Here is a 57,671-nt window from a genome sequence, read left to right on the forward strand (position 1 = left end):
ATGCCGCTATTTTTGCCGGAGCAGACGTCAAAGTGAACTATTACCCTTATTTTGATGCTAAAACCAAAGGGGTAAAATTTGACGAAATGCTGGCAACATTCAAGCAATTGCCCGTAAAAAGCATCATTTTGATGCATCCTTGCTGTCATAACCCAACAGGTTCCGATCTCACCAATGACCAATGGGATCAGGTGGTTCAGGTTGTAAAAGAGCGAGAATTGATTCCTTTCCTTGATATCGCTTATCAGGGATTTGCCGATGGTATGGAAGAAGATGCCTACGCGATCCGCGCAATGGCCAATGCGGGTTTACCTTGTCTGGTCAGCAACTCGTTCTCGAAAATTTTCTCGCTGTATGGTGAGCGTGTTGGTGGATTATCAGTTATCTGTGGCGATGCCAACGTGGCTGAACACGTCTTGGGACAATTGAAAGCGACGGTGCGCCGTATTTACTCCAGCCCACCAAATTTTGGCGCGCAGATTGTTGCCAGGGTATTGAGTAACCCTGAATTAAAAAACCAATGGCTGGATGAAGTTGAACGGATGCGTCTGCGTATTCTGGAAATGCGAACAGTATTGGTAAGTGCCCTGCAACAAGCGCTACCAGAAAAAAACTTTGATCATTTACTGAAACAGCGTGGAATGTTCAGTTACACCGGATTCAGTCAGGCACAAGTTGATAGATTACGTGAAGAGTTTGGCGTCTATCTGGTCGGTTCTGGCCGCGTTTGTATGGCTGGCGTGAATCATCATAACGTACAACGCATTACAGAAGCGTTTGCTGCGGTGAGTTAGTCATTTTTATTGCCTGCACGCAAAGAAAATTAGAGAAAAGAGCCTGATTGAAAACATTCAGTTGAAAAAAGTAGAAGGCTATTGGAATTATGTAGCCTTCTGTTTTAATAGTTTCAATATAAATAAAAATTACTTTTGCAATAATTGATAGAATGTTGGGTTATCATCACATTGCCCGCTACCACATTCCAATAGGGTAGAAACCAAATTGGCGGCAATTAAAAATGCGAACAATCCCATGACAATTTTGCCTAATGTTGGTGGTGTGTATCTTGCTGAATCAACATTGCCTGCTTTCAGGGGCATAATAGCTGCGATGGCAATAATAGTCAGGATAGATAGAATTGCAGCCCAGGTATAAAAATGCAGACCGAAGAAAGTTGAACCATATCCCATATCTCCCGGCATGATATGGAGAGAAACCTGACGCATGGCAATGAAACCAGTCACAATGCAGCCAAGCAGTGAAAGGCTATAATGGACATTTTTTATGCCGAAATAAATATTAAACAAAAATCCAAAACCAATCATGATTATGCCAGCTCGCTGCAATAAACATAATGGGCAGGGAAGTTCAAAACGCGCTAATTGATAATAAAATGCGACTATCAAAACAATACTAATACCTAACAATCCCAGAATATTCAAGGCCATTGCAAGATTAATATTACGTGGTGCTGACATTGTGTTATTCATTACGGCCTCCGATTAGAAAGAAAGGTTCAATGCATCAGTTGCATGGTATTTAAACCAAAATACCGTGATGATGAATAAAGCAAACCACAGGGTATACGTCAGCTTTTTTTGCCGGTAATGATAGTGACGATTATAACTAGCGCAATTAAGAACGGTAAAAACATGTACATGTTTAATCTCCATTATAAATTTGAAGCATATGTAATGTCATTATGACATTAATACTTTGGTAATGTGAGCATTAATAATATTAGAACAACAATACAATATTAATTCAGGAAAAATTGTTTCATCTGAATTGGCTGTAAGAAAAAGCATTTCTACACGTAGGAAGATGAATTTGATTAATAATTGTGTAGAAAATAAATAAAATCCTCCCCGCTATGTGGGGGAGGATTCGGGGGAGGATTGTCAGCAATTTTAGGTGTTGGTCGAAATTAATAAATTAATTGCGTTCAAGTACCGATTTCAAAAAGCGAGCAGTGTGAGATTTTTCACACTGAACCACTTCTTCTGGTGTTCCTGAAACCAATATTTCCCCGCCACCGCTACCACCTTCAGGGCCAAGATCAACAATCCAATCAGCAGTTTTGATTACATCCAGGTTATGTTCAATAACGACAATAGTATTTCCTTGATCCCGCAATTGATGCAGAACGGACAATAGTTGCTGAATATCCGCAAAATGTAGGCCGGTTGTTGGCTCATCAAGAATATACAGTGTCTGGCCTGTACCCCGTTTAGATAATTCCCGTGCCAGTTTTACCCGTTGTGCTTCCCCGCCAGAAAGTGTCGTTGCGGATTGCCCCAGACGAATATAGGAAAGACCGACATCTATCAAAGTTTGCAATTTACGGGAAAGGGCAGGAACTGCATCAAAAAACTCACGAGCCTCTTCGATGGTCATATTCAGCACTTCATTAATATTCTTGCCCTTATATTTGATTTCCAGCGTTTCGCGATTGTAACGCTTGCCCTTGCATTGGTCACAAGGCACATAAACATCAGGCAAAAAATGCATCTCAACTTTAATTACGCCATCGCCCTGACAGGCTTCACAGCGCCCGCCTTTAACGTTGAAACTGAAACGCCCCGGTGTATAGCCACGGGTACGGGATTCAGGAACGCCTGAGAATAACTCTCTGACAGGCGTAAATATGCCAGTATAAGTGGCAGGGTTTGAACGAGGGGTTCTGCCAATCGGGCTTTGGTCGATATCGATCACTTTGTCAAAGTGCTCAAGACCCTGGATATCGATATAAGGAGCAGGATTAATATTTGTGGCTCCGTTTAACTGACGCTGTGCAATAGGGAATAACGTATCGTTGATCAATGTTGATTTACCGGAACCAGAAACACCTGTAACACAAGTAAACAGGCCAACAGGTAGTTTTAATGTCACCTTTTTCAGGTTATTGCCTTTTGCGCCAATCAATTTCAGCATTTTATCTGGATTAACAGACACGCGCTGCTCTGGAATAGCAATTTGACGTTCACCACTGAGGAATTTTCCGGTGAGCGATTTTGGGCTTTCCATGATATCGCTGAGTGTTCCTTCGGCAACAATCTCGCCACCATGTATGCCCGCGCCTGGTCCGATGTCAATAATATGGTCAGCCGCACGGATGGCATCTTCGTCATGCTCGACAACGATAACCGTGTTGCCTAAATTGCGCAGGTGCAGCAAAGTTTCCAGCAAACGCTCATTATCTCTTTGATGCAGGCCAATGGAAGGCTCATCCAGCACATACATCACACCGACAAGACCCGCACCAATCTGGCTCGCCAAACGGATACGCTGGGCTTCCCCGCCGGAAAGCGTTTCTGCGGAACGGGAGAGTGTCAGATAATTCAAGCCAACATTTACCAAGAATTTCAGGCGATCACGGATCTCTTTCAGGACTTTTTCGGCAATTTGGGCGCGTTGTCCACTCAGTTTGATATTTTGGAAAAACGCCATTGCATGACCGATGCTGAAATCCGAAATTTGTGGCAGCGTCGTATTTTCGATAAAGACATAGCGTGCTTCCTTACGCAGTCGCGTTCCATCGCAGGAAACGCAAGATCGATTACTGATATATTTTGCCAATTCTTCCCGCACAGCGGTAGATTCCGTCTCTTTATAGCGGCGTTCCATATTATGCAGAACACCTTCGAACGGGTGGTGACGGACAGTCTCATCACCACGATCATTGGTGTATTTAAATTCAATGGATTCTTTACCTGAACCATATAAAACCACTTTCTGAATGGTTGGGCTTAATTGATTAAATGGTATTTCGATATCGAATTTGTAGTGTTCTGCTAGTGATCTCAACATTTGGAAGTAATAGAAATTACGGCGATCCCAACCACGGATCGCCCCGCCGGCAAGGGAGATACCTTCATTCTGGACAACCCGTTCGGGATCAAAAAATTGCTGAACCCCTAATCCATCACAAGTAGGGCAAGCGCCTGCGGGATTGTTGAAGGAAAACAGGCGAGGTTCCAACTCGCTCATACTATAGCCACATATTGAGCAGGCAAAATTGGCGGAGAAGACCAGTTCTTCGGCCTGGGTATCATCCATATTGGCAATGACGGCAGTACCACCGGAAAGTTCCAACGCGGTTTCGAATGATTCCGCCAATCGTTGGGAGAGGTCGGCACGCACTTTAAAGCGGTCGACGACGACTTCGATAGTGTGTTTTTTCTGTAATTCGAGTTTTGGTGGATCGGAAAGGTCGCACACTTCACCATCAATACGGGCGCGGATATAGCCTTGTGTGGCAAGATTATCCAGCAACTTGAGATGTTCACCCTTACGTTCTTTGACGACAGGAGCCAGCAGTATCAGGCGTTGGCCTTCTGGTAGTGCCAGAACGTTATCTACCATCTGGCTGATCGTTTGTGCCGCCAGAGTGATATTGTGTTCAGGACAGCGTGGTTCACCCACTCGTGCAAATAGCAGACGAAGATAATCGTGAATTTCAGTTATTGTTCCGACCGTAGAGCGGGGGTTATGGGAAGTAGACTTTTGTTCAATGGAAATAGCCGGAGATAGCCCTTCAATATGATCAACATCCGGTTTTTCCATCAGTGACAAAAACTGGCGAGCGTATGCAGAGAGGGATTCAACATAGCGACGTTGCCCTTCCGCATACAGGGTATCGAAAGCCAAAGATGACTTACCGGAACCAGATAGCCCGGTAATGACTATCAGCTTGTCACGGGGAATTATTAAATTGATATTCTTAAGATTATGGGTACGGGCGCCCCGAACTTCGATGTTATCCATATACCACTTCCCAGATTATTGATAGTGCAAAACGCATTATTATCGCACAAATATTGCTGAATAGACATACAGTGTTTAACGGACAATCGTGCTGTAACCATGACAATGTAAAGTACGATGCGCTTCGCAAAGTATAATATAACGGTTCTCTGTTTAAACTTATCCCTCGCATGGTAAACTACTTTGCTTATAATTAGAGAAATCCGTTTTTAGCAAAATTCATTTCATCAGGAGTATTTCCAATGGCCAGCAGAGGCGTAAACAAAGTTATTTTAGTGGGTAATTTGGGGCAGGACCCGGAAGTTCGCTATATGCCGAATGGCGGTGCAGTTACCAACGTTACTCTGGCAACGTCTGAGAGCTGGCGTGATAAGCAAACCGGTGAGATGAGAGAGAAGACCGAATGGCATCGTGTCGTGTTTTTCGGAAAATTGGCAGAAGTCGCCGGTGAATACCTGCGCAAAGGTTCTCAGGTTTATGTTGAAGGTTCTTTGCAGACTCGCAAATGGCAAGATCAGAACGGCCAAGACCGTTACACCACGGAAGTTGTAGTCAATCCTATCGGTGGCGTCATGCAGATGTTGGGCAGTCGTGGCGGCGCAGCACAAGATGCACCAGCACAAGGCGGTTGGGGGCAGCCACAGCAGCCACAAGCTTCCCAGCAATTCAGTGGCGGTACTCCATCTCGTCCAGCGCAGTCTCCTATGCCACAGAGTAATGAGCCGCCAATAGATTTCGATGATGATATTCCTTTCTGAGTGAACCTTGAAAAAGTAGCTTGATTCTGGTCAGGATCAGTAACCTATTTTGCGCCAGTCTTGAAGTCATGGTTAAGCTTGATCTGGCCATAGTTCATAGTGTGTTTCGATAATTTTCTGATCACGTCTTAAGAGTCATACCAATATTTGTTAGCTCACAAGTCGTACATCCAACTTACCGTAATTTGAAGTTCTTGCTGGCGATTTTGCCAATCTTATTCATGTCCTATCCAATAGGTGTCCCGGACATCGGCGATAATACTACGGCCTGTATGGCATGAAGACGAGCAGCCGCCCAATCGTCAGCAACATCGTTAGAAACAAACTCTCCCGTCAAACTAATGTCCGCCACATACTTGCCAGCGTAAGAAGGTTATTACTGTCCATCTCCTGCTTGAGTGACTGAGTTAGATTCGGCAGGACGTCCTTAATACTGCATGATGAAATGTCTGAACTTTGAAAACCGGATACTTAGATGACTGGCGTTATTTTGGCACTCACAGTGGAACCCCGCAGGGTGGCATTGCTTTCTGCCATTCTGAGCCAATACTAAGAATAAGTTCTGGAATCAAAAACCGACTTGAAAAAATTTCGCACCTCAAATTCATGGCGAAGTCAAACGCACGTAAAACACATTCACTTCTGGGAGTGATAAAATGATACACTGACATCGGTGACCAAGAAAACAGTCAGTTCAATAGGTCGCACGCCCATCGGACTGAAAATAGCGGCTTGATATCTTCAATCTCCAATTTAACTAATTTGATGTTCTTTTTTTTGGTTAAGGGAATCCAGGAGTTGGGGTTCCCTCTCGCCAAAAGGGGTCCGTAGTTAAAGGGGGGTTGGGGAATCGCCCAATCGGCAGCAAGACATTCACGAACTTCAGACGTCATCGGTTGGTCAATAACCACGAGCAAATCTACACACTGAAGGGGTGAAGACCACCAACTACAGCCGAACCATGAAGGTAGACAGCGACCAGCGATTCCGCTAATCGCTTCTGGACGCTCACCAACGTTTTATCTGCTTCGGGAGGAATAGTCATTAAACAGCTCACTCATAAAATACTCATGCTAAATATCGCTCAAAGTGATTACCAGAAAATCAAACAAATAGCATGAGTACATATAAATATCTTGGTTCTATTTAACCAATCGTTTTATCTAGCAATTGGCGAATATAAGAACCCGCACCCAATAACCCCGGTTTGTCATGAGTAATCAGATATACAGGAATATCTTTTAAATAGTCTGTAAATCTGCCTTTGTTTTCAAACCCATGTCGGAAACCTGACTTTTGGAAGAAATCAAGGAAACGTGGGACGATCCCACCTGCAATGTAAACACCGCCAAATGCACCAATATTCAGCGCCAAATTCCCACCAAAACGCCCTAACGCAGTACAAAAGAGTTCTAACGCCTGTTTGCAGATAGGGCAATTTCCATTCAGTGCACGGTCTGAAATATCGCGAGGGGTAAGATCTTCGGCGGCTTGACTGTTGAGTTTCATCAGGGAACGATAAATATTCACTAAACCAGGGCCGGAAAGGACTCGTTCGGCGGAGACATGACCATATTCTTCGCGCAATACGCTCAACATATGATCTTCTTCCGTACTATCTGGCGCGAACTCTACGTGACCACCTTCACCAGGTAAGCTCATCCATTGGCTGCCTGTATGAACAAGATGCGCGACGCCTAACCCAGTTCCTGCACCATAAACCGCAATAGGGCGTTTAGCCTGAGGTTGCTTTCCGCCAATCTGAATCACATCATTTGCTCCCAGAACCGGAATGGCGAGGGAAACGGCAGTAAAATCGTTAATCACCTCAAAATGTTCCCACCCCAGAGAGGCTTTCATTTGGCTAACAGAAAAACGCCAACTGTGGTTGGTCATACTGATTACATCATCCGTTACCGGACAGGCAATAGCGATACTGCCATATTTGACTTCACAGTTCTGCTGTTTCAAATATTGGCGGATAACAATTTCAAGCGATGCATAATGTGCACAGGGATAGAATTCGACCGCGCTCAATTGCCCGGTATCTATATCACATAATGCCAGACGTGCATTTGTACCGCCGATATCACCTACCAGGGCATAAGTTGTCATGGTTTATCTCCTCAATTCTTACAGAAATCCTAACGAACCAGTTAAAAGTCGAATTGAGGGGATTTTACACAAGGTCAGGCCTAAAGGCCGCATAAAAATGTATCTTACAGAGTGTGGATTTTATCATCTTCGATGTGATTAACGCTTGATTCTTATCCCTGATTCACTGGATAATCATCCGCTTCAAATTTTCTCACTGTTTCTTTATCCAACAAGCCAAACGATTGCGCAAACGAATGGTTGAACCCAACGAATGCAGCACCGATTTTTATTATCTTGTGACGTAATCGTTTTCGTTTGCAGAGGTGAAGAAATGGGACGAGAGCTTTTCAAGGCGATATATTTAACAGAAGCAGGGGAAAAACATGTCTGGTATGCAGGCACCAACTCAATGCAAACTCGATAGGTATTTTAAGATTACTGAACGTGGATCGACGGTACGTCAGGAAGTTCTCGCTGGATTAACGACGTTTTTGGCAATGGTCTATTCCGTTATTGTGGTTCCAGGGATGCTTGGGCAAGCCGGATTTCCTCATACCGCCGTGTTTATTTCTGTTTGTCTGGTGACCGGTATCGGTTCGTTATTGATGGGATTGTGGGTTAATCTGCCAATGGCGATTGGTTGTGCAATCTCGTTGACTGCATTTACCGCGTTCAGCCTGGTATTAGGACAACAGGTAAGCATTCCAGTGGCATTGGGTGCGGTTTTCCTGATGGGATGTTTGTTTACACTAATTTCCGTGACAGGGGTACGGGCATGGATTTTACGCAATATGCCAATGGGCATCGCACATGGCACGGGGATTGGCATCGGATTGTTTTTATTGTTGATTGCGGCCAATGGTGTTGGTCTGGTGATTAAGAACCCAAACGCTGGCTTGCCGGTTTCCTTTGGCTCACTGACTTCATTTCCGGTGGTTATGACACTATTGGGGCTGGCGGGAGTCATCGGTCTGGAACGGAAAAAAGTGCCTGGCGGTATCTTGCTGATAATTATCGCAATTTCTATTATTGGCTTGATTTTTGATCCAACCGTTAAGTATCAAGGATTCTTTAAGTTTCCTACATTGGGGGAAGATGGCCTGTCCCTGATGTTCAGTATGGATATTATGGGAGCTTTACAGCCTATTGTATTACCCAGTGTTCTGGCGCTGGTCATGACAGCTGTATTTGATGCGACGGGTACGATCCGGGCTGTGGCGGGGCAAGCCAATTTATTGGATAAGAGAGGCCAGATTATCAATGGCGGCAAGGCACTGACAGCAGATTCTGTCAGTAGTATTTTTGCAGGGGTTATCGGTTCTTCTCCCGCCGCGGTTTATATTGAGTCTGCTGCGGGAACCGCAGCTGGTGGTAAAACGGGTTTAACAGCTTCTGTTGTCGGTATTTTATTCCTGTTGATTTTATTCTTGTCTCCGCTGTCGTATTTAGTTCCCGTCTATGCTACGGCTCCTGCCTTGATGTATGTCGGATTACTGATGTTGAGTAATGTGCGAAAGCTGAATTTTGATGATTTTGTGGATGCAATGTCAGGTTTACTGTGTGCTGTATTTATTGTGCTGACTTGTAATATCGTCACAGGCATTATGCTGGGTTTCAGTGCATTGGTGGTTGGGCGTATCTTTGCGGGGGAATGGCGTAAGCTGAATACTGGTACGGTGATACTTGCCATTGTATTAGTGGTATTTTATGCCGGAAATTGGGCTATCTAATTAAAATAGGATGCGCGAACACTTAGAGTTTGCGTATCCTTATTCCTTTTATATTTTTCCATTCCACTGTTAGTTATCTGGTGATCACCAGACATCTTCGAAAATGTGCTAATTTTTCAATACACTTTGACCGATAAGCATAAAATAGAAATATGAATCAATGCTTATTGATTCACAATGTGATTGCTTTTTGATTTTCTTTAATAACTGTAATATTTATGGTTATTAGCGCTATTATTAACAGGAAAAAACAGTCACAATCTTTCCACTGACGGATTTTTGGCAATTTGTAAGGGTAACATGGAAATATTCTTTACTATCTTGATCTTGATTTTGGTGGTGTCAGTTTCTGGTGTTCTTACTAAAATGATTCCGTTCCGTATCCCCTTGCCGATAGTGCAAATAGCAATGGGAGCGTTGCTGGCTTGGCCTCATTTTGGTTTACACGTTACTTTCGATCCAGAACTCTTCCTCGTATTACTTATCCCTCCTTTGTTATTTGTTGATGGTTGGAAAACGCCAACCAGAGAGTTTTTCCAGCATGGGCGTGAAATCGTCATTTTAGTTTTAGTATTGGTATTGGTGACGGTTATTGGCATTGGTTATTTGATCTATTGGTTATTGCCGAGTATTCCACTTATTGCTGCTTTTGCACTGGCGGCTGTATTATCCCCAACAGATGCGGTGGCATTGTCATCCATTGTCGGAAAAGATCGTATTCCTAAAAATATGATGAGCGTGCTGGAAGGGGAAGCATTAATGAATGATGCTTCCGGTCTGGTGGCTCTGAAATTCGCCGTCGCGATTGCCATGGGCACGATGGTCTTTACCGTCACTGGTGCAACGGTTGAGTTTTTCAAGGTGGCGGTGGGGGGATTGCTGTCGGGTATCGCCATTACCTGGTTATACAGTAAATCACTGCGATTGATGAGTCGCTGGAGTGGAGATGATCCGGCAACTCAAATCATGTTTATGATGCTGTTGCCGTTTGCTTCTTATATGATTGCTGAACATATCGGTGTCTCAGGCATTCTGGCTGCGGTTGCCGCAGGTATGACTATCAGTAAGGCAGGCGTGATCCGCAACGCGCCACTGGATATGCGCCTGCGTGCAGACAACGTATGGGGAATGCTGGCCTTTGTCTTCAATGGCCTGGTGTTTATCATGTTGGGGCTGCAATTGCCGGGTATCTGGGAAGCATCGGTGGCACAGGCTGAACTTGACCCACATGTTGAAACCTGGATGCTATTTGCTGCCGTTGGGATCATTTATGTTGCGCTGGTATTACTGAGATTCGGCTGGTTGTGGTTGATGAAAAATATCAGCAAGATGCTGATAAAGAAAAAACCTCTTCAGTTTGCCTCCTATACGGCCCGTGAGTTGTGGCTGGCTTCATTCGCGGGTGTTCGAGGGGCAATTACGCTGGCAGGTGCGCTGTCTGTCCCCTTGTTCTTGCCGGATGGTGATCCGTTCCCGGCGCGTTATCAGTTGATTTTTATTGCAGCGGGCGTGATTTTGTTCTCCCTTTTTGTCGGGGTTGTCGCTTTACCTTTGCTACTGCGTGGCATGAAAGTCGGTGATAAGCTGGCAGATCTCAATGAAATCAGAATGGCAAAATCGGCAATGGCTGAAGTTGCTATTGTCAGTATGAATAAGATGGAAGAGCGTTTGTCGGCCAGTACTGAAGAAAAACTGGATGCTGAGGTTATTAGTGAGATTGCTTCTCGCGTTACTGGTTATTTGCGGCGTCGTACTGCGGGAACGGATGAAATCGAACATAACCTGATGGTTGAAGATTTGGAACGTCGTTTCCGTTTGACAGCATTAAGGGCTGAACGAGGAGAGTTATATCACCTGCGTGCAACCCGTAAGATTAGTAATGAAACACTACAAACGTTACTGCATGATCTTGATTTGTTAGAAGCGCTTTTAGTAGAGAAAGATCAATAAAAGGTAAAAGACCAATAAATTATGTGGCTGTTAACGATCACAACATTTTTATGGGCCGCCTCATTTAGCCTGATTGGCGCTTATCTCGCTGGTCAGGTTGATAGCTGGTTTTCGGTTCTTGTCAGGGTCATGTTGGCAGCAATGGTATTTTTGCCATTTTTGCGCTGGCGTGGGTTATCGCTGAAAGTCATTTCACTGTATATGGCCGTCGGTGCCTGTCAGCTTGGTGTGATGTATTTGTTTGTATTTCACGCTTATCACTATCTGACCGTGGCAGAATTTTTGCTATTTACCATCATGACGCCGCTCTATGTCACATTAATTTATGATCTGATGGGACGTCAGCGATTGCGCTGGAGTTATGCCTTGAGTTCTTTATTGGCAGTGGCTGGCGCAGCGATTATTCGTTATGACCGATTGAGTGAGTCTTTCTGGGTTGGCTTGCTGTTAGTGCAATTGGCAAATATTTTCTTTGCGATTGGTCAAGTCGGTTATAAGCGCTTGATGGAGATCCATCCGATCCCACAACGAATGGCATTCTCGTGGTTTTATCTGGGCGCTTGTGCTGTCGCTATCATCGGTTGGCTGATGTTTGGTGATCCGCAAAAATTGCCAACAACTCAGCTACAGTGGGGCGTTTTAATTTGGCTGGGTGTCGGGGCATCGGGGATTGGCTACTTTATGTGGAACTATGGTGCCACTCAGGTAGATGCCGGAACACTGGCGATTATGAATAATATGTTGGTTCCGGCGGGGTTATTGGTCAATTTTGCGATTTGGCAGCAGCATCCTAATTGGCTGAGCTTTACCATTGGAGGCAGCCTGATTGTTGCGTCACTTTGGGTGCATCACCGTTGGATACTGAAACCCGTTTCACAAACGGCAAATTGTCCACCGCGTGCTGGCGCGCAGAACGAATAAAGGTATCAATAGCGGGTTGGCGTTGCTCCCCTTCTCGGCTGGCAGCGTACAATCTGCTCCATAATCCCTCTCCCAATGTTTGGGTGACAACCAATCCTTGTCTTTCGAATGTTTCCACGGCCCAGTGTGGTAACGCGGCAATACCCAATCGGGCAGCAACCATCTGGATCAGCAATAGTGTATTGTCGACAGTTTTTAATGTTGGAGTAATTTCCGCAGGCTGGAGAAAACGACGCCAGATATCAAACCGTTGGCGCTGGACCGGATAGATCAGCAAAGTTTCTGTGGCGAGATCTTGTGGACGAATATCACGTTTATTTGCTAATGGGTGATCCGGTGCGATCACCAGCTTCACTTCATAATCAAACAGCGGCGTATAATGCAGGTTACTGTCTGCAATAATGTCAGATGTCAGAACGATATCCAGCTCGCGCTTTTGTAGTGCAGGTTGAGGATCAAATGTCACACCAGATTTAAAGTCCACATTAACCTGCGGCCAACTTTCACGAAAACGCTTAAGTGCTGGTGTCAGCCATTGAATACAGCTATGGCACTCGATGGCAATGCGTAAGTTTGTCTCTTCCGGCTCATGGCATTCACGTAAGGAAGCGGTCACCAAGGGCAAAACTTGCTCTGCCAGCTTCAACAGCACTTCCCCTTGGGGGGTTAGCTTTAAGGGTTGGCTTTTACGAATGAATAGCTTAAATCCCAGCCGATGTTCTAATTCACTGAACTGATGAGAAAGGGCCGATTGCGTCTGATGCAAATAATTTGCTGTCGCGGCGAGTGAACCACAATGGTTCAGTGCTTGTAGCGTTTTTAAGTGTTTTAGTTCGATCATGAAAAACCTTCAAGATGATAATGAATAATTTGCGCTTGTGGTTTATACCTTACCTGTTGATTATAGAAGTGTAAACATCTAGACGGCTAAAAATTACAGGGTGACGACATGACGGTTCTGAATCATACATTAGGTTTTCCACGTATCGGATTGAAAAGAGAGCTAAAAAAAGCGCAAGAAAGCTATTGGGCGGGCAAAATTTCTCAACAGGAATTGCTGGAGACAGGTCGTGAATTACGTGCACGTCACTGGCAACAACAAAAAGAAGCGGGCGTTGATTTAGTCCCCGTTGGTGATTTTGCCTGGTATGACCAAGTATTGACCACCAGCTTGTTATTGGGCAATGTTCCACCGCGTCATCAAAATGAAGGTGGCAATATTGATCTGGATACGCTGTTCCGCATTGCCCGTGGTCGTGCTCCAACAGGGACACCTGTAGCTGCTTCGGAAATGACTAAATGGTTTAACACCAATTATCACTATATCGTGCCTGAATTTCAGGAAGGGCAGGCATTTAAGTTGGGCTGGACTCAGTTGTTGGACGAAGTTGATGAAGCTCTGGCATTGGGACACAACGTAAAACCTGTACTTTTGGGTCCAGTGACCTATTTATGGCTCGGTAAGGTGAAAGGCAAGGCTTTTGATCGCCTGTCTCTATTAAAGGATATCCTGCCGGTATACCAGCAGGTGTTGGCAGAACTGGCAAAACGCGGCATTGAATGGGTACAGATTGATGAACCGGCTCTGGTACTGGAATTACCAGAAGAGTGGCTGGCGGCATTCCCAACGGCTTATCAAGCACTTGAAGGACAAGTGAAATTGTTGCTGACGACCTATTTTGACAGCATCGGTCACAATCTGGAAACCATCAAATCGCTGCCAGTGCAAGGATTGCATGTTGATTTGGTAGCGGGACAGGATTCTCTTGAGCATTTGGATAAATCTCTGCCGGAAGATTGGTTGCTTTCATTGGGGGTGATTAACGGCCGCAACGTTTGGCGAGCCGATTTGAGTGAAAAATACCAGCTTGTCGCCCCATTGGTTGGTAAGAGAAATGTGTGGATCGGCACTGCCTGTTCATTGCTGCATAGCCCCATTGATCTGAATGATGAAACAGGATTGGACGAAGAAGTGAAAAGCTGGTTTGCCTTTGCATTGCAAAAATGTGCGGAACTTTCTTTGCTGTCACAAGCATTGAATGCGCCGGAAGGCAGTAAACAGGCTGATTTGGATGCCTATAGTGCCCCAATTCGCGCCCGTCGCAGTTCCACAAGGGTGAATAATCCAGCGGTCGCTGGGCGCATTGCGGCAATTAAGCCACAGGATAGTGAACGTAATCAGGTATATCCTGAACGTGCTAAGCTCCAGCGTCAACGTTATAACTTACCGCTGTGGCCAACAACAACCATAGGTTCATTCCCACAAACAACGGAAATTCGTAGCCTGCGTCTCGATTTCAAAAAAGGTCGGGTGGATAGTACGCATTACCGAGCCAATATCAGTGAGCATATTAAACAGGCGATCCAAGAACAGGAGCGTTTGGGACTGGATGTATTGGTACATGGTGAAGCCGAACGTAACGACATGGTGGAATATTTCGGTGAACATTTTGACGGCTATGTCTTTACCCAAAATGGTTGGGTACAGAGTTACGGCTCCCGTTGCGTGAAACCACCGGTAATTATTGGCGATATTAGTCGTCCAGAAGCCATAACGGTAAATTGGGCGACATATGCACAATCTTTGACCGATAAGCCAGTTAAGGGCATGTTGACGGGACCTGTGACCATTCTTTGTTGGTCATTCCCAAGGGAAGATATCAGCCGTGAAACCATCGCTAAACAGATCGCACTGGCTTTGCGTGATGAAGTTGATGATTTGCAGAAGTCAGGCATTGGCATTATCCAGATTGATGAACCCGCATTGCGTGAAGGCTTGCCACTGCGCAGAGAAGAGTGGCAAGAATATCTGGAATGGGCGGTGGATGCTTTCAAACTGAGCGCAGCAATTGCGAAAGATGATACCCAAATCCACACCCATATGTGTTATTGCGAGTTCAATGACATCATGCCTTCCATTGCCGCGTTGGATGCAGATGTAATCACTATTGAAACCTCGCGCTCGGATATGGAATTGCTGGATTCGTTCGAAGATTTCTCATATCCGAATGAGATAGGGCCTGGTGTGTATGATATTCACTCACCAAACGTCCCTAGCGTCGAATGGATTGAGTCATTATTACGCAAAGCGGTTGATCGTATTCCGGTCGAGCGTTTGTGGGTGAACCCGGACTGCGGTTTGAAAACTCGCGGTTGGACAGAGACCAGACAAGCGTTGGCAAACATGGTTGAAGCGGCAAAACGCTTGCGCTCTTCATTAAATGGCTAATTTAGAGTTTATTTGTTCAATTTAAACTTAATAAGTGATGAAAATACCCGCTACAGTCAGATTCATGTAGCGGGTGAAAAAGCGAGTCATGTCTTGGCTACTTAATACGCTCAACAGACATCCCAATCAATTTTTCATCCAGATTCTTCCGTTTAGAATTATTCATGCATAATGCCAGTTTACTCTGGTAATTCTCAACTATTTTCAAGCAATCTCATTTTTCAATTGCGATTTTCATTCCTGATCTCTGAGATTATCCTTGGAAAAATATCGATTTCTGATAGCGAAAAGCATTGTAAATATGGCATGTTCCAATTTATCCATTTTTAATGAGGCTTTGTGATGGAGTTTTATATTCCAATTATGGGATTGGGCGTGGCGGTATTTACGCTGGTTTTTCTGGTCTTGCGCACGCGTGTTCATGTCCTTATCGCTATGTTAATTGCGGCAATAATCGCTGGAATATCAGGCGGTTTGACTATGAATAATATCGTTGAAGTAATCGCTAAAGGATTTGGTTCGACACTAGGTAACATCGGTATCGTGATTGGATTGGGATGCATGATGGGGAGAATATTGGAAGTATCGGGAGCAACAGAGCAAATCGCCTATAGCCTGATTAAATGGTTGGGTAAAAGGCGCGAAGAGTGGGCTTTGGCGATTACCGGTTATATTGTCAGTATCCCCATATTTGTGAATTCAGCTTTTGTGATCCTCTATCCGCTGGTGAAGGCATTGGCGAAAAAAGGTAAACGCAATGTATTGTCCCTTGGGGTTGCTCTGGCCGGAGGGTTAGTGGTGACTCACCATATCGTTCCTCCAACACCTGGGCCGCTTGGTGTCGCCGGAATATTCGGGGTCAGTATCGGCCAAATGATGCTGGCAGGTATGATACTGGCGGCGCCCTGTGTCATCGGTATTACCTGCTATGCAAAGTGGCTGGAAACTAAATATCCTCAATATCAACTGGGTGATACAGAAGAAAGTGCAGAAAATTTGCCACAAGTACATCAGCGTTATATGGAAGAGAAAGAGCAAAAATCACTTCCAAGTCTATTTCTTTCTCTTTTACCTATCGTCGTGCCAATTATGCTGATTGTTATTGGTGTCATTAATGGAATGATACGGAAAATGGATGGGTTTGCCGGTAAGGAAAACGCTTTCTATTTTCAGATTTTTGATTTTCTAGGATCACCCATTATTGCGCTAGCAATCAGTGTATTACTGGCAGTTTATACCTTAATGCCAAACGTTAGTAAGCATGAAGTGATTGAACATCTGGAAACAGGGTTAAAAACGGTAGGCATTATTCTGTTGGTGTCAGGAGCAGGAGGTGCATTAGGTGCAGTGTTGAACGAAGGTTCAACAGGGACGATATTGGCGCATTATATTGCCAGCCTGCCCATAACACCGGTCTTGATCCCATTTATCATTGCAACGCTCATCCGCATAATTCAAGGCTCTGGTACAGTGGCAATGATAACTGCGGCTTCTATTTCTGCGCCGGTTATCAAGCAGATACCGGATGTTAATATGTTGGTGGCGGCTCAGGCTGCGATGATGGGCACACTATTTTTCAGTTACTTCAATGATTGTTTTTTCTGGGTGGTTAACCGGATGATGGGCATTAAGAATGTGAGACAGCAGATTATCATCTGGTCAATACCCACCACAATTGCTTGGGGAATTGGACTGTGTGGTGTATTGCTGCTTAATTTCATCATGTAACTTATTATGTGAATAGCGCCCTGTAGAGGGCGTTTTCTTTTTAAATGTGACAATTATCACAAATATATGTATGTGTTTCTTTTGAATATCAATTAAAGATGATTTTAATCACTAAAAAATGTCAGAGTATTGACTAAATTTAGGTATTCAAATTTTGAATCATGCCCGTTGAGGAGTCTGATATGTCTGATGTGTTTCACTTAGGTATCACCAAAAGCGACCTGCAAGGCGCAACTCTGGCGATTGTACCAGGCGATCCTAACCGTGTTGAGAAAATTGCGCGACTGATGGATAACCCAGTACATTTGGCTGCCCACCGTGAATTTACAACCTGGCGTGCAGAAATCAACGGAAAGGCTGTGGTCGTCTGCTCTACAGGCATTGGAGGTCCCTCAACGTCGATTGCTGTAGAGGAACTGGCACAGTTAGGAGTATGTACTTTCCTGCGTATCGGAACAACTGGGGCGATTCAGCCACATATCAATGTAGGGGATGTATTGGTCACGACCGCAGCGGTTCGTTTGGATGGTGCCAGCTTGCACTTTGCCCCAATGGAGTTCCCTGCGGTTGCTGATTTTGCGTGTACAAATGCCTTGTATGAAGCCGCAAAGGCATCGGGTTCTGTTACCCATGTTGGCATTACTGCATCTTCCGATACCTTCTATCCAGGACAAGAGCGTTACGATACTTATTCCGGTCGTGTTGTGCGCCGTTTCCAAGGCTCGATGAAAGAATGGCAAGAAATGGGCGTAATGAACTTTGAAATGGAGTCAGCAACCTTGCTGACCATGTGCGCAAGTCAGGGACTACGTGCTGGTATGGTAGCCGGTGTGATCGTTAACCGTACCCAACAGGAAATCCCCGATGTTGAGCTGCTGAAAAAAACAGAAAGCAATGCACTGGGGATTGTTGTGGAAGCCGCCCGTCGCCTGCTGTGAAGTCTTTCATCAAGGGTCAGAGCATTCTGGCCCTATCGTTTTTGTTATCTTTTTGTCTCCCTTCATTTTCCCTTCATTTCAAAATTTGATAATGTCATAACATTTTGTACTAATAGATAGTTTGTTCTATTAACTATTTTTTTAATCGCAACAAGAGTGACTATGACCACAACATTTCTATCTCATCCTTCACTACTTCCTTTGAATGGCGGCATTAATTTTCGTGATTTGGGTAATAAGACCCTGAAGAATGGCGCTAAAATTAAATCAGGATTGTTATTTCGTTCAGGATCACTGGACAGATTGACAGAAAACGATCAGGCTTTTTTAGTCGATCAAAACCTTTTGCAGATCATTGATTATCGTGATAACAGCGAAATTATGGATAAACCCGATCGCATATGGAATGGTGCGCATTATCACCATGCTCCAGCTAATCCTCTTTCCAAAGAAGTGGATGCTAATCTGGATAAGTTAGACAAAGAAATACTGGAGCAATTCGACGCGAAAGTATTTATGGCTCGCTTATATGAATTGTTACCCCTTAACAATCCAGCTTATAAGACGTTAGCGACATTATTGCTGCAACCAGAGAAAGGCGGAATTGTACAACATTGCGCGGTGGGTAAAGACAGGACAGGAGTGGGTTCTGCACTGGTTTTATTCGCACTGGGTGCTGATTTGGATACGGTGATGGAAGATTATTTGTTGACCAATATCACATTGGCTCCATACCGCGACTATTTATTGAGTGAACACGCAAAAATTATGTGTGAAAGTGTGGTCGAAAAATTTGCTTATGTTTATTCAGTGAGGGAAGAGTTTCTGCTGACCGCAATTAATAGTATTAACCGGCATTATGGCAGCGTAGATATTTGGCTGGAAAAAGATATCGGACTCAATATCGCTGCGCGTGAAAAACTACAAGCTTATTTTCTTGAATAAAAATATCAGGTTAGCATTGGACGGATTGTTCAAGGCTGACCTATAACCTCCCACTGATAACACAGGAAAGATTAATGTGAGCCTGCATGAAATTATCGAACTGGTCATAAACTTCGTAAAAGCCCATGAAGTTTGGGCAATTCCCATCATTTTCCTACTGGCATTTGGTGAATCGTTGGCATTTATTTCCCTATTGTTACCCGCAACGATCATTTTGTTGGGATTAGGCGCATTAATTGGTGAAAGTGGATTAACCTTCTGGCCAATATGGCTAGCCGCCGCCGCCGGCGCTTTCTTTGGGGATTGGGTTTCTTACTGGTTTGGTTTCCATTACAAAGAAAATGTCGGCAAGATGTGGCCGCTTTCCCGCCATCCTCAAACGTTAGTTCGCGGACATCGTTTCTTTGAACGATGGGGCGTATGGGGCATTTTCATTGGGCGTTTTTTTGGTCCGTTAAGAGCAGTTGTACCGCTGGTGGCTGGAATTTGTGCCATGCCAAAACGTCATTTTCAGCTCGCTAATTTAACTTCTGCATTGATCTGGGCATTCGGTATCTTAGCACCAGGGGCATTTGGCCTGCGTTGGTTGGCAGAGTGGATGGGTTAATTGCGAGCTGCTTTGCAAACTGAAAGAAAGCCATTAGATATTCTGGACATCTATACAGCCTCTATTTAACTTACATTGAGGCGAGTGACTCAGAAAAGTTGACTGAAATTTATCGGTAATAGTGCCAATGAAGAATAGGGTTAAAAAGAATAGAGTTAGCGAGGGTGTATAGGTGGATATCCAGTGGTTATACATGATGATAGGTGGCTTAGGTGGATTGCTGGGCGGAGGGATTTTCGTCTGGCTTTCTGTTCAGCAGAGAATCCAACAAAAAGAGCAGGAACTGCGTGAATTATATAGCCAACTGGCTGTTAGCCATGAAAAGCTGGAGCAATCCCACTATTGGCGTACTGAATGCGATCAACTAAATCAGGCATTATTGGCTCAACGCGAAATTAACAGTGTGCAGGAAGCTGAGTTGCGAGAATTGAGCACTCGGCTTGAAGAAACCAGACTGGCTGCGGAGGAAAAGCAGCGTTTATTGATCAACAGTGAGCAGCGATTAAGTACCCAATTTGAAAATCTCGCCAATCGTATCTTTGATCAGAATCGACGCAGTACTGACGAATATCATCGTCAAAACCTCAATAATCTTCTGATGCCATTTCGTGAACAACTTGAAGGATTCCGCCGTCAGGTACAAGACAGTTTTGGACAAGAAGCCCGTGAGCGCCATACTTTGACTCATGAAATTCGCCATCTTCAGCAACTCAATGCACAGATGGCAAAAGAGGCCATCAATCTTACCAACGCCCTGAAAGGAGACAATAAAATGCAGGGAAACTGGGGAGAGATGGTATTAGCTCGGGTTTTGGAAGCGTCTGGTTTGCGTGAGGGATATGAGTTCGATACACAGGTTAATCTTAAGGCTGAAAACAGCGAACGTTTTCAACCGGATGTGATTGTGCATCTGCCACAGGGAAAAGATGTCATTATTGATGCCAAAATGTCTCTGGTTGCTTATGAACGTTATTTCAATAGTGATAGCGAAGAACAACAGGCGCAAGCATTACAGGAACATATTAACTCTATCAGAGGACATATTCGTGGCCTGAGCCGAAAAGATTATCAACAATTACCCGGATTACGATCACTGGATTATGTTTTGATGTTTATTCCTGTGGAACCCGCTTATCTGGTTGCACTCAATCAGGCTCCAGAATTACTTGATGAAGCATTGAAACATAATATTATGTTGGTTAGCCCCTCAACTTTGCTGGTTGCTGTCCGTATTATCAATAACCTGTGGCGTTATGAATATCAAAGCCAAAATGCGCGTCTGATTGCCGATAAGGCCGCCAGAATGTATGACAAAATGCGGTTGTTTGTGGATGATATGCAGGGATTGGGGCAAAGCCTTAACAAAGCCCAGGCGAGTTACCATTTCGCAATGAAAAAGCTTGTTGAGGGCAGAGGTAATTTAATTAGTCAGGCCGAAGCATTTCGTGATTTAGGCGTGGATGTGAAGCGTCCTATTGATTCATAGTTGATTGATAAATCTTGCCAATCGTTGCAGGTGAATGAGTGAAGTCTGGATAGGGTTTTGTTGGAAAGGCTGGTACACTGACTATAAATTTTTTTGAATAAAAAGCGGACAAATAACATGGCAGATCAATCAAAAGAAACCACTGATTTTGGTTTCCGCACCGTAGCCAAAGAACAAAAAAAAGAGATGGTGGCAGAGGTATTTCACTCTGTGGCCTCGAAATATGACTTAATGAATGACTTGATGTCATTTGGCATTCACCGTATCTGGAAACGTTTCACTATTGAGTCAAGTGGTATTCGCCGTGGTCATAAGGTGCTTGATCTTGCTGGTGGAACAGGTGATCTAACCGCAAAATTCTCCCGAATGGTGGGGGAAAAAGGTCAAGTTGTTCTGGCGGATATCAACGACTCAATGTTGAAAGTTGGACGCGAAAAATTACGCGATACCGGTATCGTAGGCAATGTCAGTTATGTTCAAGCCAATGCCGAAGAACTGCCTTTCCCTGATAACCATTTTGACTGTATTACGATTTCTTTCGGCTTGCGTAATGTTACGGATAAAGAAAAAGCACTACGTTCCATGTATCGGGTACTTAAGCCAGGTGGCCGCTTGTTGGTGCTGGAGTTTTCTAAACCTGTATTGGCACCGTTAAGTAAGGTTTATGATGTTTATTCATTCCATGTTCTGCCCCGAATCGGTCAGATGGTTGTGAATGATGGGGACAGTTACCGTTATCTGACAGAATCCATTCGTATGCACCCTGATCAGGAAACGTTAAAAGGCATGATGGAAGATGCGGGCTTTGACCAGGTTTATTACACCAACATGACTGGTGGAATTGTTGCACTGCACAAAGGATTCAAATTCTGAGATGGAAACCCCCTCATCAAGCCATAATATGAGTTCTGCGGCATCCAATGATAAGGTGCTGTTTCCGGTAGTAACGGCCTTTCTGGAAACAACCTTGAATCATCTGTTATATCGCGAAACGGTATTAAAACCTGCCCGCTTGAGACTGGCAGGTAAGATTCTGTCCATCAAACTGAAAGAAATCGAAACCCCCTTGATACTGATATTCAGTGAGAAACGAGTGGATGTTTTGAGCCAATGGTCAGAGCTTGTGGATTGCTCGATGAAAGCAACGCTCCCTGCACTACTCAAACTACGGGATCGTCAGTGCCTTTCAACCCTGATTAACAGTGGTGAAATTGTCATTGAAGGGGACATGCAGGTGATTCAACAATGGTCTGCTTTGCTGGATATGTCAGAGTGGGATCCTGCGTATTATCTTTCCCCTTATGTCGGTGATATTGCCGCAGAAGGTATCAGCCGGATGATAAAGAAAAGTTTTGAATTTGCCAGCAATACCATTGCAAGGAAGAAAACGTATTTCACCGAATCATTGACGGAAGAATGGGAAATGGTTCCCAGTGCGTTGGAAGTGGCTTATTTCAGCGAAGAGGTTAGTGCCGTTGCCAATCAGATAACACAACTCGAAAAACGGTTGGCGGCACTGGAGGGAAAACATGACACCCAGTGAAATTAGACGACTTTACTTTATCATCCGAGTGTTTCTTTCTTACGGGTTAGATGAACTCATCCCTAATATTCGTTTGACATGGCCGTTGCGTTTTGGGCGTTATTTCCTGTTTTGGATACCTAACAAGCATAAGGATAAACCTCTCGGCGAACGTTTGCGTTTAGCATTACAAGAACTTGGTCCAGTGTGGATCAAATTTGGCCAGATGCTCTCCACGCGTCGCGACCTGTTCCCGCCTGCGATTGCAGATCAACTTTCGATGTTACAAGATCGGGTAGTTCCCTTTGATGGCGAGGTGGCACGAAAATCGATTGAAACGGCTTTAGAGGGAGCGCTGGAAACGTGGTTTGAAGATTTTGATCCACAACCACTGGCTTCCGCTTCTATCGCTCAGGTACATACTGCTCGATTGAAAGAAAATGGCAGAGAAGTTGTCTTAAAGGTGATCCGCCCGGATATTCTGCCGGTAATTAAAGCTGATGTGCGGTTAATGTATCGCCTGGCAAATTTGGTTCCTCTTTTACCTGATGGTCGCCGTCTTCGTCCGCGTGAAGTTATAAGAGAATATGAAAAAACTCTGCTTGATGAGCTGAATTTATTGCGTGAAACTGCAAACGCGATTCAATTGCGGCGTAATTTTGAAGATAGTTCAATGCTCTACGTGCCGGAAGTCTATCCCGACTATTGCCGGGAAAATGTTTTGGTGATGGAGCGCATTTTTGGTATTCCCGTGTCAGATATTGCGGCTTTAGAGGCGCAGAACACCAATATGAAATTGTTGGCTGAACGTGGCGTTCAGGTATTCTTCACCCAAGTATTTCGCGATAGTTTTTTCCATGCGGATATGCATCCCGGTAATATTTTCGTCAGTTATGACAAACCGGACGATCCTACTTATATCGGCATCGATTACGGCATTGTTGGCTCTTTGAATAAAGATGATAAACGCTATCTGGCCGAAAATTTTATTGCTTTCTTCAATCGTGATTATCGTCGGGTCGCTGAACTGCATGTCGATTCTGGTTGGGTACCGGCAGATACCAATGTGGAAGATTTCGAATTCGCTATTCGTACCGTTTGTGAACCAATTTTTGAAAAACCATTGGCTGAAATCTCATTTGGGCATGTTTTGCTAAACCTTTTCAATACCGCCCGTCGTTTTAATATGGCGGTTCAGCCCCAGCTGGTTCTGCTGCAAAAAACGCTGTTGTATGTTGAAGGTTTGGGGCGCCAACTTTATCCTCAGCTTGATCTGTGGAAAACAGCAAAACCTTTTCTGGAAGATTGGCTGCATGATCAGATTGGGTTTCCCGCTATTGTGCGTGCTTTTAAAGAGAAGGCGCCTTATTGGGCGGAAAAGTTACCAGAACTTCCAGAGCTGGTATATGGCACGCTCCAGCAGCACCGGCGTTTACAAAGCAGCATTGATCAGATATCGCAACAATTCAGGGAGCAACAGCTCAGACAGCGCAAGTCTCTCTATTTGTTGGGGATTGGTGCAACTCTTTTTATCTGTGGTAGTTTGTTTTTCACTATAGATCAGAAACATCTGGCATGGGGAATGATAGGGGGCGGAATTGCATCATGGGGATTGGGCTGGTGTCATTTAAGCAAACGTCAATAATTCAGTAATGATGAATATTAAATGAAGATAATTCTGCCACGATCCTGGGTATGATTGTGTTATTTTTGAACATGAATTCGTCGTTTATAATTAAATCACTAGTAATATTCTATGAATAGAGGTAGGTCAGTATGGGTGGTATAAGTATTTGGCAATTGCTCATCATTGCCGTCATTGTCGTGCTGGTGTTTGGTACTAATAAGCTTCGTACCTTGGGTTCAGACTTGGGTGAATCAATAAAGGGCTTTAAAAAGGCAATGAGTGATGATGGAAAGTCACAGCAGCCGGAAAAAATGAGTCAGGATGCCGAGTTTGAAACTAAAAACCTCACTGAAAAGTTCACGGCTGCGCAATCTGAAAAATCAGAGAGTAAAAGTAAAGATAAAGAGCAGGTATAAACCGTGTTTGACATTGGTTTTAGTGAACTACTGTTAGTGATGATCATTGGCTTGGTTGTTCTGGGACCGGAACGTCTGCCTGTTGCGGTCAAAACAGTGGCTGGCTGGATTCGGGCATTGCGCTCTCTGGCAACTAATGTCCAGAATGAGCTTGCTCAGGAACTAAAATTGCAAGAGCTTCAGGACACACTGAAAAAAATGGAAGAAAAAGCCGACCTGCAATCACTTTCGCCAGAACTGAAAGCTTCAATGGAGGAGTTGAAGGAAGCGGCTGAGTCATTGAAAAATACTTATCAGTTGAAACCGGATGAAATGAGGGAGTTGGAGGAGGACGAAACGTATTTTCATTCTTCTGGGTCCCAATCGGTTGCAAGGCACCCGAATTCAGAATCAGTCATTACAGAACAATCGAACGCAAGCACAGAGCAACAAAAAAGAAAACCACCTGAACAAGTAAATGGCGAACACTGAAACATGTCTGTGGATAATACCCAACCTCTTATCAGTCACCTGATTGAACTGCGTAAGCGGATTTTAAATAGTTTAATTACCGTGCTGGTTGTGTTTCTGGCATTGGTTTATTTTTCCAATGACATTTATCGACTTATTGCAGCGCCTTTAATGGAACAATTACCTAAAGGTGCCAATATGATTGCAACAGATGTTGCATCACCTTTTTTTACACCAATTAAACTGACCATTATGGTGTCTATCTTTGTTTCGGCACCGATGATCCTTTATCAAGTATGGGCATTTATTGCACCGGCATTATATAAACACGAACGCCGTTTGATTATGCCCTTACTGTTTTCCAGTAGCATATTGTTTTATCTGGGAATGGCATTCGCATATTTTATCGTTTTTCCCATTGCGTTTGGTTTCTTTATCAATACCGTACCCGTTGGGGTCGTAATCTCGACGGATATCAGCAATTATTTAAGCTTTGTCATGGCGCTATTTATGGCTTTTGGCGTTTCATTCGAAATACCCATTGCCATTATTTTGCTGTGTTGGAGTGGGATAGTGACGCCAGAATCACTAAAGAGAAAGCGTCCTTATATTTTAGTTGGGGCGTTTGTGGTTGGGATGTTGTTAACACCACCTGATGTTTTCTCGCAGACTCTGCTGGCTGTTCCCATGTATTTGCTATTTGAGCTGGGGATTTTGCTTTCGCAGTTCTATGTTGGTAAATGGGGACGGCGTAATTTTATCAACCCAGAAGATAAATCAGACAGTGATATTGGTGACAATTTTAAAAAATAATCTGATGCCCGGCATTCATGATTATCGCGAACTGATTGATAGTGTTAACATCATTATCATGAAACGATGACGATTAACCCAGCGCTTTGGCGCTGGGTTTTACATTAGGAGAACAATATGAGTTATGTCTTTCCGGGGGTATTTCCCGGTCGTCGTATGCGTCGTGTGCGCCGTCATGACTTTTCCCGTCGCTTAGTTGCTGAAAATCAACTTACTGTTAATGATCTGATTTATCCTGTATTTGTTATGGAAGGAACGAATCAGCGTCAGGAAGTGTCTTCAATGCCAGGAGTGTATCGTCTGACAATCGATCTTTTGCTGAAAGAAGCAGAAGAGATTGCCCGACTGGGTATTCCTGTTTTGTCTCTGTTTCCGGTCATTGAAGCGGATAAGAAATCATTGGATGCGAAAGAAGCCTATAATCCAGACGGCTTGATTCAGCGCTCTGTTCGTGCCCTGAAAGATGCTGTACCTGAATTGGGTCTTTTGACGGATGTAGCGCTCGATCCATTTACTACCCACGGGCAAGATGGTGTTATTGATCAGGATGGTTATGTTATCAATGACATTACCAAAGATATTTTGGTTAAGCAGGCATTGTCCCATGCTGAAGCTGGGGTCGAAATTGTCGCGCCAAGCGATATGATGGATGGCCGCGTTGGTGCTATTCGCGAGCAGCTTGAGATGGATGGTTATGTTAATACCCAAATTATGGCTTATTCTGCCAAATACGCCTCTTGTTACTATGGGCCATTTAGGGATGCTATTGGCTCCAGCGGTAACCTGAAAGGTGGCAATAAGATGACCTATCAAATGGACCCTGCAAATAGTGATGAAGCGTTGCAGGAAATTGCACAGGATTTACAGGAAGGTGCAGATAGCGTCATGGTTAAACCTGGTATGCCATATTTGGATGTGATTCGCCGGGTAAAAGAGACTTTCGGTGTGCCGACATTTGCTTATCAGGTTTCTGGTGAATATGCCATGCATATGGCAGCGATTCAAAATGGTTGGTTGAAAGAGCAGCCAGCGATTATGGAATCACTATTGTGTTTCAAACGAGCGGGCGCAGATGGTGTTCTGACCTATTTTGCCAAGCGTGTAGCGCAGTGGCTGCATGAACAAAAATACTGATTATTGTAATCGCTTGAGACGGGCAACTTTGCCCGTCTTCTGATTAAATTTTGATGAAATATTTATTATCTAAAACCTTAGAAACTTCTTTGTTGAGAATATTTAGCAAGAGAATGGAGCGAGTTTCCCCATCCGGTTCGTTATAAATTGCTTGAATGCCTTCGAAAATTCCCTCAGTGATTAAGACAGTATCACCAGTAATCGGGGTTTCAGGTGCAATATATTCTTGCTCAGTAACAGACATTAATTCATCAATCAATGTTTGTGGAACAATGGCAGGATAAGTACTGAATCGAACGAAATGATTGACGCCACGTGTGGAATTAACGGTCGTGGTATGAATAACTTCGGGATCAAAGTGGACAAACAGGTAATTGGGAAACAGTGGCTCAGTAACTGTGGTTCGTTTACCCCGAATAATTTTTTCAATTTTGGCTGTAGGTGTTAAGCAAATTACGTCCTGTCGCTCTAAATTCTCTATTGCCCGAGAGACTTGCCCACGTTTACAGTAAAGAAGATACCAATTTCCCATCATATTTCGACTCCATTGCGTAGAATGCTTAGCATAACAAAACCAGTACTAAAGGGTCATCAGTAAAGACAGAAGTTATTTATGTGTAAGCCGTATTTTTATATTCTATCGTGCTTATTTTCAGTAAAAGTCTATATATTGATTATTGCACTAAATCCATTGTGTTTTAGCAGGTTATGAGTTTTCCTTGTAACCCTCATGGGAGGGATTATAATGGCTTTCCCTCCTTGAAAATCGGCACAAATGAACAATATGAAATATCGCGATCTAAGAGACTTTCTTTCCTTGTTGGAACAATCAGGTGAATTAAAGCGAATTCGTATAGAAGTTGATCCATACCTGGAAATGACTGAAATCGCAGATCGTACTCTTCGTGCCGGTGGTCCTGCCTTATTATTTGAAAATCCTAAGGGATATTCGATGCCTGTGTTGTGCAATTTGTTTGGGACACCTAAGCGTGTTGCCATGGGAATGGGGCAGGATGATGTTAAGGCACTGCATGATGTTGGGAAACTATTGGCTTTTCTTAAAGAGCCTGAGCCACCAAAAGGCTTTCGTGATTTGGTCGATAAATTGCCTAAATTCAAACAGGTTTTGAATATGCCAACCAAACGCCTTAGCTCTGCGCCTTGTCAGGAACAGATTTGGGCCGAAGATGAGGTGGATCTTACCCGTATTCCAGTCATGCATTGTTGGCCTGAAGATGCTGCCCCTTTGATTACCTGGGGATTGACGGTGACGAAAGGACCTAATAAAGAGCGCCAGAACTTGGGTATCTACCGCCAACAGGTATTGGGAAAAAACAAACTGGTTATGCGCTGGTTATCACATCGTGGTGGTGCGCTTGATTTTCAGGAGTGGTGTCAGGCTCATCCGGGGGAACGTTTCCCTGTATCCGTCGCACTGGGAGCCGATCCTGCCACGATATTGGGGGCGGTTACCCCAATTCCTGATACCTTGTCTGAATATGCGTTTGCTGGATTATTGCGTGGGCATAAAACGGAAGTTGTTAAATGTATATCCAATGATTTGGAAGTGCCTGCCAGCGCTGAGATTATTCTTGAAGGCTATATTGAACCTGGTGAAATGGCACCGGAAGGACCATATGGTGATCATACCGGCTATTACAATGAAGTCGATATGTTCCCGGTATTTACCGTAACCCATATTACCCAACGCAGTGATGCTATCTACCATTCTACTTACACTGGGCGTCCGCCGGATGAACCTGCGGTGCTGGGGGTTGCGTTGAATGAAGTATTGGTGCCAATATTGCAAAAACAATTTCCTGAAATTGTGGATTTTTACTTGCCTCCAGAAGGCTGCTCTTATCGACTCGCGATCGTTACAATGAAAAAACAGTATGCAGGCCATGCCAAGCGAGTAATGATGGGAGTTTGGTCATATCTGAGACAATTTATGTACACAAAATTTGTTATCGTTTGTGATGATGATATCAATGCGCGAGATTGGAATGATGTCATCTGGGCGATAACAACGCGAATGGACCCGCAGAGAGATACGGTCTTAATGGAAAATACACCCATTGACTATCTCGATTTTGCATCTCCTGTTTCTGGGTTAGGCTCAAAAATGGGGTTAGATGCAACGAATAAATGGCCAGGAGAGACACAAAGGGAATGGGGGCGCCCGATAGTGATGAGCGATGAGATTCGGGTCCGTGTCGATGAAATTTGGGATCAATTAGATATTTTGAAGCGATAAGAGGGAACGCATGACAATATTAAGCTGTAAAGTAACATCGGTTGACTCCATTACAGATACAGTTTATCGGGTTCGTTTATTACCTGATTCGCCTTTTTCTTTCCGTGCAGGACAATATTTAATGGTGATTATGGATGAAAGGGATAAGCGTCCTTTCTCCATGGCATCACCACCCTCAGAAAAACAGATAATTGAGTTGCATATTGGGGCTTCTGAGCTAAATCTCTATGCGATGGCGGTAATGGATAGAATTCTGGATCAGAAAGTCATTGATATTGATATTCCGCATGGTCATGCCTGGTTTCGTGAAGACAGCAAAAACCCGATGTTATTGATTGCCGGTGGAACGGGATTCTCATATACGCGCTCTATCTTATTGGCTGCATTAGAAAAAAATCCTAATCGTGAAATTTCCATCTATTGGGGAGGGCGAGAACTGCAACACCTTTATGATTTGGGGGCGTTGCAATCATTAAGTGAGCATTATCCTAATTTGACCGTTGTACCTGTGGTTGAACAAGTTGATGAACACTGGCGCGGAAGAACGGGGACAGTTCTGAGTGCGGTTTTGGAGGATTTCGGCAGTTTGGCAAACCATGATATTTACATTGCTGGCCGCTTTGAGATGGCTAAAATTGCCCGTGAACGGTTCTGTAGTGAACGTGATGCATCCATCGAGCACATGTATGGGGATGCATTTGAGTTTATTTGAGCCGTTTGCCGATAAAAGATAAGACGACAAAAAAAAAAAAAACCCGCCCCTGACAGGCGGGAAATTACGGCAACAACTTACTAGAGTGATGCAATAGATAAGACAGACAAGGGAAAAACGTTAATTTTTAAAAGCCATAAATGTCAATCGTCAACTATGCTTTATCGCCAAGTTTTCATGACTATACTCTTTCAATAATCGTGGCTATACCTTGGCCTAACCCGATGCACATGGTTGATAGCCCGAACTGAACATCTTTACGTTCCATCAAGTTAAGCAGAGTGGTTGTAATGCGAGTACCAGAGCATCCCAATGGGTGACCGAGAGCAATAGCGCCGCCGTTCAGGTTGATTCTGTCATCCATACTATCCAGCAGATTCAATCCCTTTATACAAGCCAGAGATTGTGCAGCGAATGCTTCGTTCAATTCCATAACGCCAATATCCGTAAGGCTTAATCCGGCTTTTTTCAAGGCCATTTGTGTGGCTGGCACAGGGCCATAACCCATGATAGAAGGATCACAACCCACAACTGCCATTGAGCGAATACGGGCGCGAGGTTTTAATCCTAACGCTTTAGCTTTGCTTTCGCTCATGATCAGCATGGCAGAGGCGCCATCGGAAAGGGCTGAGGAGTTACCCGCAGTCACACTTCCAGTGACAGGATCAAAAACGGGACGCAGTGCAGCCAAATCTTTTGGATTAGCATCTGTGCGGATCACTTCATCAAAATCGACGAGTTTCAGATTTCCTTCAGCATCATGTCCATATATGGGGACTATTTCGCTAGAGAAAGCCTTGGATTCGGTCGCTTGTGTTGCACGTTGATGAGAACGAAGGGCAAACTCATCTTGCATTTCACGACTAATATTGTGCATTTTAGCCAGCATTTCTGCCGTTAATCCCATAACACCTGCTGCCTTGGCAACGTTACGGCTTAATTTGGAATGAAAATCGACACCGTGTGTCATGGGAACATGTCCCATATGTTCAACACCGCCGACCATAACAATATTGGCATCACCGGTCATGATCATGCGGGTGCCGTCGTGCAGCGATTGCATTGAAGAACCACAGAGACGGTTAACCGTGACTGCGGGAACTGAATGGGGAATACCTGCGAGTAAAGCTGAGTTGCGGGCAATATTGAACCCTTGTTCCAGTGTTTGTTGCACGCATCCCCAAGAGATATCATCAATATCTTCAGGTTTAACAGTAGGATTGCGCTTGAGTATTGACTTCATCAGATGTGCAGAGAGATCTTCGGCACGGACCTGACGGAATACACCACCTTTTGAGCGCCCCATTGGGGTACGGATACCATCAATAATAACTACGTTTTCCATGTTTTCAGACCTCACGCTTTTTCACCTGAATTAACAGCAAGTTCTGCTGGGGCAGGGTAGTAACTTTCGTTACCTTCGGCTTTTGCTTTCAGACCAGCGGGTATGTGATAGAGGGCGCCCAGGTGAGCATAACTTTCTGCCATCTTCACATAGGCGGCAGTTCCCAGGGTATCCAGATAACGGAAAACGCCACCATGGAATGGAGGGAAGCCTAAGCCATAGACCAGTGCCATATCCGCTTCTGCGGGGCTGGCAATAACACCTTCTTCTAAGCAACGAACAACTTCGTTAATCATTGGGATCATGGTTCGGGCAATGATCTCTTCGCCAGAGAAAGTCTGTTTCGGTTTGCTGATGCTAGCCAATAATTGATCGGTAGTATCATCCCGCTCTTTTTTCGGCTTGCCTTTTTTATCTTGGCTATATTTATAGAAACCAACGCCATTTTTCTGACCATAACGCTGATTTTCAAATAGTACGTCAATAGCATCCCGATAATCGCGGCTCATGCGGTTTGGGAAACCCTGAGCCATGACAGTTTGTGCATGGTGTGCGGTGTCAATACCGACAACATCAATGAGATACGCAGGACCCATTGGCCAGCCAAATTCTTTTTCCATGATTTTGTCGATTTGGCGGAAATCACCACCATCACGCAACAACATGCCAAAACCAGCCAGATAAGGGAACAATACGCGATTTACAAAGAAGCCGGGGCAGTCGTTAACAACGATCGGTGTTTTACCCATTTTACTGGCATACGCAACAACGTTTGCAATCGTCTTATCTGAGGTTTTTTCTCCACGAATAATTTCAACCAACGGCATACGATGTACTGGGTTGAAGAAATGCATACCACAGAAGTTTTCCGGGCGTTTTAGCGATTTTGCTAATTCAGTGATTGGGATAGTGGAGGTATTGGACGCCAGAATGCAATCATCGCTGATATGTGATTCTGTTTCTGCTAAAACCGCCGCTTTAATCTTCGGATTTTCAACGACAGCTTCAACAACAATTTGGGATTGCTCAATACCCGCATAATTCAGGGTTGGATGAATGGATGCCAGAATTTTAGCCATCTTCATGGCATTTAAGCGTCCACGCTCAAATTGTTTATTCAGCAATTTGGCAGCTTCACTGATACCTAAATCCAGCGCTTTTTGATTAATATCTTTCATCAAGACAGGAATACCCTTGCGCACTGATTGATAGGCAATGCCTCCACCCATAATCCCTGCACCCAGTACAGCCGCATGTTCAGGGGTGGCGACAGCTTGCAGGTGTTTTTTCGCCAGCCCTTTAACATATTGTTCATTCAGGAAGATACCGATTAAAGCACGAGCGACAGGGGTATGTGCTAATGATACAAAACTGGCGGACTCCAGTTTTAAGGCTTCATCGCGACCCAGTGTAGCGGCTTTTTCAATGGTTTTTACCGCAGTGATTGGTGCTGGATAATGAGGGCCGGCGACCTTCATTACCATCCCTTTTGCTACGGTGAAACTCATGGTTCGTTCAATCTCATTGAGAGTCAGAGGCATCAGTTTAGGCTGACGAGCCGCTTTCCAATCTAAGTCACCTCGGATGGCTTGTTCCAGAATTGAAACGGCAGAATCAGCCAGTTTTTCGGCAGAAACGATGGCATCAATCAGGCCATTTTTCAGCGCTTCTTCAGCACCTATATCTTTTCCAGCGGAAATGATTTCAAGAGCATTATCCGTACCAATCAAACGTGGCAGACGGACAGAACCACCAAACCCCGGCATAATCCCCAGTTTCGTTTCTGGCAATCCGATACGGAGATCTGGGGATACGACACGAAAATCGGTGGAAAGCACTAATTCACATCCACCGCCAAGGGCGTAGCCATTGATGGCAGAGACAGTTGGAACAGGGAGATCTTCTATGCGGTTAAAGATATTGTTGGCGAGATCCAGCAATTCGTGCAGTTTTTCTGCTGGTGCACTGAATAGCGATAAAAATTCTGTGATATCAGCACCAACAATAAAAGCTTGTTTTTCAGAGCGTAGCAGTAACCCTTTTAGTTTAGTCTCTTGCTCAAGGGTAGCAACGGCTTTATCCAGCGAAGTAACCGTTTTTGTGTCTAATTTATTAATTGCAGCCGGTGCATTGAAGATGAGTTCAGCAATGCCATCTTTCAGCCATTTTACTTGAATAGTTTCACTTAGGTAGAGCATGTCATTCTCCTCAATGAGTGCATACCATCTGGTATGACCAGATGCAGTTGATTGTGATTACTGTGTTAATTTAATGCAAATCAATGATTAATTTTTTGTAGGGTAGATCACAGGTAAGATTTATGGCAGGGAGCAATGTATTTTGTTAATACTTTGAAAAATATAAATATATTAGTTTATTTTTAGAGAGGGCGTTTTTCACGTGATAGCTCCCACCATAATGAATTGTGGTAATATTTAAGCTCCTGCCAAAAAATCAAAAGGCTAATTAAGAAGATGGAAAAGTTGGCATCTCTGTACCAAGAACATATTAAAACCTTACAAAAACGTGCCCGAGAAATCTTGGAGCGAACTCAGTTTGACGCCTTGCTTATTCATTCAGGTGAATCATTACGGGTTTTTCTGGATGACAGCCATTATCCGTTTAAGGTAAATGCACACTTTAAGTCCTGGATACCTGTGACCAAAGTGCCTAATTGCTGGTTGTGGATTGATGGTGTCAATAAACCTAAGCTCTGGTTTTATTCACCAGTAGATTACTGGCACAGCGTAGAGCCACTACCCGGTGGCTATTGGACGGAAGACATAGAAATGATCCATTTGGCAAAAGCTGAAGATATCAGCGTTAAACTGAATGGATTATCAAAACAGAACACCGCTTATATTGGTGAACAAACGGAGCGTGCTAAATCTTTGGGCATTCTTGATCACAATATCAACCCAGAAGCTGTTTTGGATTATTTGAATTATCATCGTTCATATAAAACAGATTATGAATTGGCTTGTATGCGTGAGGCCCAGAAAACCGCCGTTAATGGTCATCTGGCAGCTTATGATGCATTTTTGTCTGGTGTGAGCGAATTCGAAATCAATATGTTCTATTTGATGGCAACAGGGCACCGTGATACCGATGTCCCTTATGATAATATTGTTGCCTTGAATGAAAATACGGCTGTTTTGCACTACAACAAATTACAGCAGAGGGTTCCTTCAGAAATACGCAGTTTTTTGATTGATGCTGGAGCGGAATATCATGGTTATGCCGCGGATATCACCAGAACCTATGCAGCAAAACCTCATAACGATTTTGCCTCACTGATAAAGGATCTGAATGAAGAACAACAGGCACTCATTGGCACAATTAAAACGGGCGTTCGATATACCGACTACCATGTTAATATGCACCAACGTATAGCCAGGATACTGAAAAAACATGATATTGTTCATGGGATCAGTGAAGAAGGTATGGTTGAAACAGGATTGACGACACCATTTTTCCCACACGGACTCGGCCATCCTTTAGGTTTGCAGGTGCATGATGCTGCTGGGTTTATGCAAGATGATAGAGGAACCCATCTGGCAGCCCCGGAGATGCATCCTTATTTGCGCTGTACCCGTATTCTGGAGCCAAGAATGGTTTTGACCATTGAACCTGGGATCTATTTCATTGAAACTTTATTAGCGCAGTGGCGTGAAAGCGAATATCGTCAACATTTCGATTGGAAGAAAATCGATATGTTGAAAAATTATGGTGGTATTCGTATTGAAGATAACATCGTTATTCACGATGGAAAAATTGAAAATATGACCAGAGAATTACAATTATCGTAATGAAGCCTTATTTAATTCCTGCGGCTTCAGTCAGCTTTACTGAAGAAATAAAAAAGAGTCGTTTCATTACCCTGCTGGAGCATACCAGCGGGGTGGATGAGGCGAAGTTATTTATCCAAAGCATCAAAGAACAATATCCTGATGCTCGGCATCATTGTTGGGCTTTTGTGGCAGGAGCGCCGGATGATTCCCAACAGTTAGGGTTTTCTGATGATGGTGAACCCACCGGAACCGCTGGTAAGCCGATGATTGCTCAGTTAATAGGAAGTAGCTTAGGGGAAATTACTGCTGTATCTGTTCGCTATTTTGGTGGCATAAAATTGGGTACGGGTGGTTTGGTAAAAGCCTATGGCAATGGAGTACAGCAAGCTCTGAAGTTGTTGCAAACCGAATACAAAGTACCGCAGAAGTTATACCAGCTACAGTGTGAGTACTCGCATATTTCAATGGTAGAACAGTTGCTACACCAATTTTCTGGGCAAGTGATCGCCAGTGATTATGCTGAAAATGTCACGTTGCAAGTCTCGCTGCCAGCTACCCTTGTTGGTGAGATAGGTGATAAATTACGGGACTTGAGCCGTGGTGCTCTGTTTTTAACGCCAAAATCATAATTATTCTTCATACCGGATTTCTAAGGAACCAGCCGAATGCATTTTCGCGCCATAACCCGTATTGTTGGACTACTTGTCATTCTTTTCTCTGTCACAATGATTATTCCGGGGCTGGTCGCATTGATCTATCGCGATGGCGCAGGCAGGGCATTCAGCCAGACATTCATCTTTGCTCTCGTCATTGGTTTAATATTGTGGATACCTAATCGCGAACAAAAATCTGAACTCAAGCCAAAAGAGGGCTTTTTGATTGTTGTCCTATTTTGGACCGTGTTGGGAAGTGTGGGGGCATTGCCATTCATTTTCTCTGAAAAACCCAATCTTTCAGTCACAGATGCCTTTTTTGAGTCATTTTCTGGCTTGACGACAACAGGAGCGACAACGCTTGTTGGCCTTGATTCCCTTCCCAAGGCTATTTTGTTCTATCGACAAATGTTGCAATGGTTAGGTGGCATGGGAATTATCGTTCTGGCTGTGGCGATCTTACCTCTGCTTGGTGTGGGGGGAATGCAGCTTTATCGTGCAGAAATGCCAGGACCGTTGAAAGACAATAAAATGCGTCCTCGTATTGCAGAAACGGCCAAAACGCTTTGGCTGATTTATGTCTTGTTGACCATTGCTTGTGCGCTGGCATTGTGGGCGGCGGGAATGTCGGTATTCGATGCGATTTCTCATAGCTTTTCTACCATCGCTATTGGGGGATTTTCTACCCATGATGCCAGTATCGGTTTTTTTAATAGCCCGGCCATCAACACGATTATTGCCATTTTCTTATTGATTTCGGGCTGCAATTTTGGTTTGCATTTTGCGGTTCTTTCTGGACGAAGCTTGAAAGTGTACTGGCGTGATCCAGAATTTCGGATGTTCATTACTATTCAGTTGGCACTATTGGCCATCTGTATGCTGATATTATGGCAACATTCTGTTTATGAATCAGAATGGGAAGCATTGAATCACGCGTTTTTTCAAGTTGTCTCTATGGCGACAACGGCTGGATTTACAACGGACTCTTTTGCCAATTGGCCTCTGTTTCTGCCTTTTCTGCTGTTATGTTCTGCATTTATAGGGGGATGTGCGGGGTCAACGGGAGGCGGTCTCAAAGTTATCCGTATTTTGTTGTTGTTCTTGCAAGGATCGCGTGAATTAAAGCGTTTAGTGCACCCGAATGCAGTGTATACCATTAAATTGGGGCGGCGAGCATTACCGGAACGGATTATTGAAGCAGTATGGGGTTTTTTCTCTGCTTATGCACTGGTTTTCGTCGTTAGTATGTTGTTACTGATCGCTACGGGTGTTGACGAATTTTCTGCTTTTTCTGCCATCGCCGCAACATTGAATAACTTAGGGCCAGGATTGGGAGTCGTCGCTGATAACTTTACAACTATGAATCCGGCGGCTAAATGGATATTGGTTGTCACTATGTTATTTGGGCGCTTGGAAGTATTCACATTATTGGTCCTATTTACCCCTACTTTTTGGCGTGAATAGTGTTTATATGCGAGTCTCTGTTTAATAAGGGCGTATCTATGAATTATTTGTTGCTCTATTCTACCCAGGATGGGCAGACCAAAAAAATTATTACCCGTATCGCAGAAAACCTCCGCCGTGCTGGTATTAAGTGTGAGTTAAGAGATCTTTCTACAGTGAAACAAATCAATTTGATGCCTTACCAAAAAGTCATGGTAGGGGCGTCGATACGTTATGGTCGTTTCAATTCTGTGTTGCATGATTTTGTCATTCGCCATCAAAAACAATTGAACCAAATGCCAACAGCTTTCTTTGGCGTTAACTTAACGGCGAGAAAGCCAGAAAAAAGAACGCCAGAAACGAACGCTTATGTACGTAAGTTTTTAATAAAAAGTCCGTGGCAACCTGATTTATGCGGAGTTTTTGCGGGAGCGCTACTCTATCCACGTTATCGTTGGTTGGATCGCATGATGATTCAGTTCATTATGCGAATGACCGGAGGAGAAACAGACACTACAAAAGAAATTGAATACACCGATTGGGAACAGGTAGATCATTTTTCTGGGAAATTTTTGCAAATATCGTGTGATAAAACGCCTTAAAAACAGTCTTTCTGCTGGTTATTGCCTCGTTTTGAGGAAAAAAACCACGAACAGAAAAAAAATTTAAAAAAACTATTGTCAGCGTCATAAAACTCCCTATAATGCGCTTCCGTTGTCACGACAAACACACAAACCGGTCGGGATGACAACGTGAAAAGCCCTGAAAAATAAGGCTTGACACGAAAAGAGGAAGGCGTAAGATACGCAGCCTCGCAACCCGGAAGAGGCTTCCGGTTGCCCCCGCTCTTTAACAAATTAATCAGACAATCTGTGTGGGCACTCGCAAGACACTCTCTGACGCCGCAAGGCGAAAAAGATTAAACAGTCTTGAAGAGTGACTGAACAGTTAATTCATTATGAACGAACAGTCAGAATTCTTTGAGCATCAAACACTTTAATTGAAGAGTTTGATCATGGCTCAGATTGAACGCTGGCGGCAGGCCTAACACATGCAAGTCGGGCGGCAGCGGGGGAAAGCGTGCTTTCCTGCCGGCGAGCGGCGGACGGGTGAGTAATGTCTGGGGATCTGCCCGATGGAGGGGGATAACCACTGGAAACGGTGGCTAATACCGCATAACCTCGAACGAGCAAAGTGGGGGACCTTCGGGCCTCACGCCATCGGATGAACCCAGATGGGATTAGCTGGTAGGTGGGGTAATGGCTCACCTAGGCGACGATCCCTAGCTGGTCTGAGAGGATGACCAGCCACACTGGGACTGAGACACGGCCCAGACTCCTACGGGAGGCAGCAGTGGGGAATATTGCACAATGGGCGCAAGCCTGATGCAGCCATGCCGCGTGTATGAAGAAGGCCTTCGGGTTGTAAAGTACTTTCAGCGGGGAGGAAGGCACAGGACTGAATAAGTGCTGTGATTGACGTTACCCGCAGAAGAAGCACCGGCTAACTCCGTGCCAGCAGCCGCGGTAATACGGAGGGTGCAAGCGTTAATCGGAATTACTGGGCGTAAAGCGCACGCAGGCGGTCAATTAAGTTAGATGTGAAATCCCCGGGCTTAACCTGGGAATGGCATCTAAGACTGGTTGACTAGAGTCTCGTAGAGGGGGGTAGAATTCCACGTGTAGCGGTGAAATGCGTAGAGATGTGGAGGAATACCGGTGGCGAAGGCGGCCCCCTGGACGAAGACTGACGCTCAGGTGCGAAAGCGTGGGGAGCAAACAGGATTAGATACCCTGGTAGTCCACGCTGTAAACGATGTCGATTTGGAGGTTGTGGCCTTGAGCTGTGGCTTCCGGAGCTAACGCGTTAAATCGACCGCCTGGGGAGTACGGCCGCAAGGTTAAAACTCAAATGAATTGACGGGGGCCCGCACAAGCGGTGGAGCATGTGGTTTAATTCGATGCAACGCGAAGAACCTTACCTACTCTTGACATCCACGGAATTCTGCAGAGATGCGGAAGTGCCTTCGGGACCCGTGAGACAGGTGCTGCATGGCTGTCGTCAGCTCGTGTTGTGAAATGTTGGGTTAAGTCCCGCAACGAGCGCAACCCTTATCCTTTGTTGCCAGCACGTCATGGTGGGAACTCAAGGGAGACTGCCGGTGATAAACCGGAGGAAGGTGGGGATGACGTCAAGTCATCATGGCCCTTACGAGTAGGGCTACACACGTGCTACAATGGCAGATACAAAGAGAAGCGACCTCGCGAGAGCAAGCGGACCTCATAAAGTCTGTCGTAGTCCGGATTGGAGTCTGCAACTCGACTCCATGAAGTCGGAATCGCTAGTAATCGTAGATCAGCATGCTACGGTGAATACGTTCCCGGGCCTTGTACACACCGCCCGTCACACCATGGGAGTGGGTTGCAAAAGAAGTCGGTAGCTTAACCTTCGGGAGGGCGCTGACCACTTTGTGATTCATGACTGGGGTGAAGTCGTAACAAGGTAACCGTAGGGGAACCTGCGGTTGGATCACCTCCTTACCGAAAAGATAATGGATTTTGTTGCAGTGCTCACACAGATTGTCTGATGAATAAAGAAGAGACGGGAACGGAATAGGCTTGTAGCTCAGGTGGTTAGAGCGCACCCCTGATAAGGGTGAGGTCGGTGGTTCAAGTCCACTCAGGCCTACCAACTTTTCCGGACACCTCGATGGGGCTATAGCTCAGCTGGGAGAGCGCCTGCCTTGCACGCAGGAGGTCAGCGGTTCGATCCCGCTTAGCTCCACCATCCTCTTCTTACTGATAATCATTTCAGAACACATGAAAAGCCGTGTGTTGTGAAATGTAAGCTCTTTAACAATCTGGAACAAGCTGAAAATTTGAAACACTCAGTATCTGTCTTGAGGAATTGAGGAGTCTCTCAATAACTCCGACTCGAAGACACCTTCGGGTTGTGAGGTTAAGCGACTAAGCGTACACGGTGGATGCCTAGGCAGTCAGAGGCGATGAAGGACGTGCTAATCTGCGAAAAGCGCCGGTGAGCTGATATGAAGCGCTATCAGCCGGCGATGTCCGAATGGGGAAACCCGGTGCAATCCGTTGCACCATCATTAACTGAATTCATAGGTTAATGAGGCGAACCGGGGGAACTGAAACATCTCAGTACCCCGAGGAAAAGAAATCAACCGAGATTCCCCCAGTAGCGGCGAGCGAACGGGGAGGAGCCCAGAGCCATCAGCGATACACACGTCAGGAGAACGGTCTGGAAAGGCCGGCAGTAAAGGGTGACAGCCCCGTATCCGAAGAGGTGTGATATTGTGAGCTCGAAGAGTAGGGCGGGACACGTGGTATCCTGTCTGAACATGGGGGGACCATCCTCCAAGGCTAAATACTCCTGACTGACCGATAGTGAACCAGTACCGTGAGGGAAAGGCGAAAAGAACCCCGGCGAGGGGAGTGAAAGAGAACCTGAAACCGTGTACGTACAAGCAGTGGGAGCCCTGATTTATCAGGGTGACTGCGTACCTTTTGTATAATGGGTCAGCGACTTATATTCTGTAGCAAGGTTAACCGTATAGGGGAGCCGCAGGGAAACCGAGTCTTAACTGGGCGTTAAGTTGCAGGGTATAGACCCGAAACCCGGTGATCTAGCCATGGGCAGGTTGAAGGTTGGGTAACACTAACTGGAGGACCGAACCGACTAATGTTGAAAAATTAGCGGATGACTTGTGGCTGGGGGTGAAAGGCCAATCAAACCGGGAGATAGCTGGTTCTCCCCGAAAGCTATTTAGGTAGCGCCTCGTGAACTCATCTTCGGGGGTAGAGCACTGTTTCGGCTAGGGGGTCATCCCGACTTACCAACCCGATGCAAACTGCGAATACCGAAGAATGTTATCACGGGAGACACACGGCGGGTGCTAACGTCCGTCGTGAAGAGGGAAACAACCCAGACCGCCAGCTAAGGTCCCCAAGTCATGGTTAAGTGGGAAACGAAGTGGGAAGGCTCAGACAGCCAGGATGTTGGCTTAGAAGCAGCCATCATTTAAAGAAAGCGTAATAGCTCACTGGTCGAGTCGGCCTGCGCGGAAGATGTAACGGGGCTAAACCATGCACCGAAGCTGCGGCAGCGACATGAATGTGTTGTTGGGTAGGGGAGCGTTCTGTAAGCCGTTGAAGGTGAACTGTGAGGTTTGCTGGAGGTATCAGAAGTGCGAATGCTGACATAAGTAACGATAAAGCGGGTGAAAAACCCGCTCGCCGGAAGACCAAGGGTTCCTGTCCAACGTTAATCGGGGCAGGGTGAGTCGACCCCTAAGGCGAGGCTGAAAAGCGTAGTCGATGGGCAACAGGTTAATATTCCTGTACGGGCCATAATTGCGATGGGGGGACGGAGAAGGCTAGGCAATCCGGGCGACGGTCGTCCCGGTTTAAGTGTGTAGGTGGGATAATCAGGCAAATCCGGTTATCCCTAACACTGAGGCACGATGACGAGGCACTACGGTGCTGAAGTTGCTGATGCCCCGCTTCCAGGAAAAGCCCCTAAGCTTCAGATTATGGTCCATCGTACCCCAAACCGACACAGGTGGTCAGGTAGAGAATACTCAGGCGCTTGAGAGAACTCGGGTGAAGGAACTAGGCAAAATGGTGCCGTAACTTCGGGAGAAGGCACGCTGGCGTTAGGTGAAGGACCAGGCGTCCGGAGCTGAGGCCAGTCGCAGATACCAGCTGGCTGCAACTGTTTAATAAAAACACAGCACTGTGCAAACACGAAAGTGGACGTATACGGTGTGACGCCTGCCCGGTGCTGGAAGGTTAATTGATGGGGTTAGCGGCAACGCGACGCTCTTGATCGAAGCCCCAGTAAACGGCGGCCGTAACTATAACGGTCCTAAGGTAGCGAAATTCCTTGTCGGGTAAGTTCCGACCTGCACGAATGGCGTAATGATGGCCAGGCTGTCTCCACCCGAGACTCAGTGAAATTGAACTCGCTGTGAAGATGCAGTGTACCCGCGGCAAGACGGAAAGACCCCGTGAACCTTTACTATAGCTTGACACTGAACCTTGAGCCTTGATGTGTAGGATAGGTGGGAGGCTGTGAAGTGTGGACGCCAGTCTGCACGGAGCCATCCTTGAAATACCACCCTTGAATGTTTGATGTTCTAACGCGGACCCGTTATCCGGGTTGCGGACAGTGTCTGGTGGGTAGTTTGACTGGGGCGGTCTCCTCCCAAAGCGTAACGGAGGAGCACGAAGGTTGGCTAATCCTGGTCGGACATCAGGAGGTTAGTGCAATGGCATAAGCCAGCTTGACTGCGAGAGTGACAGCTCGAGCAGGTGCGAAAGCAGGTCATAGTGATCCGGTGGTTCTGAATGGAAGGGCCATCGCTCAACGGATAAAAGGTACTCCGGGGATAACAGGCTGATACCGCCCAAGAGTTCATATCGACGGCGGTGTTTGGCACCTCGATGTCGGCTCATCACATCCTGGGGCTGAAGTAGGTCCCAAGGGTATGGCTGTTCGCCATTTAAAGTGGTACGCGAGCTGGGTTTAGAACGTCGTGAGACAGTTCGGTCCCTATCTGCCGTGGGCGTTGGAAGATTGCAAGGGGCTGCTCCTAGTACGAGAGGACCGGAGTGGACGCACCACTGGTGTTCGGGTTGTCATGCCAATGGCATTGCCCGGTAGCTAAGTGCGGAAGAGATAACCGCTGAAAGCATCTAAGCGGGAAACTTGCCTTAAGATGAGTCTTCCCTTACTCCTTTGAGGGTACTGAAGGACCGTCCGAGACGAGGACGTCGATAGGCCGGGTGTGTAAGCGTTGCGAGACGTTGAGCTAACCGGTACTAATGAGCCGTGCGGCTTAACCTGACAACACCGAAGGTGTTTTGGGGATTGAGAGAGAGGTTTCAGAGAGCACAGCAGCTTGTTCGGGATTGAATACAGCATTTGTCTGGCGGCAACAGCGCGGTGGTCCCACCTGATCCCATGCCGAACTCAGCAGTGAAACGCCGTAGCGCCGATGGTAGTGTGGGGTCTCCCCATGCGAGAGTAGGACACTGCCAGACATTGATTAAAAAACGTGTTGCCGGCACAAAAGGCAGCACAGATAGAGAAATTCGGTGGTGCGGTAGTTCAGTTGGTTAGAATACCGGCCTGTCACGCCGGGGGTCGCGGGTTCGAGTCCCGTCCGCACCGCCACCGTATTTAGAAAAAACCCTGAGAGATGCCTCTCAGGGTTTTTTCTATTGCCTAATCTACAGTTTATTGCTTATATTCTTATCAATGATTTTAAATTCTTATTTTTCATATAGTTGGTAAATGAGCTTATTTACGTTTTATTTTATTCCATTAGAGTGATGATCTTTTAATCTATAGTGGAATAATTACAGCTTTTATAAAGTAATTTTATCCTTACATGTCTTTACCTTAGAGAAATTTATTTCTTAAATATGATATTTTTTGATACTTATTAAATATATTAATATTTATTTTTTTAATATTAAATAAACCAATCTACTAATTCTAATGAATAATTGTTTTACCAATATGTTGTGTTGTTATTATATAGTTACGCAACCATGTTGGCTTTTTAAGCGCTAGAGATTGAAATCAATTACCAAGATGTCATATTAGTGGAGATAAAGGTGTTGAGGTAAGCTGGGGGAAACTTGATCAGGAATAGTTATTTAAGATAGACAGGACCAAGAACATCCCGATAACAGTTATTTAAGAAAAAACTGGGTGAGAAAAGATTACGCTCAAAAAAATTTTGCCATGAGATATGTTGCTGGACAGCCTGTGGAACGGGTTTTCCCTACTTCTAAGCAATTACTTGAGGATGAGTCGCTACCACGTGGAGATCCGCTCTTTGACCATAATCGTGAGCTTTCTGTTGCCATCTGGAATATCTATAAACAACAGCGCCCATCATGGCAACATGTTTTGACTTCTTTGATTGAGAAGAGTGACCTTGTCTTGTTACAAGAAGCACAAACGACCCCTGCCTTATTGAAATTCATTACAGATAGCGGCTTGATCGCGGATCAGGTTCCTGCATTTGCTCTCCCTCAACATCCATCAGGTGTGATGACATTGTCCTCGTCTTCACCAGTTTATTGCTGTCCTCTGCGTGAAAAAGAACCGATATTTAGATTGTCTAAATCGTCATTAATTACAATTTATCCATTGCCAGATAAACGCCAGTTGATGGTGATAAACGTGCATGCCATTAACTTTAGCCTTGGTGTTGATGTTTATAGTCGACAATTAAATAACATTGGTATTCATATAAGCTTACACAATGGCCCCGTCATTTTTGCAGGAGATTTTAATGCATGGAGTCGGCAAAGGTTAAAAATATTAGAGCGTTTTGCACACCGTATGCATTTGAAAGAAGTCTATTTTAATGATGATCATAGAACGATTGTTTTTGGCAACCCGCTGGATTTTGTTTTTTATCGTGAATTAAAAGTTTCCCGTGCAGCAGTTGTAATGACCGGTGCTTCTGATCATAACCCATTAATGGTGAACTTCTCTTTATGACGATTTCTTTGTGTGATGATAACTGATGGATAAAGCGACTTATTGATCTTGCAAAGAAAAGATAAAAAAAGCGTCGGAGATTACCGACGCTTTTTTAGGTATACTTAAGTAGTTTATTGGTTAGAAGCGCGTTTTGCTGATAGTTTCTTCTTCACACCGAAGAAATAGGCTAGAGTCAGAATAAATACCCAACCTAGACCAACATACAGCGCGTCTCTTGTTTGTTCAAAATAGCCCAGCAATACGATGATACTGACCATGAAGACGAGTGTGATTGCAGGAGCGACAGGCCACATTGGGATTGGAAATTTCAATGTCTTGACTTCTTCCGCGCTCATTTGGCGACGCATGGCAATTTGCGAGATTAAAATCATCAACCATACCCAGACGGTTGCAAATGTGGCAACAGAAGCGATAAGAATGAAGATCTCTTCAGGGATCAGATAATTTAGCACTACGCCAAGTAACAGAACCGCAGTCATGACAAGAACCGTCATCCAGGGCACACCATTACGAGTTAATTTTTTGAATGATTCGGGAGCTTGTCCTTCTTGCGCCATACCATACATCATCCTGCCAGCACCAAAAATATCACTATTGATAGCGGAAATAGCAGCGGTAATCACGACCACATTTAAAATATTTGCGGCTGAATTAATTCCCAAATTGGAAAAGATCTGTACAAATGGGCTTCCATCCTGACCAATTTGATTCCATGGATAGATGCTCATCAGGATACACAGAGTCAAAACATAGAAGATCAAGATACGAAACGGGACAGCATTAATTGCCTGAGGGATCGTTTTTTCTGGATTTTTTGCTTCACTGGCAGTGATACCAATGACTTCTATGCCACCAAAAGCGAACATAACAATGGCGAATGAAGCTATCACCCCACTGATGCCATTTGGCATAAAACCGCCATGCTCCCATAAATTGGACAGACCGGTTGCATGCTCAGTTACTTGTCCGAAACCGTAAAACATAATGGCAAGGCCGCCGATAATCATGGCAATAATGGCAGTGACTTTAATGATTGAAAGCCAAAACTCCATTTCACCAAAGATTTTTACGTGACATAGATTCAAGGCACCAATAAAACATACAATCCCCAAAACCCAAATCCACTGATCAACATGTGGGAACCAGAGCTTCATATACGTGCCGAATGCAGTAACATCAGCCAGGCAAACAAACAGCATTTCAAGAATATAGATCCAGCCAGTTAAAAATCCGGCCAAAGGTCCCAGATAATGGCTGGCATATTGCGAAAAAGAACCAGAAACAGGATGGTGAACGGCCATTTCGCCAAGTGCTCTCATTACGATAAATACGGCAGCTCCACCGAGTAAATAGGCCAGCAATACAGCGGGGCCAGCTTGCTGTATTGCTGCTGCTGAGCCATAAAACAGCCCCGTGCCTATTGCAGAGCCTAAAGCCATAAAGCGGATGTGCCGCACGCTTAGACCCTGTTTAAGCTGATTTTCATTATTTTGCATTCGTTATTCCCATCTATCCTTTCAGCCTGAGAGTATTTAGGCATACGATGCTCTGTCTGGCGTGAGATGCCAGCAAAAGCAACCTGGTACAATACCATAAAGATGGATGTTCGCGGGATAGATATCTGTAATAATAACGGGTAGTTTATTAAAACCAGAGTTTTTTTATGATTTACCCAATAAATGAAATCTTCCAAACTTTACAGGGAGAAGGCGTGTTTACCGGTGTACCTTCGGTTTTCATTCGATTGCAGGGATGTCCGGTAGGGTGCAGTTGGTGCGATACCAAACATACGTGGGAAAAAGAGGCTGATAAACAGCAGCCGATGGAAAATATCTTGCTGAAATCGCAAGAGAGCGATCTGTGGAGCGTTGCCACTGCAAGACAATTGCTGAACATATTCACTCGCCAAGGTTATAGTGCGAAGCATATTGTCATTACCGGGGGAGAACCGTGCTTATATGACTTGCGTCCTTTGACTGAAACACTGGAAAGTGAAGGCTATCAATGTCAGATAGAGACGAGTGGTACACATGCGATTCAGTGTTCTGACAAAACGTGGGTGACGGTTTCTCCGAAAGTGAAAATGCGCGGAGGCTATCGGGTTTTGTCTGAGGCTGTTAAACGCGCTGATGAAATTAAGCACCCTGTTGGGCGGCAGCGCGATATTGAAGCATTAGATGAATTATTGACTATGCTTGATGGAAACCCTACTCCGGTTATTGCCTTACAGCCGATCAGCCAGAAAGAAGATGCTACTCGCCTGTGCATCGAAACGTGCATTGCCCGTAATTGGCGTTTTTCGATGCAAACCCATAAATACTTAAATATCGCTTAAATCTCATTCAGCACCAGGCTCTGGTGCTGAATCCTTATTCTCCCCGATAGATACAGCCTGCGCTACAAGTCTCTTTAACCATAACAGCACTGAGTTGAGGCAGCGTCGGTTTTAACTTTTCCCAAATCCACTTGGCCAACACTTCGCTGGTTGGATTTTCAAGCCCGGGAATCTCATTGAGATAGTGGTGATCGAGCTGTTCCCAGACAGGTTTAAAGGCAGCCTTGACATCGGCAAAATCCATGAGCCAGCCACTGAGCGGATCGATGTCTCCGGTGATCTCCAGACGTACCATAAATGAATGCCCATGCAAACGCCCACATTTGTGCCCTTCCGGTACGTGTGGAAGATGATGTGCTGCTTCGAATTGAAAATCTTTAAAGATGGTTGTACTCATTGTGCTTTCCCCTGATTGCAAAAGGTCGGCTATTCTACCTGAACTTTGCGAGCTTAACGTGATTTTTCTGGAAGTAAAAAGCACAACGCTTAACGACTTTATTGATATATTAAATCTGTAAATAAAGTTAGGCGTTTTGGTTATGAGATATTGCGATCCTTTCTTTAAATACAACCCCTATTCTGGGATAACCTTAATCAATTCATGTTGATGACTGGATTGATTCCTGCATTTTTTACAACATGGATACTGGCTATAGCAAAAGGCACTGGGACAATGACCGCAAAACCACCTTCAATCGCATTACTACCTGTTTCTCCAGAGCAATTATCACGCTTGCAATCTGCAATTAGCGATTTTTCTCCCCATCAATTAGCTTGGTTGTCTGGCTATTTTTGGGGAATGGTGAATCATCAGCCACAAACTGGGGCAGAGACACCTGTCGTTTCTGCACAGGAAACAGTGACTTTGCTTTCCGCATCGCAAACAGGCAATGCCCGTCGTCTGGCTGAACAACTAAGAGATTCACTATTAGCTGGAAATATCAATGTAAACTTAATTAATGCGGGTGACTATAAATTTAAGCAAATTTCCCAGGAACGTGTATTGATTATTATTGCTTCAACACAAGGTGAAGGCGAACCTGCCGAAGAAGCTGTAGCGCTCCATAAGTATCTCTATGCCAAAAAAGCACCATCAATGAAAGAGACGGTATATGCCGTATTTGGCCTTGGGGATACGTCGTATGAAAACTTCTGTCAGGCAGGGAAAGATTTTGACAGTCGTCTGCATGAGCTTGGTGCTCAACGCCTACTGGATCGTGTTGATGCTGATGTGGAATACCAAGAACAAGCTACTCAATGGCGTCAGCAAATTACGGATATCTTAAAACAGCGTTTGTCAGTACAAGCAAATGCTGTCACTTCTCCTGCCACTTCATCTACTATTTCAGCGCATATCCAGGAAACCCAAACGTATATCAAAGAAAGCCCTCTAACGGCCTCCCTGTTGACTAACCAGAAAATAACGGGACGTGGTTCTGACAAAGATATTCGCCATATTGAAATTGATTTAGGGGATTCAGGGCTGTGCTATCAACCGGGGGATGCCCTGGCGTTTGGTTTGAAAACGATCCGGCTTTAGTGAATGAATTAATAGCCCTGCTTTGGTTGGAAGGTTCAGAGCAGGTCAATGTGTATGGAAAATCACTTCCATTGCGTGAGGCGCTGATTAGCCATATAGAGTTGACCCAAAATACCGGTGTGATTGTTGGGAAATATGCAGCGTTGGCGAAAGATGAAAAACTGTTATCGCTGGCCGCTAATAAACAAGCATTGCAGCAATATGCCCAGACAACACCTATTGTCGATATGGTCAGGGCTGCTGCTTCACATCCAGAAGCCCAACAATTTATTGATTTATTGCGCCCACTGACACCACGTCTCTATTCCATCTCCTCTTCACAATCTGAAGTGGAAAACGAAGTCCACATTACCGTGGGAGTCGTTCGTTATGACATTGAAGGGCGTGTCCGTACAGGCGGCGCGTCGGGTTATCTGGCGGATCGTTTGCAGGAAGATGACAACATCCGCGTGTTTATCGAACAGAACGACAATTTCCGTTTACCGGTCGATCCTAATACACCCATCATCATGATTGGACCGGGAACAGGTGTTGCTCCGTTTAGGGCATTTTTGCAGCATCGTGACAGTCAGGGAGCTGAAGGTAAAAACTGGTTGTTTTTTGGTAACCCACATTTTGTTGAAGATTTTCTTTATCAGGTTGAATTCCAGCGCTATGTGAAAGAAGGCTTATTGACCCGCCTTGATCTGGCATGGTCAAGGGATCAGCAACATAAAATCTATGTACAAGACAAACTGCGTGAACAGGGAGGAGAAGTCTGGCGCTGGATTCAGGATGGTGCCCATCTGTATGTTTGTGGCGATGCGAATCGCATGGCAAAAGATGTAGAACAAGCCCTATTGGACATCATTTCACAACATAGTGGCATGGATGCTGAACAGGCTGATGAATTCTTGAGTGAATTGCGCCTTGAGCGCCGTTATCAGAGAGATGTTTACTAATATGAGCAATGTGAGCAAAGAAAAAACAGGTACTTTGATCGTTGAAGGCAAACTTGCAGACAGTGAACGCATGAAGTTGGACAGCAATTATCTGCGAGGAACGATTAGCGAAGATTTAAAAAATGGGCTGACAGGCGGATTTGAGGGGGATAATTTCCTCCTTATCCGCTTTCATGGTATGTATCAGCAAGATGACCGAGATATCCGGGCAGAACGGGCAGAACAAAAACTCGAACCACGCCATGCCATGATGTTGCGTTGTCGCCTGCCGGGAGGAATTATTACCCCAAAACAGTGGCTGGGCATTGATCGGTTTGCGACAGAAAATACGCTGTATGGCAGCATCCGGTTGACCAACCGCCAGACGTTCCAGTTTCATGGGATTTTAAAAAATGATCTCAAACCCGCACACCAATTATTGGCACTAATGGGGTTGGATTCGCTGGCTACCGCTAACGACGTCAATCGTAACGTGCTGTGTACGTCCAACCCGGTGCAATCTGCTTTACACCAACAGGCTTACGAATGGGCAAAAAAGATATCGGAACATCTGCTGCCTCGTACCAATGCATATGCTGAAATCTGGTTGGATAAAGAAAAAATTGCAACAACTGATGAAGAACCTATTCTTGGTACGACTTATCTGCCACGTAAATTCAAAACATCGGTGGTGATCCCGCCTCAAAATGACGTGGATCTCCATGCCAACGATATGAACTTTGTCGCCATTGCGGAAAATGATCAATTAATTGGCTTTAATGTATTGGTGGGTGGGGGACTAGCCATGACCCACGGTGACAAAAAAACCTTTCCACGGCTGGCGAGTGAATTTGGTTTTATTGCACAAGAGCACACACTGGCCATTGCAGAGGCAATAGTGACCACCCAACGTGATTGGGGTAACCGGACTGACCGTAAAAATGCGAAAACTAAATATACCCTTGAACGAGTGGGTATCGAAACCTTCAAACAAGAGGTTGAAAAACGTGCTGGCGTGAAATTTGAAGCCATTCGCCCATATAAATTCACTGGTCGGGGTGATCAAATTGGTTGGTTAAAAGGCATTGATGATCAATGGCATCTGACCTTATTTATTGAAAATGGCCGTTTGCTGGATTATCCCAACCAGCCATTAAAAACAGGGATTGCAGAAATTGCGAAAATTCATAAAGGCGATTTTCGTCTGACTGCCAACCAAAACCTGATTGTGGCAGGGGTACCTGAGAGTGAAAAATCGCGGATTGAAGAAATTGCCCGTACTCATGGTTTAATTGACGATAGCGTGACAACTTTGCGTCACCACGCTATGGCTTGTGTTTCATTTCCTACTTGCCCATTAGCGATGGCCGAAGCAGAACGTTTCTTGCCAACTTTTGTCGATTATGTTGATGCGTTAATGGAAAAGCATGGTGTGGGTGATGAAGAGATCATAGTGCGCGTTACAGGCTGCCCGAATGGATGTGGCAGGGCGATGCTGGCAGAAATTGGGCTGGTGGGTAAAGCGCTTGATCGTTACAACCTGCATCTTGGTGGAAATCGTATCGGTGATCGCATTCCCCGCATGTACAGGGAAAATATCACATCAGCAGAGATCCTTGAGATATTGGATGAATTAATTGGTCGTTGGGCATCAGGGCGTCATGTCGGTGAATGTTTCGGTGATTTTCTGATCCGCACTGATATCATCAAACCAGTATTGAATTCAGCTGTCGATTTTTATGATTGGCAGGAGGCAGTATGAGCCGATTGAATTTATCGGAGCGGGTGGCACTGGCTCCAGAGCAGCAAATCACGTCATTGGCAGAAATCAATCAGCAACTGGAGGTGCTGGATGCCCGTGAACGCGTGAGATGGGCATTGGAACATCTGTCTGGCGAATTTGTGCTTTCCTCTAGTTTTGGTATTCAGGCGGCAGTTTGTTTGCACCTTGTGACACGGGAGTATCCTGATATTCCCGTGGTCCTTACCGATACGGGATACTTATTTCCTGAAACTTATCAATTTATCGATAAATTGACTGAAAAACTCAACCTGAACTTGAAGATTTTTCGTGCAGAGCATTCTCCAGCTTGGCAAGAATCACGTTATGGCAAATTATGGGAACAAGGAATAAAGGGAATTGAGCGTTATAACCAAATCAACAAAGTTGAGCCGATGAATCGTGCATTAGAATCTCTGCAAGCACAAAGCTGGTTTGCGGGGTTGCGTCGCCAGCAATCAGAAAGCCGGACCAATTTACCTGTGCTGGCAATTCAACGGGGAGTTTTTAAAATCCTGCCTATAATTGATTGGGATAATCGGCAGGTACATCAATACCTGATAAAGCATGGCCTTGAATACCATCCATTATGGGAGCAGGGTTATCTTTCTGTCGGGGATACGCATACCACCCAAAAATGGGAACCTGGAATGAGTGAAGAACAAACCCGTTTTTTCGGCCTGAAACGTGAGTGCGGTTTACACGAAAGTTAAATTAACCCCAGATTCACTTAAAAAGTGTGGTATCAGAACTGATTTTATTTTTCATATAAATATGTTCTTTTTTGGTTTTTGCGATATGGATAGGTGTTTTGTATGGATAATAAAGATGAATTAATTCAAAAAATAAGTAAATTATTATCTTCTAGCTCAATAGGGTTAGAAGATAAGTTGGCTGTGATGATGTTTTGTTTCCAGCTTATGTCATCATCAAAGACAGATAAAGTAAATATGCATGCTTCTGATGGTAAAATTATAAAATTAGAATTAAAACATTAAATTATCTATTTTAGATGGAGATATTAAAATGAATAGAAGGGGATTTGAAGGCGCGATTTTCGATAACTCTCTAGTAGTTGATAATGGAGAGATCAAGCCACTATCTCACACAAAAGATTATAGAAGAAAAAATTACGCTGAAATTGAAAGAAAATATTCTAGTATATCATCTGATATTGTGAGAAGAATGTGTGATGATGAAGAGTATTATGTTGTATTAACTCATGGTGAAATGGTTGATGTTGTAAAAAATTCTTGTGGCAATAATCCGAACTCATCATGGTCAGCATGGAAAGTTTTTGATCTTGCAACAACGTATTCAGGTAATATGTTGGATGGTTATGCTTTTATGCGATTAGCAAATGAATTAAGTAGTAATTTTGGCGTAAGAGTAACTGAATATGTCAACCGATATGGGAACAGAATGGTAAAGCTGACAGGACATGCCGGAATCAGAAAATTTTTAACCGCTACAAAATATAGAGCAGGTCATTGGAAGTTGATAGATATAGGTATAGGAACACAAGCGATGAGAGAAGGAATAGCTACAGTATCTAGAAGAGTTGTTATTGTTTCTGTCCTGTATAGATCAACGGAACTAGCATTTAGAGATGAGTACGATATTTATGCTTTTTTCGGAAATATCACAATGGATGTAGCTAAAACCGCTGTTGGAGCTTTGGTTGGCCTTGGGGTTGTTGTTGGTGCCGGCATTGCTTCGGTAACGGGAACTGTTGCTCTAGGGGTTACTGTTGTGGCGTTAGCTGTTGGAATTCTTACGACTTGGGTACTATCTGAGATTGATGACCGTTATAAAATTAGCGAAAAACTGATAAACTACATGCGCGAAAAGGAACTAGCTGAGGCTGGTAAACTAGATTATCGTAAACAACCGTTTGGTTATCCTTATCCACGAATAAAATAACCTTAATTTATCATAATTGTGTTGTAAATAATAAAGAGGCCGAGATGGATTATAAAAATAAATCAATTTTAGCAATTAGTATGTCTTTTTTGTTTTTAATAATAAATGCGGCTCTCTTTTTTGCTGTTGATGAATTTTTATTGATTTATAATTTTTCGGATGTTATTGTTTTTTCATGGAGGATGTTTGCAGTATTGTTTTTTTACCCTTTAATATTTTATTTTTGTATTTCTATGTTTTATTATTTGTTTTTTTTAAAGTTGCCAAAACACAATAATTCAATTTTTAAGTTTCTTACATTTTTTGGTATTTTAGGTTTTTTAATTAGTTTACCTGTATATTGGTACGGTGATTTCAAATTAAAAGAAAAAGGATATATTACTTGTTATAAAAAATCGATAAGTGCTCCCAGAAAGTATGCAAAAGATGAAAAATTATGTGACTAAGCATATGTATATGCACGGTGGTCAGCCGCATCTTATCGTGTTCGGGGGATTTGAATAACGAGGCACTTCTGCCGACGTCCGCCCGGGTTGGATACGTGACCTTTTTAGCTTATGCGATTCAGGAACAAATAATTACTTTTTGTCATTTCATAACCTGATCACGGCCTCATATATTCATCTTCTGGTCGTCATAATAATTAAGAGCTATATCCTTTGTGACTTGAAGTCCAGAGGATAGAACATGAACAGGCTCTAACGCGGGATGGTATCGTGGATTATTTACCTTTATTTATTGAGCTTAAAGCCCGATCTGTACTGCTGGTTGGGGGTGGAGAAATCGCCTCTCGTAAAGCAGACTTATTACTTCGTACTGGTGCAGCGTTAACGGTTGTAGCGCCTGAGCTACATGCAGAACTGCAACAACGTCATCAAAGAGGAGAATTCGAGTGGTTACAGGAAACGTTTAAAACAGAATATCTTGATAGCGTATTTTTAGTGATCGCCGCCACAGATGATAACATCTTAAATCAACATATTTTTGCCGAAGCCAATCAGCGCGCTATCTTGACCAACGTTGTGGATAACCAACCGCTCTGTTCGGCCATTTTCCCATCAATTATTGATCGCTCCCCGATTATCGTGGCGATCTCATCGGCTGGAAAATCTCCGGTATTAACCAGATTATTGCGAGAAAAGTTGGAGTCTTTGCTCCCATTTAGCCTTGGTGCGATGGCAAATATCGCAGGACGCTGGCGCGAACGCGTGAAAAAACGTTTCACCTCCATACGTCAACGGCGCCATTTTTGGGAAAAGGCGTTTAATGGGCGTTTTGCCACACTGATCGCCAATGGGCAATTACAGCAAGCAGAAGAGCAACTTGAACAGCAGTTGGCACAAGGTGATTCTCATTCCCAAGGAGAACTTGCGTTGGTAGGCGCTGGGCCAGGTGATCCGGGATTATTGACTCTAAAAGGCCTACAGGTGATCCAGCAGGCTGACGTCATTCTTTATGATCATTTAGTGAGTGCAGAAATCCTGGAGTTAGTCCGCCGTGATGCAGACAAAATCTGTGTTGGAAAAAGAGCGGGTAATCACTCCGTGGCGCAAGAAGAAATCAACCGACTTATCATCAAATTAGCGAATCAGGGGAAAAAAGTAGTTCGCTTAAAGGGGGGGGATCCCTTTATTTTTGGCCGTGGTGGAGAGGAATTACAGATTGCAGCCGCAGCGGGAATTCCTTTTCAAGTCGTGCCCGGCATTACGGCAGCAGTGGGCGCTTCTGCTTACGCAGGTATCCCATTAACCCACAGAGAACACGCGCAAAGCGTCACTTTTATTACCGGACATTGCCGTGACAATGGCGATGAATTGGATTGGCCTGCATTCGCGCGGGGCAATCAAACATTAGCTATTTATATGGGGATCATGAAAGCCGCCTTGATCAGCCAAAAGCTGATTTCGCATGGTCGGGATAGCAATACCCCCGTTGCCGTGATTGGTTGTGGCACTCGTCCAGAACAGCAAGTATTGACCGGAACCTTATCCGAATTGGAGCGATTGGCACAAGAAGCACCATCACCCGCCTTGCTGGTAATAGGAGAGGTGGTTCAACTCCACCATCAAATAGGATGGTTTGAGCGCGGAAACGCTGCTGATCAAGTAAATCGCCCTGCTGTGATTGATTTAGTATAAGGAGTGCCTAATGGACGAAAAAAGACTGACACACTTACAGCAACTTGAAGCTGAGAGTATCCATATTATTCGGGAAGTGGCGGCTGAATTTGCCAACCCCGTTATGCTCTATTCGATTGGTAAAGATTCCTCTGTGATGCTGCATCTGGCACGTAAAGCGTTTTATCCGGGAAAACTGCCTTTCCCCTTATTGCACGTAGATACCGGCTGGAAATTTCAGGATATGTACGACTTCCGAGATCGTACAGCGGAAAAATATGGTTTTGAGTTACTGGTCTACCGTAATCCACAAGGCGAGGCGTTGGGCATTAATCCTTTTATTCATGGCAGTGCTAAACATACCGATATCATGAAAACAGAAGGGTTGAAGCAAGCACTGGATAAATACGGCTTTGATGCAGCATTTGGCGGGGCGCGGCGTGATGAAGAAAAATCGCGAGCCAAAGAACGAATTTACTCATTCCGAGACCGCTCCCATCGTTGGGACCCCAAAAATCAGCGTCCCGAACTTTGGCGCAACTATAACGGCCAGATTAACAAAGGGGAAAGTATCCGCGTCTTCCCGTTATCCAACTGGACAGAGTTGGATATCTGGCAATACATCTATCTGGAGCAGATCGATATCGTTCCCCTTTATTTTACTAAGTTCCGTCCGGTTGTTCAGCGGGAAGGGACCTTGATTATGGTTGATGATGATCGAATCGATTTAAAAACAGGGGAAGTGATTAGCCAGCGTAAAGTGCGCTTTAGGACACTGGGTTGCTGGCCGCTGACAGGGGCAGTGGAATCAGAAGCAGAAACGTTGCCGGAAATTATTGAAGAAATGTTGATATCAACCACTAGCGAACGGCAAGGGCGGCTGATTGATAGTGATCAGTCAGGTTCTATGGAGCTGAAAAAGCGCCAGGGTTATTTTTAAGGAGTCCAGATATGCCAGCACTTGCATATAATGAAACTATGGCTAGTCAGATCAAGCAACAAGGCGGAGTTGAAGCTTATCTTCGAACGCAGCAGGAAAAAGGATTACTGCGCTTTTTAACCTGCGGTAGCGTGGATGATGGCAAAAGTACCCTAATTGGACGTTTGCTGCATGACACCCGTCAAATTTATGAGGATCAACTTGCAACTTTACAAAGCGATAGCAAGCGAATAGGGACTCAGGGAGAAAAGCTCGATCTGGCTTTATTGGTTGATGGATTGGCGGCTGAACGGGAACAGGGCATCACCATTGATGTGGCATACCGCTATTTTTCCACGGAAAAGCGGAAATTCATTATTGCGGACACACCAGGGCATGAACAATATACCCGCAATATGGCAACAGGCGCTTCAACCAGTCATCTTTCCATTTTATTGATCGATGCCCGCAAAGGTGTTCAGGAACAAACTCGCCGTCACAGTTTTATCAGCACCTTGCTGGGTATTCGTCACTTGGTGGTGGCAATCAATAAAATGGATTTAGTTGAATATCGGCGAGATATCTTTGAACAAATTAAACAAGATTATTTGAATTTCGCGGCACAACTCCCGACTGACTTAACTATCTATTTCGTTCCGATCTCGGCGTTAGAAGGGGATAATATCGTGACCCGCAGCGAGAACATGGCGTGGCATACGGGAGAAACGCTACTGGATATCCTGGAATCCGTGGACGTAAAAACAAAAGCGGCAGAACAGCCCTTGCGTTTCCCGGTCCAGTACGTAAATCGCCCCGATCTTGATTTTCGTGGATACAGCGGCACATTGTCTTCAGGAATTTTACGGCAAGGTCAGCAAATAAAAGTGATGCCATCTGGTGTAGTTTCTACGGTGGAAAGAATTGTTACTTTTAATGGCGATCTCACCTTTGCCGTACCCGGAGAAGCGATTACCCTCGTATTAAAAGATGAAATTGATATCAGCCGTGGTGATTTATTGATTGCCGTTGAAGATCAAATGAGTGCGACCCACCACGCTCTGGTTGATGTCGTCTGGATGTCGGAACAGCCGCTGATTCAAGGGCAGAGTTTGGATATTAAAGTCGCGGGCAAAAAAAGCCGTGGTAAAGTCGATAATGTTCAATATCAGGTGGATATTAACAACCTGACACAGAAAGTCGCTGTTGAGTTACCGCTTAATGCCATTGGGCGGGTGGAATTTTCATTTGATGAACCTTTATTGCTCGACAGTTA

The 57,671-nt window shown here is 44.6% G+C and carries 46 protein-coding genes, 3 tRNA genes, 3 rRNA genes and 2 pseudogenes (2 of these 54 only partly in view); 42 read left to right on the forward strand and 12 right to left on the reverse strand.

Features of this window, described 5'->3' with window-relative positions; genetic code table 11:
* Positions 1–794 carry the 3' portion of an amino acid aminotransferase gene (locus ACSJJG_RS03170; protein ID WP_481088456.1) on the forward strand. It extends 400 nt beyond the left edge of the window, so 794 of the gene's 1,194 nt are visible here — the last part of the coding sequence; the start codon falls outside the window, past its left edge; its stop codon occupies positions 792–794.
* A 129-nt stretch (positions 795–923) separates the two neighbouring features.
* Here the strand turns inward: ACSJJG_RS03170 and ACSJJG_RS03175 are convergent, their stop codons facing one another.
* The 3 genes from ACSJJG_RS03175 to uvrA form a co-directional block, all read right to left on the reverse strand.
* Positions 924–1,490: a disulfide bond formation protein B gene (locus ACSJJG_RS03175; protein ID WP_481088457.1), complete on the reverse strand. Its 567-nt coding sequence runs from the start codon at positions 1,488–1,490 to the stop codon at positions 924–926.
* Between the two features lie 12 nt (positions 1,491–1,502).
* Positions 1,503–1,673, reverse strand: a complete 171-nt coding sequence (locus ACSJJG_RS03180) for a DUF5993 family protein (RefSeq protein ID WP_481088458.1) — start codon at positions 1,671–1,673, stop codon at positions 1,503–1,505.
* 262 nt (positions 1,674–1,935) lie between these two features.
* On the reverse strand, positions 1,936–4,767 hold the full coding sequence (gene uvrA / locus ACSJJG_RS03185) for an excinuclease ABC subunit UvrA (protein ID WP_481088459.1): 2,832 nt from the start codon (positions 4,765–4,767) through the stop codon (positions 1,936–1,938).
* Between the two features lie 242 nt (positions 4,768–5,009).
* On the opposite strand from uvrA, the gene ACSJJG_RS03190 reads away from it, so the two are divergent.
* Positions 5,010–5,525: a single-stranded DNA-binding protein gene (locus tag ACSJJG_RS03190; RefSeq protein ID WP_481088460.1), complete on the forward strand. Its 516-nt coding sequence runs from the start codon at positions 5,010–5,012 to the stop codon at positions 5,523–5,525.
* Between the two features lie 226 nt (positions 5,526–5,751).
* Here the strand turns inward: ACSJJG_RS03190 and ACSJJG_RS03195 are convergent, their stop codons facing one another.
* From ACSJJG_RS03195 to glk, 3 genes are all read right to left on the reverse strand, one after another.
* Positions 5,752–5,877 (reverse strand): hypothetical protein, encoded by a 126-nt coding sequence (locus ACSJJG_RS03195; RefSeq protein ID WP_481088461.1) that lies wholly within the window; start codon positions 5,875–5,877, stop codon positions 5,752–5,754.
* Between the two features lie 567 nt (positions 5,878–6,444).
* Positions 6,445–6,570: a hypothetical protein gene (locus ACSJJG_RS03200; RefSeq protein ID WP_481088462.1), complete on the reverse strand. Its 126-nt coding sequence runs from the start codon at positions 6,568–6,570 to the stop codon at positions 6,445–6,447.
* A 101-nt stretch (positions 6,571–6,671) separates the two neighbouring features.
* Complete coding sequence (glk, locus tag ACSJJG_RS03205) at positions 6,672–7,640, reverse strand: glucokinase (RefSeq protein ID WP_481088463.1); 969 nt, start codon at positions 7,638–7,640, stop codon at positions 6,672–6,674.
* Positions 7,641–8,005: 365 nt separating this feature from the next.
* Here glk and ACSJJG_RS03210 point away from each other — a divergent pair, with 365 nt between their 5' ends.
* From ACSJJG_RS03210 to ACSJJG_RS03220, 3 genes are all read left to right on the forward strand, one after another.
* Positions 8,006–9,352, forward strand: a complete 1,347-nt coding sequence (locus ACSJJG_RS03210; protein WP_481088464.1) for an NCS2 family permease — start codon at positions 8,006–8,008, stop codon at positions 9,350–9,352.
* Between the two features lie 300 nt (positions 9,353–9,652).
* Positions 9,653–11,302, forward strand: a complete 1,650-nt coding sequence (locus ACSJJG_RS03215) for a Na+/H+ antiporter (protein ID WP_481088465.1) — start codon at positions 9,653–9,655, stop codon at positions 11,300–11,302.
* A 21-nt stretch (positions 11,303–11,323) separates the two neighbouring features.
* Complete coding sequence (locus ACSJJG_RS03220) at positions 11,324–12,223, forward strand: carboxylate/amino acid/amine transporter (protein WP_481088466.1); 900 nt, start codon at positions 11,324–11,326, stop codon at positions 12,221–12,223.
* Here ACSJJG_RS03220 and metR read toward each other — a convergent pair.
* On the reverse strand, positions 12,108–13,064 hold the full coding sequence (gene metR / locus ACSJJG_RS03225) for an HTH-type transcriptional regulator MetR (RefSeq protein ID WP_481088467.1): 957 nt from the start codon (positions 13,062–13,064) through the stop codon (positions 12,108–12,110). The genes ACSJJG_RS03220 and metR overlap by 116 nt on opposite strands.
* Positions 13,065–13,172: 108 nt before the next feature.
* On the opposite strand from metR, the gene metE reads away from it, so the two are divergent.
* The 13 genes from metE (at position 13,173) to hemB (ending at position 27,118) form a co-directional block, all read left to right on the forward strand.
* Positions 13,173–15,452: a 5-methyltetrahydropteroyltriglutamate--homocysteine S-methyltransferase gene (metE, locus tag ACSJJG_RS03230; protein ID WP_481088468.1), complete on the forward strand. Its 2,280-nt coding sequence runs from the start codon at positions 13,173–13,175 to the stop codon at positions 15,450–15,452.
* Positions 15,453–15,794: 342 nt separating this feature from the next.
* Complete coding sequence (locus tag ACSJJG_RS03235) at positions 15,795–17,180, forward strand: GntP family permease (protein ID WP_481090361.1); 1,386 nt, start codon at positions 15,795–15,797, stop codon at positions 17,178–17,180.
* A 182-nt stretch (positions 17,181–17,362) separates the two neighbouring features.
* On the forward strand, positions 17,363–18,118 hold the full coding sequence (udp, locus tag ACSJJG_RS03240; RefSeq protein WP_481088469.1) for a uridine phosphorylase: 756 nt from the start codon (positions 17,363–17,365) through the stop codon (positions 18,116–18,118).
* 162 nt (positions 18,119–18,280) lie between these two features.
* Positions 18,281–19,063: a tyrosine-protein phosphatase gene (locus ACSJJG_RS03245; protein WP_481088470.1), complete on the forward strand. Its 783-nt coding sequence runs from the start codon at positions 18,281–18,283 to the stop codon at positions 19,061–19,063.
* 76 nt (positions 19,064–19,139) lie between these two features.
* Positions 19,140–19,670: a DedA family protein gene (locus ACSJJG_RS03250; RefSeq protein WP_481088471.1), complete on the forward strand. Its 531-nt coding sequence runs from the start codon at positions 19,140–19,142 to the stop codon at positions 19,668–19,670.
* 193 nt (positions 19,671–19,863) lie between these two features.
* Positions 19,864–21,156, forward strand: coding sequence for a DNA recombination protein RmuC (gene rmuC, locus ACSJJG_RS03255; RefSeq protein ID WP_481090362.1), 1,293 nt, complete (start codon positions 19,864–19,866; stop codon positions 21,154–21,156).
* A gap of 117 nt (positions 21,157–21,273) precedes the next feature.
* Positions 21,274–22,029, forward strand: a complete 756-nt coding sequence (ubiE, locus tag ACSJJG_RS03260) for a bifunctional demethylmenaquinone methyltransferase/2-methoxy-6-polyprenyl-1,4-benzoquinol methylase UbiE (protein ID WP_481088472.1) — start codon at positions 21,274–21,276, stop codon at positions 22,027–22,029.
* Position 22,030: 1 nt separating this feature from the next.
* Positions 22,031–22,699 carry a ubiquinone biosynthesis protein UbiJ gene (gene ubiJ, locus ACSJJG_RS03265; RefSeq protein WP_481088473.1) on the forward strand — a complete coding sequence of 223 codons (669 nt, stop codon included), beginning with the start codon at positions 22,031–22,033 and terminating at the stop codon, positions 22,697–22,699.
* Entirely contained in the window at positions 22,686–24,323 is a 1,638-nt protein-coding gene (gene ubiB, locus ACSJJG_RS03270; RefSeq protein WP_481088474.1) for a ubiquinone biosynthesis regulatory protein kinase UbiB, read from the forward strand. Before ubiJ ends, ubiB begins: the two co-directional genes overlap by 14 nt.
* Before the next feature lie 131 nt (positions 24,324–24,454).
* Entirely contained in the window at positions 24,455–24,721 is a 267-nt protein-coding gene (gene tatA / locus ACSJJG_RS03275; RefSeq protein ID WP_481088475.1) for a Sec-independent protein translocase subunit TatA, read from the forward strand.
* 3 nt (positions 24,722–24,724) lie between these two features.
* Positions 24,725–25,192, forward strand: a complete 468-nt coding sequence (tatB, locus tag ACSJJG_RS03280) for a Sec-independent protein translocase protein TatB (RefSeq protein ID WP_481088476.1) — start codon at positions 24,725–24,727, stop codon at positions 25,190–25,192.
* 3 nt (positions 25,193–25,195) lie between these two features.
* Positions 25,196–25,984, forward strand: a complete 789-nt coding sequence (tatC, locus tag ACSJJG_RS03285; RefSeq protein WP_481088477.1) for a Sec-independent protein translocase subunit TatC — start codon at positions 25,196–25,198, stop codon at positions 25,982–25,984.
* Between the two features lie 117 nt (positions 25,985–26,101).
* Positions 26,102–27,118, forward strand: a complete 1,017-nt coding sequence (gene hemB, locus ACSJJG_RS03290; protein ID WP_481088478.1) for a porphobilinogen synthase — start codon at positions 26,102–26,104, stop codon at positions 27,116–27,118.
* A 43-nt stretch (positions 27,119–27,161) separates the two neighbouring features.
* On the opposite strand, the gene rfaH is transcribed toward hemB, so the two are convergent.
* On the reverse strand, positions 27,162–27,650 hold the full coding sequence (rfaH, locus tag ACSJJG_RS03295; protein WP_481090363.1) for a transcription/translation regulatory transformer protein RfaH: 489 nt from the start codon (positions 27,648–27,650) through the stop codon (positions 27,162–27,164).
* A 252-nt stretch (positions 27,651–27,902) separates the two neighbouring features.
* Between rfaH and ubiD the strand changes: the two genes are divergently transcribed.
* Both ubiD and fre read left to right on the forward strand, forming a co-directional pair.
* Positions 27,903–29,375: a 4-hydroxy-3-polyprenylbenzoate decarboxylase gene (ubiD, locus tag ACSJJG_RS03300; protein ID WP_481090364.1), complete on the forward strand. Its 1,473-nt coding sequence runs from the start codon at positions 27,903–27,905 to the stop codon at positions 29,373–29,375.
* Positions 29,376–29,385: 10 nt separating this feature from the next.
* Entirely contained in the window at positions 29,386–30,087 is a 702-nt protein-coding gene (gene fre / locus ACSJJG_RS03305) for an NAD(P)H-flavin reductase (protein ID WP_481088479.1), read from the forward strand.
* A 181-nt stretch (positions 30,088–30,268) separates the two neighbouring features.
* Here fre and fadA read toward each other — a convergent pair whose 3' ends face one another.
* Both fadA and fadB read right to left on the reverse strand, forming a co-directional pair.
* On the reverse strand, positions 30,269–31,432 hold the full coding sequence (gene fadA, locus ACSJJG_RS03310; protein ID WP_481090365.1) for an acetyl-CoA C-acyltransferase FadA: 1,164 nt from the start codon (positions 31,430–31,432) through the stop codon (positions 30,269–30,271).
* A gap of 11 nt (positions 31,433–31,443) precedes the next feature.
* Positions 31,444–33,630, reverse strand: a complete 2,187-nt coding sequence (gene fadB, locus ACSJJG_RS03315) for a fatty acid oxidation complex subunit alpha FadB (protein ID WP_481088480.1) — start codon at positions 33,628–33,630, stop codon at positions 31,444–31,446.
* Positions 33,631–33,906: 276 nt separating this feature from the next.
* On the opposite strand from fadB, the gene pepQ reads away from it, so the two are divergent.
* The 11 genes from pepQ to ACSJJG_RS03370 all read left to right on the forward strand — a co-directional run bounded on the left by pepQ (position 33,907) and on the right by ACSJJG_RS03370 (position 44,861).
* Positions 33,907–35,241 carry a Xaa-Pro dipeptidase gene (pepQ, locus tag ACSJJG_RS03320; RefSeq protein WP_481088481.1) on the forward strand — a complete coding sequence of 445 codons (1,335 nt, stop codon included), beginning with the start codon at positions 33,907–33,909 and terminating at the stop codon, positions 35,239–35,241.
* A complete protein-coding gene (locus ACSJJG_RS03325; RefSeq protein WP_348988159.1) occupies positions 35,241–35,852 on the forward strand; it encodes an IMPACT family protein in 612 nt (203 codons plus the stop codon). Before pepQ ends, ACSJJG_RS03325 begins: the two co-directional genes overlap by 1 nt.
* A gap of 36 nt (positions 35,853–35,888) precedes the next feature.
* Entirely contained in the window at positions 35,889–37,340 is a 1,452-nt protein-coding gene (gene trkH / locus ACSJJG_RS03330) for a Trk system potassium transporter TrkH (RefSeq protein ID WP_481088482.1), read from the forward strand.
* Between the two features lie 38 nt (positions 37,341–37,378).
* Positions 37,379–37,921: a menaquinone-dependent protoporphyrinogen IX dehydrogenase gene (gene hemG, locus ACSJJG_RS03335; RefSeq protein WP_481088483.1), complete on the forward strand. Its 543-nt coding sequence runs from the start codon at positions 37,379–37,381 to the stop codon at positions 37,919–37,921.
* A gap of 395 nt (positions 37,922–38,316) precedes the next feature.
* Positions 38,317–39,859 (forward strand): 16S ribosomal RNA (locus tag ACSJJG_RS03340).
* A gap of 74 nt (positions 39,860–39,933) precedes the next feature.
* A tRNA-Ile gene (locus tag ACSJJG_RS03345) sits at positions 39,934–40,010 on the forward strand.
* A 20-nt stretch (positions 40,011–40,030) separates the two neighbouring features.
* A tRNA-Ala gene (locus ACSJJG_RS03350) sits at positions 40,031–40,106 on the forward strand.
* Between the two features lie 169 nt (positions 40,107–40,275).
* Positions 40,276–43,187 (forward strand): 23S ribosomal RNA (locus ACSJJG_RS03355).
* 81 nt (positions 43,188–43,268) lie between these two features.
* Positions 43,269–43,384: ribosomal RNA gene (rrf, locus tag ACSJJG_RS03360) — 5S ribosomal RNA — on the forward strand.
* The 16S, 23S and 5S rRNA genes sit together here with 3 tRNA genes alongside, the layout of an rRNA operon.
* A gap of 56 nt (positions 43,385–43,440) precedes the next feature.
* Positions 43,441–43,517 (forward strand) — tRNA-Asp (locus ACSJJG_RS03365).
* A 543-nt stretch (positions 43,518–44,060) separates the two neighbouring features.
* On the forward strand, positions 44,061–44,861 hold the full coding sequence (locus tag ACSJJG_RS03370) for an endonuclease/exonuclease/phosphatase family protein (RefSeq protein WP_481088484.1): 801 nt from the start codon (positions 44,061–44,063) through the stop codon (positions 44,859–44,861).
* Between the two features lie 113 nt (positions 44,862–44,974).
* Here ACSJJG_RS03370 and ACSJJG_RS03375 read toward each other — a convergent pair whose 3' ends face one another.
* Positions 44,975–46,360 (reverse strand): amino acid permease, encoded by a 1,386-nt coding sequence (locus tag ACSJJG_RS03375; protein ID WP_481088485.1) that lies wholly within the window; start codon positions 46,358–46,360, stop codon positions 44,975–44,977.
* A gap of 167 nt (positions 46,361–46,527) precedes the next feature.
* On the opposite strand from ACSJJG_RS03375, the gene queE reads away from it, so the two are divergent.
* Entirely contained in the window at positions 46,528–47,199 is a 672-nt protein-coding gene (gene queE / locus ACSJJG_RS03380; protein ID WP_481088486.1) for a 7-carboxy-7-deazaguanine synthase QueE, read from the forward strand.
* Positions 47,200–47,233: 34 nt separating this feature from the next.
* Here the strand turns inward: queE and queD are convergent, their stop codons facing one another.
* On the reverse strand, positions 47,234–47,596 hold the full coding sequence (gene queD, locus ACSJJG_RS03385; protein WP_481088487.1) for a 6-carboxytetrahydropterin synthase QueD: 363 nt from the start codon (positions 47,594–47,596) through the stop codon (positions 47,234–47,236).
* A gap of 276 nt (positions 47,597–47,872) precedes the next feature.
* Here queD and ACSJJG_RS03390 point away from each other — a divergent pair.
* From ACSJJG_RS03390 to cysN, 10 genes and pseudogenes are all read left to right on the forward strand, one after another.
* A pseudogene (locus tag ACSJJG_RS03390) lies at positions 47,873–48,476 on the forward strand (flavodoxin domain-containing protein); the annotation flags it as partial.
* A gap of 101 nt (positions 48,477–48,577) precedes the next feature.
* Positions 48,578–49,680: pseudogene (locus ACSJJG_RS03395) on the forward strand (sulfite reductase subunit alpha); the annotation flags it as partial.
* A 1-nt stretch (position 49,681) separates the two neighbouring features.
* Entirely contained in the window at positions 49,682–51,421 is a 1,740-nt protein-coding gene (gene cysI, locus ACSJJG_RS03400; protein WP_481088488.1) for an assimilatory sulfite reductase (NADPH) hemoprotein subunit, read from the forward strand.
* Positions 51,418–52,152 (forward strand): phosphoadenylyl-sulfate reductase, encoded by a 735-nt coding sequence (locus ACSJJG_RS03405; RefSeq protein ID WP_481088489.1) that lies wholly within the window; start codon positions 51,418–51,420, stop codon positions 52,150–52,152. Before cysI ends, ACSJJG_RS03405 begins: the two co-directional genes overlap by 4 nt.
* A 102-nt stretch (positions 52,153–52,254) precedes the next feature.
* Entirely contained in the window at positions 52,255–52,437 is a 183-nt protein-coding gene (locus ACSJJG_RS03410; protein ID WP_481088490.1) for a hypothetical protein, read from the forward strand.
* Positions 52,438–52,465: 28 nt separating this feature from the next.
* Positions 52,466–53,362 carry a hypothetical protein gene (locus tag ACSJJG_RS03415; RefSeq protein ID WP_481088491.1) on the forward strand — a complete coding sequence of 299 codons (897 nt, stop codon included), beginning with the start codon at positions 52,466–52,468 and terminating at the stop codon, positions 53,360–53,362.
* Between the two features lie 44 nt (positions 53,363–53,406).
* A complete protein-coding gene (locus tag ACSJJG_RS03420) occupies positions 53,407–53,808 on the forward strand; it encodes a DUF1240 domain-containing protein (protein ID WP_481088492.1) in 402 nt (133 codons plus the stop codon).
* 270 nt (positions 53,809–54,078) lie between these two features.
* The gene (gene cysG / locus ACSJJG_RS03425; protein WP_481088493.1) at positions 54,079–55,500 is read left to right on the forward strand and encodes a siroheme synthase CysG; all 1,422 of its coding nucleotides are present in this window, start codon (positions 54,079–54,081) and stop codon (positions 55,498–55,500) included.
* Between the two features lie 10 nt (positions 55,501–55,510).
* The gene (cysD, locus tag ACSJJG_RS03430; RefSeq protein WP_348987710.1) at positions 55,511–56,419 is read left to right on the forward strand and encodes a sulfate adenylyltransferase subunit CysD; all 909 of its coding nucleotides are present in this window, start codon (positions 55,511–55,513) and stop codon (positions 56,417–56,419) included.
* Positions 56,420–56,430: 11 nt separating this feature from the next.
* Positions 56,431–57,671 carry the 5' portion of a sulfate adenylyltransferase subunit CysN gene (gene cysN / locus ACSJJG_RS03435; RefSeq protein ID WP_481088494.1) on the forward strand. It continues 202 nt past the right edge of the window, so the window shows 1,241 of its 1,443 coding nt (coding positions 1–1,241); its start codon is at positions 56,431–56,433; its stop codon lies off the right edge, out of view.

This window comes from Xenorhabdus sp. SGI 60 (assembly GCF_056632175.1).

What these genes read in the sequence shown, in the direction of transcription:
- ACSJJG_RS03215 (WP_481088465.1), top strand. Translation starts at nt 9,653, where the DNA reads ATGGAAATATTCTTTACTATCTTGATCTTGATTTTGGTGGTGTCAGTT.
- ACSJJG_RS03200 (WP_481088462.1), bottom strand. Translation starts at nt 6,570, where the DNA reads ATGACTATTCCTCCCGAAGCAGATAAAACGTTGGTGAGCGTCCAGAAG.
- ACSJJG_RS03245 (WP_481088470.1), top strand. Translation starts at nt 18,281, where the DNA reads ATGACCACAACATTTCTATCTCATCCTTCACTACTTCCTTTGAATGGC.
- cysI (WP_481088488.1), top strand. Translation starts at nt 49,682, where the DNA reads ATGAGCAATGTGAGCAAAGAAAAAACAGGTACTTTGATCGTTGAAGGC.
- ACSJJG_RS03210 (WP_481088464.1), top strand. Translation starts at nt 8,006, where the DNA reads ATGTCTGGTATGCAGGCACCAACTCAATGCAAACTCGATAGGTATTTT.
- ACSJJG_RS03175 (WP_481088457.1), bottom strand. Translation starts at nt 1,490, where the DNA reads ATGAATAACACAATGTCAGCACCACGTAATATTAATCTTGCAATGGCC.
- uvrA (WP_481088459.1), bottom strand. Translation starts at nt 4,767, where the DNA reads ATGGATAACATCGAAGTTCGGGGCGCCCGTACCCATAATCTTAAGAAT.
- rfaH (WP_481090363.1), bottom strand. Translation starts at nt 27,650, where the DNA reads ATGGGAAATTGGTATCTTCTTTACTGTAAACGTGGGCAAGTCTCTCGG.
- queE (WP_481088486.1), top strand. Translation starts at nt 46,528, where the DNA reads ATGATTTACCCAATAAATGAAATCTTCCAAACTTTACAGGGAGAAGGC.
- fadA (WP_481090365.1), bottom strand. Translation starts at nt 31,432, where the DNA reads ATGGAAAACGTAGTTATTATTGATGGTATCCGTACCCCAATGGGGCGC.
- queD (WP_481088487.1), bottom strand. Translation starts at nt 47,596, where the DNA reads ATGAGTACAACCATCTTTAAAGATTTTCAATTCGAAGCAGCACATCAT.
- ACSJJG_RS03180 (WP_481088458.1), bottom strand. Translation starts at nt 1,673, where the DNA reads ATGGAGATTAAACATGTACATGTTTTTACCGTTCTTAATTGCGCTAGT.
- fre (WP_481088479.1), top strand. Translation starts at nt 29,386, where the DNA reads ATGACAATATTAAGCTGTAAAGTAACATCGGTTGACTCCATTACAGAT.
- metR (WP_481088467.1), bottom strand. Translation starts at nt 13,064, where the DNA reads ATGATCGAACTAAAACACTTAAAAACGCTACAAGCACTGAACCATTGT.
- tatC (WP_481088477.1), top strand. Translation starts at nt 25,196, where the DNA reads ATGTCTGTGGATAATACCCAACCTCTTATCAGTCACCTGATTGAACTG.
- ACSJJG_RS03405 (WP_481088489.1), top strand. Translation starts at nt 51,418, where the DNA reads ATGAGCCGATTGAATTTATCGGAGCGGGTGGCACTGGCTCCAGAGCAG.
- ACSJJG_RS03220 (WP_481088466.1), top strand. Translation starts at nt 11,324, where the DNA reads ATGTGGCTGTTAACGATCACAACATTTTTATGGGCCGCCTCATTTAGC.
- pepQ (WP_481088481.1), top strand. Translation starts at nt 33,907, where the DNA reads ATGGAAAAGTTGGCATCTCTGTACCAAGAACATATTAAAACCTTACAA.
- ACSJJG_RS03420 (WP_481088492.1), top strand. Translation starts at nt 53,407, where the DNA reads ATGGATTATAAAAATAAATCAATTTTAGCAATTAGTATGTCTTTTTTG.
- hemG (WP_481088483.1), top strand. Translation starts at nt 37,379, where the DNA reads ATGAATTATTTGTTGCTCTATTCTACCCAGGATGGGCAGACCAAAAAA.
- rmuC (WP_481090362.1), top strand. Translation starts at nt 19,864, where the DNA reads ATGATGATAGGTGGCTTAGGTGGATTGCTGGGCGGAGGGATTTTCGTC.
- cysD (WP_348987710.1), top strand. Translation starts at nt 55,511, where the DNA reads ATGGACGAAAAAAGACTGACACACTTACAGCAACTTGAAGCTGAGAGT.
- fadB (WP_481088480.1), bottom strand. Translation starts at nt 33,630, where the DNA reads ATGCTCTACCTAAGTGAAACTATTCAAGTAAAATGGCTGAAAGATGGC.
- ACSJJG_RS03235 (WP_481090361.1), top strand. Translation starts at nt 15,795, where the DNA reads ATGGAGTTTTATATTCCAATTATGGGATTGGGCGTGGCGGTATTTACG.
- ubiB (WP_481088474.1), top strand. Translation starts at nt 22,686, where the DNA reads ATGACACCCAGTGAAATTAGACGACTTTACTTTATCATCCGAGTGTTT.
- ACSJJG_RS03325 (WP_348988159.1), top strand. Translation starts at nt 35,241, where the DNA reads ATGAAGCCTTATTTAATTCCTGCGGCTTCAGTCAGCTTTACTGAAGAA.
- trkH (WP_481088482.1), top strand. Translation starts at nt 35,889, where the DNA reads ATGCATTTTCGCGCCATAACCCGTATTGTTGGACTACTTGTCATTCTT.
- ubiJ (WP_481088473.1), top strand. Translation starts at nt 22,031, where the DNA reads ATGGAAACCCCCTCATCAAGCCATAATATGAGTTCTGCGGCATCCAAT.
- ACSJJG_RS03415 (WP_481088491.1), top strand. Translation starts at nt 52,466, where the DNA reads ATGAATAGAAGGGGATTTGAAGGCGCGATTTTCGATAACTCTCTAGTA.
- ubiE (WP_481088472.1), top strand. Translation starts at nt 21,274, where the DNA reads ATGGCAGATCAATCAAAAGAAACCACTGATTTTGGTTTCCGCACCGTA.
- hemB (WP_481088478.1), top strand. Translation starts at nt 26,102, where the DNA reads ATGAGTTATGTCTTTCCGGGGGTATTTCCCGGTCGTCGTATGCGTCGT.
- ACSJJG_RS03190 (WP_481088460.1), top strand. Translation starts at nt 5,010, where the DNA reads ATGGCCAGCAGAGGCGTAAACAAAGTTATTTTAGTGGGTAATTTGGGG.
- metE (WP_481088468.1), top strand. Translation starts at nt 13,173, where the DNA reads ATGACGGTTCTGAATCATACATTAGGTTTTCCACGTATCGGATTGAAA.
- ubiD (WP_481090364.1), top strand. Translation starts at nt 27,903, where the DNA reads ATGAAATATCGCGATCTAAGAGACTTTCTTTCCTTGTTGGAACAATCA.
- ACSJJG_RS03410 (WP_481088490.1), top strand. Translation starts at nt 52,255, where the DNA reads ATGGATAATAAAGATGAATTAATTCAAAAAATAAGTAAATTATTATCT.
- ACSJJG_RS03375 (WP_481088485.1), bottom strand. Translation starts at nt 46,360, where the DNA reads ATGCAAAATAATGAAAATCAGCTTAAACAGGGTCTAAGCGTGCGGCAC.
- glk (WP_481088463.1), bottom strand. Translation starts at nt 7,640, where the DNA reads ATGACAACTTATGCCCTGGTAGGTGATATCGGCGGTACAAATGCACGT.
- udp (WP_481088469.1), top strand. Translation starts at nt 17,363, where the DNA reads ATGTCTGATGTGTTTCACTTAGGTATCACCAAAAGCGACCTGCAAGGC.
- tatA (WP_481088475.1), top strand. Translation starts at nt 24,455, where the DNA reads ATGGGTGGTATAAGTATTTGGCAATTGCTCATCATTGCCGTCATTGTC.